This is a genomic window from Arthrobacter sp. JDC6, assembly GCF_056484025.1.
Genome location: NZ_CM151278.1, coordinates 4,442,126 through 4,499,796 on the forward strand (window position 1 = coordinate 4,442,126; position 57,671 = coordinate 4,499,796).

49 protein-coding genes, 2 tRNA genes and 1 pseudogene (2 of these 52 running past the window's edge) are annotated in these 57,671 nt (G+C 64.5%); 28 read left to right on the plus strand and 24 right to left on the minus strand.

Annotated elements, in window-relative coordinates:
• The 5 genes in view from ACV095_RS20610 to pknB are tightly spaced (at most 15 nt apart) and all read left to right on the plus strand, a layout consistent with a single transcriptional unit that may run on beyond the window.
• Nucleotides 1–847, plus strand: partial view of a PP2C family protein-serine/threonine phosphatase gene (locus ACV095_RS20610; protein WP_478223491.1) — the 3' portion only. 884 nt of this gene lie to the left of the window's left edge; 847 of the gene's 1,731 nt are visible here — the last part of the coding sequence; its start codon lies off the left edge, out of view; it ends in the stop codon at nucleotides 845–847.
• Complete coding sequence (locus ACV095_RS20615) at nucleotides 844–2,232, plus strand: FtsW/RodA/SpoVE family cell cycle protein (RefSeq protein WP_056392309.1); 1,389 nt, start codon at nucleotides 844–846, stop codon at nucleotides 2,230–2,232. Before ACV095_RS20610 ends, ACV095_RS20615 begins: the two co-directional genes overlap by 4 nt.
• Nucleotides 2,229–3,689 (plus strand): peptidoglycan D,D-transpeptidase FtsI family protein, encoded by a 1,461-nt coding sequence (locus ACV095_RS20620; RefSeq protein ID WP_056392311.1) that lies wholly within the window; start codon nucleotides 2,229–2,231, stop codon nucleotides 3,687–3,689. The genes ACV095_RS20615 and ACV095_RS20620 overlap by 4 nt, the downstream gene beginning before the upstream one ends.
• Nucleotides 3,686–5,413, plus strand: a complete 1,728-nt coding sequence (locus ACV095_RS20625) for a protein kinase domain-containing protein (protein WP_056392312.1) — start codon at nucleotides 3,686–3,688, stop codon at nucleotides 5,411–5,413. The genes ACV095_RS20620 and ACV095_RS20625 overlap by 4 nt, the downstream gene beginning before the upstream one ends.
• A 15-nt stretch (nucleotides 5,414–5,428) precedes the next feature.
• Nucleotides 5,429–7,423 carry a Stk1 family PASTA domain-containing Ser/Thr kinase gene (gene pknB, locus ACV095_RS20630; protein ID WP_043425018.1) on the plus strand — a complete coding sequence of 665 codons (1,995 nt, stop codon included), beginning with the start codon at nucleotides 5,429–5,431 and terminating at the stop codon, nucleotides 7,421–7,423.
• 42 nt (nucleotides 7,424–7,465) lie between these two features.
• Here the strand turns inward: pknB and ACV095_RS20635 are convergent, their stop codons facing one another.
• From ACV095_RS20635 to ACV095_RS20645, 3 genes are read right to left on the minus strand one after another with little or no spacing between them, the layout of a single operon-like run.
• A complete protein-coding gene (locus ACV095_RS20635; RefSeq protein WP_018769895.1) occupies nucleotides 7,466–8,107 on the minus strand; it encodes an aminodeoxychorismate/anthranilate synthase component II in 642 nt (213 codons plus the stop codon).
• Nucleotides 8,104–8,274, minus strand: a complete 171-nt coding sequence (locus ACV095_RS20640; RefSeq protein ID WP_018769894.1) for a hypothetical protein — start codon at nucleotides 8,272–8,274, stop codon at nucleotides 8,104–8,106. The genes ACV095_RS20635 and ACV095_RS20640 overlap by 4 nt, the downstream gene beginning before the upstream one ends.
• 2 nt (nucleotides 8,275–8,276) lie before the next feature.
• Nucleotides 8,277–9,071: a class E sortase gene (locus ACV095_RS20645; protein WP_018769893.1), complete on the minus strand. Its 795-nt coding sequence runs from the start codon at nucleotides 9,069–9,071 to the stop codon at nucleotides 8,277–8,279.
• Between the two features lie 174 nt (nucleotides 9,072–9,245).
• Here ACV095_RS20645 and ACV095_RS20650 point away from each other — a divergent pair, with 174 nt between their 5' ends.
• Nucleotides 9,246–9,497, plus strand: coding sequence for a cell division protein CrgA (locus tag ACV095_RS20650; RefSeq protein ID WP_018769892.1), 252 nt, complete (start codon nucleotides 9,246–9,248; stop codon nucleotides 9,495–9,497).
• A gap of 34 nt (nucleotides 9,498–9,531) precedes the next feature.
• Entirely contained in the window at nucleotides 9,532–10,137 is a 606-nt protein-coding gene (locus ACV095_RS20655; protein ID WP_018769891.1) for a DNA-3-methyladenine glycosylase I, read from the plus strand.
• 258 nt (nucleotides 10,138–10,395) lie between these two features.
• On the opposite strand, the gene ACV095_RS20660 is transcribed toward ACV095_RS20655, so the two are convergent.
• The 3 genes from ACV095_RS20660 to ACV095_RS20670 form a co-directional block, all read right to left on the minus strand.
• The gene (locus ACV095_RS20660; protein ID WP_018769890.1) at nucleotides 10,396–10,863 is read right to left on the minus strand and encodes a carboxymuconolactone decarboxylase family protein; all 468 of its coding nucleotides are present in this window, start codon (nucleotides 10,861–10,863) and stop codon (nucleotides 10,396–10,398) included.
• 540 nt (nucleotides 10,864–11,403) lie between these two features.
• Complete coding sequence (locus ACV095_RS20665; protein WP_026265864.1) at nucleotides 11,404–12,282, minus strand: rhomboid family intramembrane serine protease; 879 nt, start codon at nucleotides 12,280–12,282, stop codon at nucleotides 11,404–11,406.
• A 9-nt stretch (nucleotides 12,283–12,291) separates the two neighbouring features.
• Nucleotides 12,292–12,837 carry a peptidylprolyl isomerase gene (locus tag ACV095_RS20670; RefSeq protein WP_478222622.1) on the minus strand — a complete coding sequence of 182 codons (546 nt, stop codon included), beginning with the start codon at nucleotides 12,835–12,837 and terminating at the stop codon, nucleotides 12,292–12,294.
• Between the two features lie 155 nt (nucleotides 12,838–12,992).
• Between ACV095_RS20670 and ACV095_RS20675 the strand changes: the two genes are divergently transcribed.
• A complete protein-coding gene (locus tag ACV095_RS20675) occupies nucleotides 12,993–13,955 on the plus strand; it encodes a hypothetical protein (protein ID WP_144601133.1) in 963 nt (320 codons plus the stop codon).
• A 169-nt stretch (nucleotides 13,956–14,124) separates the two neighbouring features.
• Nucleotides 14,125–15,000 carry a glycosyltransferase family 2 protein gene (locus ACV095_RS20680; RefSeq protein ID WP_478222623.1) on the plus strand — a complete coding sequence of 292 codons (876 nt, stop codon included), beginning with the start codon at nucleotides 14,125–14,127 and terminating at the stop codon, nucleotides 14,998–15,000.
• A gap of 1 nt (nucleotide 15,001) precedes the next feature.
• Here the strand turns inward: ACV095_RS20680 and ACV095_RS20685 are convergent, their stop codons facing one another.
• The 12 genes from ACV095_RS20685 to dnaA all read right to left on the minus strand — a co-directional run bounded on the left by ACV095_RS20685 (nucleotide 15,002) and on the right by dnaA (nucleotide 28,251).
• On the minus strand, nucleotides 15,002–15,928 hold the full coding sequence (locus ACV095_RS20685; RefSeq protein WP_478222624.1) for a DMT family transporter: 927 nt from the start codon (nucleotides 15,926–15,928) through the stop codon (nucleotides 15,002–15,004).
• Nucleotides 15,929–16,010: 82 nt separating this feature from the next.
• A tRNA-Ala gene (locus ACV095_RS20690) sits at nucleotides 16,011–16,086 on the minus strand.
• A gap of 72 nt (nucleotides 16,087–16,158) precedes the next feature.
• A complete protein-coding gene (locus ACV095_RS20695) occupies nucleotides 16,159–16,275 on the minus strand; it encodes a DLW-39 family protein (protein ID WP_018769884.1) in 117 nt (38 codons plus the stop codon).
• A 71-nt stretch (nucleotides 16,276–16,346) separates the two neighbouring features.
• Nucleotides 16,347–16,420 (minus strand) — tRNA-Ile (locus ACV095_RS20700).
• Between the two features lie 97 nt (nucleotides 16,421–16,517).
• Nucleotides 16,518–17,189, minus strand: coding sequence for a DUF3566 domain-containing protein (locus tag ACV095_RS20705; protein WP_026265862.1), 672 nt, complete (start codon nucleotides 17,187–17,189; stop codon nucleotides 16,518–16,520).
• Nucleotides 17,182–19,860 (minus strand): DNA gyrase subunit A, encoded by a 2,679-nt coding sequence (gene gyrA / locus ACV095_RS20710; protein ID WP_018769882.1) that lies wholly within the window; start codon nucleotides 19,858–19,860, stop codon nucleotides 17,182–17,184. Before gyrA ends, ACV095_RS20705 begins: the two co-directional genes overlap by 8 nt.
• 55 nt (nucleotides 19,861–19,915) lie before the next feature.
• Nucleotides 19,916–22,000: a DNA topoisomerase (ATP-hydrolyzing) subunit B gene (gene gyrB / locus ACV095_RS20715; RefSeq protein ID WP_026265861.1), complete on the minus strand. Its 2,085-nt coding sequence runs from the start codon at nucleotides 21,998–22,000 to the stop codon at nucleotides 19,916–19,918.
• A 378-nt stretch (nucleotides 22,001–22,378) separates the two neighbouring features.
• Nucleotides 22,379–22,933: a DciA family protein gene (locus tag ACV095_RS20720; RefSeq protein WP_018769880.1), complete on the minus strand. Its 555-nt coding sequence runs from the start codon at nucleotides 22,931–22,933 to the stop codon at nucleotides 22,379–22,381.
• A complete protein-coding gene (gene recF / locus ACV095_RS20725) occupies nucleotides 22,923–24,128 on the minus strand; it encodes a DNA replication/repair protein RecF (RefSeq protein ID WP_478222625.1) in 1,206 nt (401 codons plus the stop codon). Before recF ends, ACV095_RS20720 begins: the two co-directional genes overlap by 11 nt.
• Before the next feature lie 45 nt (nucleotides 24,129–24,173).
• Nucleotides 24,174–25,058, minus strand: a complete 885-nt coding sequence (gnd, locus tag ACV095_RS20730) for a phosphogluconate dehydrogenase (NAD(+)-dependent, decarboxylating) (RefSeq protein ID WP_478222626.1) — start codon at nucleotides 25,056–25,058, stop codon at nucleotides 24,174–24,176.
• A 109-nt stretch (nucleotides 25,059–25,167) separates the two neighbouring features.
• A complete protein-coding gene (dnaN, locus tag ACV095_RS20735; protein ID WP_018769877.1) occupies nucleotides 25,168–26,292 on the minus strand; it encodes a DNA polymerase III subunit beta in 1,125 nt (374 codons plus the stop codon).
• A gap of 537 nt (nucleotides 26,293–26,829) precedes the next feature.
• Complete coding sequence (gene dnaA, locus ACV095_RS20740; RefSeq protein WP_018769876.1) at nucleotides 26,830–28,251, minus strand: chromosomal replication initiator protein DnaA; 1,422 nt, start codon at nucleotides 28,249–28,251, stop codon at nucleotides 26,830–26,832.
• Nucleotides 28,252–28,719: 468 nt separating this feature from the next.
• Between dnaA and rpmH the strand changes: the two genes are divergently transcribed.
• The 8 genes and pseudogenes from rpmH (at nucleotide 28,720) to ACV095_RS20780 (ending at nucleotide 34,458) form a co-directional block, all read left to right on the plus strand.
• Nucleotides 28,720–28,857 carry a 50S ribosomal protein L34 gene (rpmH, locus tag ACV095_RS20745; protein ID WP_003800212.1) on the plus strand — a complete coding sequence of 46 codons (138 nt, stop codon included), beginning with the start codon at nucleotides 28,720–28,722 and terminating at the stop codon, nucleotides 28,855–28,857.
• Nucleotides 28,858–28,897: 40 nt separating this feature from the next.
• Complete coding sequence (gene rnpA, locus ACV095_RS20750) at nucleotides 28,898–29,308, plus strand: ribonuclease P protein component (protein ID WP_081620205.1); 411 nt, start codon at nucleotides 28,898–28,900, stop codon at nucleotides 29,306–29,308.
• A complete protein-coding gene (yidD, locus tag ACV095_RS20755; RefSeq protein ID WP_018769875.1) occupies nucleotides 29,301–29,693 on the plus strand; it encodes a membrane protein insertion efficiency factor YidD in 393 nt (130 codons plus the stop codon). The genes rnpA and yidD overlap by 8 nt, the downstream gene beginning before the upstream one ends.
• A 15-nt stretch (nucleotides 29,694–29,708) precedes the next feature.
• A complete protein-coding gene (gene yidC, locus ACV095_RS20760) occupies nucleotides 29,709–30,680 on the plus strand; it encodes a membrane protein insertase YidC (RefSeq protein ID WP_018769874.1) in 972 nt (323 codons plus the stop codon).
• Nucleotides 30,680–31,244: pseudogene (locus tag ACV095_RS20765) on the plus strand (Jag family protein). The gene yidC and the pseudogene ACV095_RS20765 overlap by 1 nt, the downstream one beginning before the upstream one ends.
• Before the next feature lie 20 nt (nucleotides 31,245–31,264).
• Nucleotides 31,265–31,915: a 16S rRNA (guanine(527)-N(7))-methyltransferase RsmG gene (rsmG, locus tag ACV095_RS20770; RefSeq protein WP_056392334.1), complete on the plus strand. Its 651-nt coding sequence runs from the start codon at nucleotides 31,265–31,267 to the stop codon at nucleotides 31,913–31,915.
• 89 nt (nucleotides 31,916–32,004) lie between these two features.
• Complete coding sequence (locus ACV095_RS20775) at nucleotides 32,005–33,087, plus strand: ParA family protein (protein WP_478222627.1); 1,083 nt, start codon at nucleotides 32,005–32,007, stop codon at nucleotides 33,085–33,087.
• 66 nt (nucleotides 33,088–33,153) lie between these two features.
• Nucleotides 33,154–34,458: a ParB/RepB/Spo0J family partition protein gene (locus ACV095_RS20780; RefSeq protein WP_478222628.1), complete on the plus strand. Its 1,305-nt coding sequence runs from the start codon at nucleotides 33,154–33,156 to the stop codon at nucleotides 34,456–34,458.
• A 524-nt stretch (nucleotides 34,459–34,982) separates the two neighbouring features.
• On the opposite strand, the gene ACV095_RS20785 is transcribed toward ACV095_RS20780, so the two are convergent.
• The 6 genes from ACV095_RS20785 to ACV095_RS20810 form a co-directional block, all read right to left on the minus strand.
• Nucleotides 34,983–35,285, minus strand: coding sequence for a hypothetical protein (locus ACV095_RS20785; protein ID WP_478222629.1), 303 nt, complete (start codon nucleotides 35,283–35,285; stop codon nucleotides 34,983–34,985).
• 3,128 nt (nucleotides 35,286–38,413) lie between these two features.
• Nucleotides 38,414–38,740, minus strand: coding sequence for a thioredoxin (trxA, locus tag ACV095_RS20790; RefSeq protein WP_018769869.1), 327 nt, complete (start codon nucleotides 38,738–38,740; stop codon nucleotides 38,414–38,416).
• Nucleotides 38,741–38,777: 37 nt separating this feature from the next.
• Nucleotides 38,778–39,734 carry a thioredoxin-disulfide reductase gene (gene trxB, locus ACV095_RS20795; protein ID WP_478222630.1) on the minus strand — a complete coding sequence of 319 codons (957 nt, stop codon included), beginning with the start codon at nucleotides 39,732–39,734 and terminating at the stop codon, nucleotides 38,778–38,780.
• Nucleotides 39,735–39,957: 223 nt separating this feature from the next.
• On the minus strand, nucleotides 39,958–41,610 hold the full coding sequence (locus tag ACV095_RS20800; protein ID WP_478222631.1) for a discoidin domain-containing protein: 1,653 nt from the start codon (nucleotides 41,608–41,610) through the stop codon (nucleotides 39,958–39,960).
• Between the two features lie 162 nt (nucleotides 41,611–41,772).
• The gene (gene murJ / locus ACV095_RS20805; protein WP_056392342.1) at nucleotides 41,773–43,914 is read right to left on the minus strand and encodes a murein biosynthesis integral membrane protein MurJ; all 2,142 of its coding nucleotides are present in this window, start codon (nucleotides 43,912–43,914) and stop codon (nucleotides 41,773–41,775) included.
• A 60-nt stretch (nucleotides 43,915–43,974) separates the two neighbouring features.
• Nucleotides 43,975–44,475, minus strand: a complete 501-nt coding sequence (locus tag ACV095_RS20810) for an NUDIX hydrolase (protein ID WP_478222632.1) — start codon at nucleotides 44,473–44,475, stop codon at nucleotides 43,975–43,977.
• Nucleotides 44,476–44,682: 207 nt separating this feature from the next.
• Here ACV095_RS20810 and ACV095_RS20815 point away from each other — a divergent pair, with 207 nt between their 5' ends.
• The 11 genes from ACV095_RS20815 to ACV095_RS20865 form a co-directional block, all read left to right on the plus strand.
• Entirely contained in the window at nucleotides 44,683–46,191 is a 1,509-nt protein-coding gene (locus ACV095_RS20815) for a CCA tRNA nucleotidyltransferase (RefSeq protein ID WP_056392343.1), read from the plus strand.
• Nucleotides 46,188–46,772 (plus strand): histidine phosphatase family protein, encoded by a 585-nt coding sequence (locus ACV095_RS20820; RefSeq protein WP_018769863.1) that lies wholly within the window; start codon nucleotides 46,188–46,190, stop codon nucleotides 46,770–46,772. Before ACV095_RS20815 ends, ACV095_RS20820 begins: the two co-directional genes overlap by 4 nt.
• A 155-nt stretch (nucleotides 46,773–46,927) precedes the next feature.
• The gene (locus ACV095_RS20825; protein ID WP_018769862.1) at nucleotides 46,928–47,062 is read left to right on the plus strand and encodes a hypothetical protein; all 135 of its coding nucleotides are present in this window, start codon (nucleotides 46,928–46,930) and stop codon (nucleotides 47,060–47,062) included.
• Between the two features lie 362 nt (nucleotides 47,063–47,424).
• Nucleotides 47,425–47,556: a hypothetical protein gene (locus ACV095_RS20830; RefSeq protein WP_261377430.1), complete on the plus strand. Its 132-nt coding sequence runs from the start codon at nucleotides 47,425–47,427 to the stop codon at nucleotides 47,554–47,556.
• A 50-nt stretch (nucleotides 47,557–47,606) separates the two neighbouring features.
• Nucleotides 47,607–49,061 carry a glycosyltransferase family 87 protein gene (locus ACV095_RS20835; protein WP_166673093.1) on the plus strand — a complete coding sequence of 485 codons (1,455 nt, stop codon included), beginning with the start codon at nucleotides 47,607–47,609 and terminating at the stop codon, nucleotides 49,059–49,061.
• Complete coding sequence (locus ACV095_RS20840; RefSeq protein WP_478222633.1) at nucleotides 49,054–50,496, plus strand: phytoene desaturase family protein; 1,443 nt, start codon at nucleotides 49,054–49,056, stop codon at nucleotides 50,494–50,496. Before ACV095_RS20835 ends, ACV095_RS20840 begins: the two co-directional genes overlap by 8 nt.
• A 66-nt stretch (nucleotides 50,497–50,562) precedes the next feature.
• Nucleotides 50,563–52,551, plus strand: a complete 1,989-nt coding sequence (locus tag ACV095_RS20845; protein WP_018769857.1) for a penicillin-binding transpeptidase domain-containing protein — start codon at nucleotides 50,563–50,565, stop codon at nucleotides 52,549–52,551.
• A 43-nt stretch (nucleotides 52,552–52,594) separates the two neighbouring features.
• Nucleotides 52,595–54,277, plus strand: coding sequence for an ABC-F family ATP-binding cassette domain-containing protein (locus ACV095_RS20850; RefSeq protein WP_478222634.1), 1,683 nt, complete (start codon nucleotides 52,595–52,597; stop codon nucleotides 54,275–54,277).
• A gap of 52 nt (nucleotides 54,278–54,329) precedes the next feature.
• Nucleotides 54,330–55,103: a DeoR/GlpR family DNA-binding transcription regulator gene (locus ACV095_RS20855; RefSeq protein WP_478222635.1), complete on the plus strand. Its 774-nt coding sequence runs from the start codon at nucleotides 54,330–54,332 to the stop codon at nucleotides 55,101–55,103.
• Nucleotides 55,100–56,329 carry an MFS transporter gene (locus tag ACV095_RS20860; protein WP_478222636.1) on the plus strand — a complete coding sequence of 410 codons (1,230 nt, stop codon included), beginning with the start codon at nucleotides 55,100–55,102 and terminating at the stop codon, nucleotides 56,327–56,329. The genes ACV095_RS20855 and ACV095_RS20860 overlap by 4 nt, the downstream gene beginning before the upstream one ends.
• Before the next feature lie 21 nt (nucleotides 56,330–56,350).
• On the plus strand, nucleotides 56,351–57,671 hold the 5' portion of the coding sequence (locus tag ACV095_RS20865; RefSeq protein WP_134164858.1) for a bifunctional phosphatase PAP2/diacylglycerol kinase family protein. 176 nt of this gene lie beyond the right edge of the window; the window shows 1,321 of its 1,497 coding nt (coding positions 1–1,321); its start codon is at nucleotides 56,351–56,353; the stop codon falls past the right edge of the window.

The window sequence follows — 57,671 nt, forward strand, 5'->3', positions numbered from 1 at the left end:
CGGGACGGAACCGGCCAAGTCCGGTTCCGCCACTGACGATGCCGGGCAGGAACGGGCGCCCGAAAAGAAGACCGCCGACGGCGGCACCAGGGATCCGGAGGCCGGCTCCTCCGAGGCCGGCAGTACAGACCCCCACCTGGGCGAACATCTTTCCGCTGAAGTCCTCCGCGAAGAACTTGCCTCCCGCCCGCATGAACTGGTGGGTGCTGCTGCTGCCGCCGCCGAATCGGGCTCCATCCCCACCGTGGCCGGACGTACCGTGGCACGGCGGGCAGCCACGCTCCTCACCCATAAGGCAGAACCGGCCGTCGATCCCGAGGACACTTTGCCGACGCTGCGTCCGCGCCGCTGGGTGGCCTGGTCCGTTGCAGCCGCCGTGCTGGTTGTCGTTGCCGTCGGCCTGTGGCTGGGGTACGCCTGGACCCAGACCCGCTACTACGTCGGCGAGTTCGATTCCCGGGTGGCCATCTACAACGGGGTCTCCCAACGGTTGGGACCCATCCAGCTGTCCTCCCTTGAGGCTGTGACGGATATCCGCATGGACTCGCTCCCGCCGTTCTCGCAGCAACGGGTCCGCCAGACCGTCCCCGCCAATGACCTCTATGACGCGCAGCGGATCGTCAAGAACCTGGAGCTCACGGGAACAACCTCCCCCGAGGAGGAGTGCCCCAGGCCATCTGCCTCCGCCACTGCGCCTGCCCCGTCGGCAAGCACAGGCACGTCGGCAAGTGCAGCGCCGCCCGCCAGCGCAGCCGCCCCGCCGCCCGCACCGGATGCCGCCGCGCCCGCACCCTCCTCGGCTTCTCCGTCCCCCACTCCGACTATCACCTGCGAGGCGGCCAAATGAGCCAGGTAAGCACTTTGCCCAAGCCCCGCCGCAACGTTGAACTTGCCCTCCTGCTCCTGGCCCTTGCCGTTGGCATCGGCGCCAACATGATGGTGGGCGTGGACCAGGAGAAGGCCTTCGATTCCGACTTCTGGTTCCAGTCCAGCCTGCTGGCGGCGGCAGCCCTGGCCTTCCACGGTGTCCTGCGCTTCCGCGCAAAGTATGCTGATCCGGTAATACTTCCGATTGTCGTCGCCCTTAACGGCTTGGGTCTTGCGATGATCCACCGCCTGGATGCTCCGGGCGAGGACACGGGAAACAACCAGCTCCGGTGGACCCTCATCGCCATGGCGGTGGCCATCGCCGTCGTGTTCTTCCTGAAGGACCACCGCATCCTGCGCCGGTTCACCTTCATTTCCCTGGCTGCGTCCGCCCTGCTGCTGATCCTGCCCCTGGTCCCGGGAATCAGCGCCGGCGAAATCCTCGGCGCACGGGTGTGGATCAGGTTTGGCCCCATGACGTTCCAGCCGGGCGAAGTAGCCAAGATTACGCTCGCCATATTCTTCGCCGGGTATCTTTCCTCCAACCGTGACCTCATCCTGCTGGCAGGCCGCAAGATCGGCCCCCTGCAGTTTCCCCGGTTCAAGGACATGGGCCCCATGATCACCGCGTGGCTGGTCAGCATCGGTGTCCTGATCTTCCAGCGGGACCTTGGTTCCTCCCTGCTCTTCTTCGGGCTGTTCATCGTCATGATCTACGTGGCAACCAGCCGCATCAGCTGGGTGGTGATTGGACTGGCGCTGATCCTCGGCGGCGGTTTCGTGGCCGCCCAGGTGTTCTCCCACGTCCAGCAGCGCGTCTACGGCTGGCTCAACGCTTTCTCCCCCGATGTCTACGAGAACGGCAGCCGGCAGGTCATCGAGGGCCTGTTCGGCATGGCCAACGGCGGCCTGGTGGGCACCGGCCTTGGCCAGGGCCGCCCGGACCTGGTCCCGTTCGCCAACAGCGACATGATCATCGCCTCCCTGGGCGAGGAACTGGGCCTCATCGGCCTGTTCGCCGTCGTCCTGCTGTACCTGCTGCTGATCACCCGCGGATTCCGCGCCGCCCTGGGCACGCGGGACGCGTTCGGAAAGCTGCTCGCCTGCGGCCTTTCCTTCGCGGTGGCGCTTCAGTGCTTCGTGGTCATCGGCGGGGTCACCCGGCTCATTCCACTGACCGGGCTTACCACGCCGTTCCTGGCGGCCGGCGGTTCGTCCCTTCTGGCCAACTGGATCATTGTGGGACTGCTCCTGATGATCTCGCATGCGGCCCGCGGGCCGGTGGACACTACACCGTTGCCGCCGGCCGGGACGGCAGCGGCAACAGGCATTGACACTCCAACCGAGGCGGTGAAGCAGGCATGAACCAGGCAATCCGGCATTCATGGGTAGCCGCAGTGGCCATGTTTGCACTGCTGTTCGGGGCCATCAGCTACGTGCAGGTGGTGGGCGCCGACGACCTCAAGACCAACCCCCTGAACCAGCGTGCCATCCTGCAGAACTACTGCAACGACCGCGGCGCCATCATCGTTGGGGGCACCCCCGTTGCCGAGTCGGTGGAAACCGGTTCGGAGACCTGCAAGTTCCAGCGCACCTACCCGCAGCCGGAACTGTATGCGGGAATCACCGGCTACTTCTCGAAGAACTATGGCGCCACCGGCCTGGAACAGGCCATGGGCGCCGAACTGGCCGGGAACTCGGACCAGCTCTTCCTTGACCGGGTGGGCCAGCTCTTCCTGGGCAACCAGCCCAAGGGCGCGTCCGTGGAACTCACCATCGACCCCCAGATCCAGAAGCTTGCCTACAGCCTGATCCCGGACGGACAGCGCGGCTCGATTGTGGTGACCAACCCCAAGACCGGCGCCATCCTGGCCATGGTGTCCAAGCCGTCCTACAACCCCAACGTGGTGGCCACCCAGGACGCTGCCGCGGAGCGCGCCGGCATGAACGAGCTGGTCAAGGTTCCGGGCATCAACCTGAACCAGAACGTCAGCGGCCCCACCGGCGAGCTGCTCGCACCGGGATCGGTCTTCAAGCTCGTGGACACCGCGGCGGCGCTTGCCTCCGGCAAGTACAACAAGGACAGTGTCCTCCCCAACCCGGCGGAGATGCCCTTTGACGGCATCCAGTACAAACTGCCCAACTACGCGGGCGGCAACTGCTACACCAGGGACACCGCCAGCTTCGCCTTCGCGCTGCAGCAGTCCTGCAATACCCCCTTCGCCAGCATTGCCCTGGATCTTGGCCGCGACGCCATCGCCGACCAGGCCAAGAAGTTCGGCTTCGGCGAGGACGTCGGCGGCCAGCTGAAGCTGGGCCACGCGCTGGGCAATGGTTTCCCCGGAAACCTGGACGCACCCGGCCTTGCCCAGTCGGCAATCGGACAGAAGGATGTCCGCGCCACGCCGCTGCAGATCAACATGATGACCTCCGCCATCGCCAACGGCGGCAAGCAGATGCAGCCCAACCTCATCAAGACCCTGCGCTCCCCGGACCTTCGTGTCATCGACGAACCGCAGCCGCAGCAACTGCGCACCTCCACCACCCCGCAGATCGCCAGCCAGATCACCGAGTGGATGGCAAGCGCAGTCAGCGAGGGCATTGCCAAGGGCGCAGCGGTCCCCGGCGTCCAGGTGGCCGGCAAGACAGGAACCGCAGAGCTCGGGAACGGAACCAATAACTCCTGGTTCACCGGCTTCGCGCCCGCAAACAATCCGCAGGTGAGTGTCACGATCGTCATGGAGGGCGTGAACATCACCACCGGCGCACAGCTGACCAGTCCTAACGCGAAGAAGATTTTTGAGGCGGTGTTGAATAAGTGAGGCCTACAACCGGAATCACCCTCGGCGGCAGATTCCAGCTGACCACGCGGATTGCGATCGGCGGCATGGGGGAAGTCTGGAAAGCCAAAGACCTCGTCCTGGGCCGCATCGTCGCCATCAAGGTGCTGAAGGAGGAGTACACGGGGGACCCCGGATTCCTCCAGCGCTTCCGTGCGGAGGCCCGCCACACTGCCCTGCTGAACCATGTGGGGATCGCCAACGTCTTTGACTACGGCGAAGAAGAAGGCTCGGCCTACCTGGTCATGGAACTGGTCCCGGGCCAGCCCCTGAGCAGCATCATCGAGCACGAACAAGTGCTGTCGCCGGACCGCACGCTGTCCATCATTGCGCAGACCGCCCGCGCCCTGGCCGTCGCCCACGCCCAGGGCCTGGTCCACCGCGACGTCAAGCCCGGCAACCTCCTGATCACCCCGGACGGACGGGTCAAAGTCACGGACTTCGGCATCGCCCGACTCGCCGACCAGGTGCCCCTCACGCAGACCGGCCAGGTCATGGGAACGGCGCAGTACCTGGCACCCGAGCAGGCGACCGGCCAGACCGCCACGGGATCCTCGGACATCTACTCGCTCGGCGTTATCGGCTACGAGTGCCTCAGCGGGCACCGTCCTTTCTCCGGCGAATCGCAGATCGCCATTGCCCTGGCCCAGGTGAACGACGCTCCGCCGCCTCTTTCGGAGACCTTGCCGGCCCCGGTCCGGGCCCTCCTGATGTCAATGCTGGCCAAGGACCCCAAGGACCGTCCCGCCAACGCCATCAAGCTGGCCGAGGCTGCGGAGGCCATCCGCAACGGCGACATCAGCGCAGCACGCGCCGCCGTTCCCGGCATGCTTCTTTTCGACGCCGACACAGGGCCCATCACGGCCCCCGTTGACACTGCCACTGCCCCCACCGGAGTCATTGGCGCCCAGCATGACTCCACTCCGGCTGCCACATCAGCCCTTCCAGTGCTGGGTGCCGGCGCGGCGGGCGCCGCGGCCGGGCTGGCTGCGGGCGCCGCGGGCGCTTCCGCCGACGGGGATGTTCCCAAGGGGCCACTGGCCCGGGCCGATGCGCTGGCTGCCGAGCGGAACTGGGACCAGGAGGAGGAAACGTACGACGACGGTCCCTCCGATGAGCCCCGGCGCAAGGGACGCAGTCCATGGACCTGGCCCCTGGTCGCCCTGATCCTGCTGCTCCTGTTTGCGCTGGTGGGTTTCCTGCTGAACCAAATGGGACTCTTCTCGCCCTCCGGCAACCCGACATCCGGCATCACCACCAGCAGCGCGCCGCCGTCGTCGGCAACGCCCACGCGGACCACTGCGTCAGCCACGCCGACGCAGACGCGCAGCACACCGACGCCGACGCCTACTTCCGAGCCCACCCAGGACACGGTCAACGTGATCCCGGCCGCCTACCTCGGCAAGGACTACCGCCAGGTCCAGACTGCCCTTGCCAACCTGGGACTCCAGGTGACGGTCCTGCCGCAGGAGAGCCGGACGGCCGCCCCCGGCACCGTCCTGGAGCTCAATCCGACCGGCGTGGTGCCCAAGGGTTCGCTGATTACCGTCATCTACGCGACCGCTCCATCACCCGCGCCCACGACGGCGGCACCCACGCCTGCTCCCACCACGTCCTCACCCGTGGCGGGCCCCACGCCCCTCTCGCCCCTGCCAACCTGTGCGGCCGGCCAGACGCCCGGAACGCCTGCGACCTGCACGCCGTAAACGTCGGGACCACCAGTGAATGAGTCACCACGCACACCGTTGCACCGGGAGGACAGCCTGCCGGTGGACAACCGGCGTGTCCTGAGCGGCCGCTACGAACTGGGCAGCCTCATTGGCCGGGGCGGCATGGCGGATGTCTACCGGGGAACCGACACCCGCCTGGGCAGGACTGTTGCCATCAAACTGCTCAGGCCGGATATGGCCCGCGACCCGCAGTTCCAGGCACGGTTCAAGCGTGAGGCACAGGCGGTGGCGGCCCTGAACCACCCCTCGATCGTGGCCATCTTCGATACCGGTGAACACCTGGTCCACGACGGCACCGGCGAGGACGTCCGCGTGCCCTATATCGTGATGGAGTACGTCGAGGGAAAGACCCTGCGCGATCTGATCCGCGCCCATGAGGTCAGCATCGACCAGGCCATCGAGTACTGCCTGGGGGTCCTGGGCGCCCTGGAATACAGCCACAAGGCCGGAATCGTGCACCGGGACATCAAGCCCGCCAATGTGATGTATTGCCCGGGCAGCAATTCCGTCAAGGTGATGGACTTCGGCATTGCCCGCGCGATTGCCGATTCCTCCGCCACTATGACCCAGACCCAGGCAGTGGTGGGAACAGCGCAGTACCTGTCACCGGAACAGGCCCGGGGCGAAACCGTCGACGCCCGCAGTGACCTTTATTCCGCCGCATGCCTGCTCTACGAAATGCTGACCTCGCGCCCTCCGTTCGTCGGGGACAGCCCGGTGTCCGTGGCTTACCAGCACGTGCGGGAAATTCCGGAGCCCGCCAGCAGCCTGAATCCGGATGTGTCACCGGCCCTGGACACCGTACTGGCCAAGGCCCTGCAAAAGAACCGGGCCGACAGGTTCCAGGATGCCGCAGCCTTCCGGCGCGCCCTGAGGGCGGCAAAGGCCGGGGTCCCTGTCCCTGCCGTGCCTGTGTCCGAGGCGCCCACCGATCCCAACGACCACGTTCCCGAAGCGTCCCCGCCAACGGAGGCGTTCGCCGCATCGGGGACCAACTTCCTTGATGACGCGCCCACCGGCCGCCTGGCAGCCCCCTCCCTCCATGACGACGGAGCAGCAGGTCCGCTGGAACTTGCGGATGAGCAGGAGATGGACGGGTACAGGCCGGGCGGATACAGGGCAGACGATTACGGGTCGGCTGCGCCGCTCCCGCTTGGCTTCCCTCCGGAACGTGAGCGGACCACCCGGCAAAAGTCCCGCCGTCGTGCGTGGATCGCCACCCTGGTGATCTTCACCCTGCTGGTACTGGCAGGCGGTGGCCTGTGGCTCTACCAAACGGTCAACCGCCCAGCCCCCGCTGCACCCAAAGTGTCAATCCCCTCGGTGTCGTCGATGACGGAGACCGCGGCGCTTCAGGCACTGTACAACGCCGGCCTGCGCCCCAGGATCGCGCGGGCGGTGAATGACACAGTGCCCAAGGGAACCGCCATTGGGACTGATCCCGCGGCGGGCGGGTCACTGGAGCCGGGGGCGGAGGTCATCCTCAACATCTCCGAGGGCCCCAGTTCGGTTAAGGTCCCGGACAGCATCCCCGGCAAGACCGAGGCAGCCGCCCGGGATATCCTGCGGCAGGTGGGACTGGTGGGCGCGCCGTCAACCAGCACGGCCAACAGCGCCACCGTTCCGGCAGGAATAGTGATCACCTCCAATCCGGCGCCCGGGCAAAGCGTTGGCGTCGGCACCAGCGTGGAACTCATCGTTTCCACGGGCAAGGTGGTTGTCCCCGAACTGCGCGGCCTGGCCCGTGATGAGGCCGAGGCGGCCCTGAAGGGGCTTGGCCTGGTGCCGTCGGTGATGGAGGCGGAGAATTCCCAGGTAGAGCCGGGCAAGGTGACGGACCAGAGCGACCCCGCCAACGCCGCCGTCGACCAGGGAAAGACCATCGGCATCGTTGTGGCCAAGGCTCCGCCCCCACCGGCTCCGACCGAAACGGCGACGCCGACGCCCACTCCCACTCCCACGCCGAAGCCCACCAGGAAGGGCTGACGTCCTCCCTGGACCTGTTTTCGGTTGGTGGAGGGCGCCGGCCTAGTGCTGGATGAGGGGGCTCAGTTTCGCCGCCCGCGCGGCTGCGCCTTTCATGCCCAGGGACTCCAGCCAGTTGCCGAGCATCTGGTAGCCGCCTTCGGTAAGGACCGATTCGGGATGGAACTGCACACCGCAGAGCGGCGCGGTCCGGTGCTGCAGCCCCATGACCACGCCGGATGCGGTCTGCGCGGTGACTTCCAGGACGTCAGGAATGGACTCCCGGACCGCGGCCAGGGAATGGTAGCGGGTGGCCGTGATGGGGGAGGGGAGCCCGGCGAAAACGCTGGTGCCGATGTGCTCCACCTGGGACGTCTTGCCGTGCATGAGTTCCGGGGCGTGCGTCACCTTGCCGCCGAAGGCCTCGGCCAGTGCCTGGTGGCCCAGGCATACGCCGAACATGGGGACGCTGTTTTCGCCACACCACTTGATCAGCTCGATGCAGATGCCCGCTTCAGCAGGATTACCCGGACCCGGGGAGATGAGGACGCCGTCGCGGGTGCTGGCAAGCTCAATCGCCTCCGCCAGCGTCACGTCGTCATTCCGGACAACTGTGGTCTCGGCGCCCAGCTCCTGGAGGTAGCCCACCAGGGTGTAGACAAAGCTGTCGTAGTTATCCACTACAAGGATCTTGGTTGTGGTCATGGCTGGTCTGTGGAACCAATCGTCGAGTCGGTGAATTGGGTGAAATGGGACATCCAGGGAAACAGGAACTGGACCATCAATACCAGGGCAATGAAGATCAGAACCAGCGAGATGAAGATCCGGAGCCAGAGCGGTCCGGGCAGGTGGCGGAAAATCCAGGCGTACACAGTCAGTTCCTTCCGGTGGCTGCCGCAACCTGCGCCGCGATTTCGGCCGGCGGGCCCGCTGCAGCCGGACGCCAGCTGTCCAGGAGGGCGTAGGCGATGATGCGTTCTTCCGCCCCGAAGCGGGGGTTGCAGCTGGTCATGGTGAGGTAGCTTTCGGTGGGCGTGGCGCCGGGCTGGGTGGGCACCGGTTCCAGGACGTCCGTGCGCGAAGGCATCACAATCTGGTTGTTCCGGAAGACGTAGACGTAATAACCGTCCTTGGTCTGGACGTAGATCTTGTCGCCGGGCACCAGGGTGTGGATGTTATCCAGCACTGCACCGTGCGTCTGGCGGTGCCCAGCCACCGCAAAGTTGCCTACCGCACCGGGCATGGCCGTGTTGCCGTAGTGCCCAAGGCCCAGGGTGTCCAGGACATCCTGGCTGGTCCCCTCGACAATGGGGCGGGTGTAGCCGGGGCCGAACCGGGGGATGTACATGATGCCGATCGTTCCCGCGTGGCCGGGGGCGGTACCCACCACGGGCTTGCCAAAATCCTCACCGGCGGCGGGTGCCGCGGCGGGCGCAGTTGGTGCGGGAGCGGGGGCGGCAGTGCCCAGGTCCTGGGCGAATTCCTTGATGACCTGGCTCTGCCTGGCATCGGACTCGACGTTGGTCCACCACAGCTGCCATGCCACAAAGAGAAGGAGGATAACGCCGGCGGTTATCAACAGCTCGCCCAGAACCTGGATGGTGCCGCGCAGCAGGGCACGACGGGGGGCGGGCGCAGTGGCGGGCCCCGCCTTCTCCTGCAATACCACGCGTTCTCCTCCGGGCGTTTACCCTGGGCACCGGCTGCCCATCAACTGCGGCTAGAATTGGCTGCTAGTAAGAATCCAGATTTGACCAAGATCGCGCAGACCGCTGGAAATTTCCTTCTTGCAGGATACCAAGCCCGGGGCGCCGGTCTTGCCCCATCCCGCCAAGGAGAGCCAGTGCCCGAGTCAAAGCCTCGCAAGAAGACCGCCAGCACCGCCCAGCCGGCTTCCCCCCAGGCTTACAAGCCCAATCCCGTCTGGTTCAAGCCGGTCATGTTTGGACTCATGATTATTGGCCTCTTCTGGATCATCACGTTCTACATCAGCGAGGGACGCTTCCCTGTGCAGGCCTGGCAGTCGTGGAACATCGTTGCCGGCTTTGGCATTGCCATCGTCGGCTTCCTGATGACTACCCGCTGGCGCTCCTGAGCGGCGTCCCGCGACTGTTCCGGGGAGGACTGCCGTGGCTCCCGAATCCGCCGGCGTAGTTATCGGCGAGGATGGCCTCGCGCGGCCGGCGTGGGCCGCGACGGACCCGCTCATGCGGAACTACTACGACCAGGAATGGGGCATGCCCGTCACCGACGAGCAGGGCCTGTATGAACGCATCTGCCTGGAGGGCTTCCAGGCCGGGCTTTCATGGGCCACCATCCTGCGCAAACGCCCCGCGTTCCGCGCCGCCTTTGCCGGCTTCGATCCGGAGGCTGTGGCCCTGTTCAGCAACGCGGACGTGGAGCGGCTGTTGCAGGATCCGGGCATCATCAGAAACAGGCTGAAGATCCTTGCCACGGTTAAGAACGCACAGGCCACCCTGGAGCTTCGGAACGACGGCGGCCTGGTGGACTTTGTCTGGGGCTTCCGGCCGGACAGCACCCCGGAGCCCCGGGTTGCCGCGGAGATTCCCACCCAGTCTGCAGAGTCCATTGCCTTGTCCAAGGCACTTAGGAAGCGCGGCTTTTCCTTCGTGGGACCCACCACCATGTTCGCCCTGATGGAGGCGGTGGGAATCGTGGACACCCACCTCCTGGCGAGCCATCGGCGGGGATCTTCCGGCGTCTGGCAGGTGTGAGGCCGGTCGGGGCAGAACCGGTCCGCGGCACACCGTTATCCCCAACTGTTGGGAAAGTTATCCACAGTGTGGAAAAGCCCCCCTGGCAGCTCCAGATGTGGCAGCCGGCCCCCGGGGCCGTGCTGATAAGGCTAAGTCTGCCGGGCAGATGCGGTTATTAACAGTGTGGAATACCTGTGGATAATCCCTACGTGCCCGGTGGATACCCGCGGGGTCCGGGGGTCCGGGGGTCCGGGAGGCTACAGGCGGTCCGGGAGGCTACAGGCGGTCCCGCTTGACGGGATGGTGGCTGGTAATGGAAACCCGGTTGAACGCGTTCATCGTCACCGCAACCCAGCTCACGGCCGAAAATTCCTCTGCCGTGAGGCATTCGCGGGCGGCCGCCTCCGCATGCTCCTGCGTCCGCTGGTCCGGGAGTTCAGTGATGCTCTCCACCAACGCCAGGGCCGCCCGCTCCTTGCCGGTGAACAAGGCCGTGTCACGCCACGCGGGCAATACTGCCAGCCGCTGCGGGGTTTCCCCTGCCTCGCCCGCCTTCCGCACGTGTAGGTCCAGGCAGTAGGCGCATCCGTTGATCTGGGAGATCCGGACGTTGAGGAGTTCCAGCAGGCCGCGCCCGATTCCAGCCTCCTCTGCTGCTTCCTGCACCCTGAGGCCCAGGCCGCTGATTGACTTCCAGAGAGCGGGGTGCTGTTTGTCCAGGTATAGATGCTCGGTGACGCTCACGGGGGTCCTTGTCGATAGAACGGCTTGGCAGGCAACCATCATAGGCAGGACGCGGAGGGCCCGCCGGGGATGTTATCCACTTACCAACAGCGCAATACCCACAAGTTATCCACAACTGTGGGTAAGCCCGTGGAAATCCTCCCGCCGCCGGGCGCTGCGCCTACTCCCGCGGGTTTTCCAACGCGGAAACTACACCTCTGTCAGTTATTAACACTGTGTATAAGGGTGTCGATAACGCCCCTCCGGGGTGGTGCACTGGGCCAACATGACGCTGCCGGTGCGTAGTTGTCCACAAAATCCCGTGGAATCCCCTGCTTATCCACTTACACACAGCAATATCCCCACAGGTTATCCACAGATGTGGAGAAAGTGGCGCAGCCTTCCAGCCCATCCCCGGACGCAGGCCATAAACGGGAGGACGCGCATATGAACTACAGCTGTGTAAGTTACCAACATTGTGGATAAGCCCTGTGGAAAACAACTCTGCCCCCGACACCATTGGTGGCGGGGGCAGAGTGCCGTTGCGGTTTGGGCGGGATCCTAGAGAGTTACCCGCACCCAGCTCACAGCGATGAGCAGGGCCAGCACGGCCGCCAGCCCCAAGGCCTGGATGACACCCTGGCGGCGTCCGCGCGGAGTGTAGGCGAGGACGGCCGCACACAGTCCGCCCGTAATGAGGCCGCCCAGGTGGGCCTGCCAGGCGATGTGGGGGATCAGGAAGCCAATGACGCCGTTAATGGCAATCAGGACCCACAGCTGGCGGGTGTCGCCGCCGCGCTGCCGTTGAACCAACAGCATGGCGCCGAAAAGGCCGAAGATGGCTCCGGAAGCACCTACCAGCCCCACGAGCCCTTGGCCGGGCACCAACACGGGATTGAGCAGCAGGTAGCCGACTGAACCACCAACCGCTGAAATCAGGTACAGCGCCAGGAACCGGACGCGGCCCAGAACGGGTTCGAGGGCCTGGCCGAAAATCCAGAGCGTATACATGTTAAGGAGGATGTGCAGCAGCGAATCCGGGGAATGGAGGAAGGCTGATGTCAGCATCCGCCAAGGCTCGAAAGCACCGTACTGCGGGGCAACAAAAATGTTGTTATAGGCGAACTGCTTGTATACGAAGTCGCCCGGGATGAGCATCTGCAGTGCGTAAACAACAACGCAGGCCGCGATGATGCCGAACGTCGCCAATGGCTTGCCGGTGGCAACGGCGCCGCCATAGACGGTCCGCACTTCCGGCGTCGAACGTCCTGTTTCGTTGACGCAGTCAACGCATTGGAATCCGACGGCGGCCGCCCGCTGGCAGTCAGGGCATGCCGGGCGCCCGCAGCGCTGGCAGCGCACGTAGGACGGCCGGTCCGGGTGCCGGGGACAGACCGGGACCTGGGCGGACGGCTCGGCCGACGGAATTCCGTAACTCATGCTGGGGTGTTACAGCTGCTCGATGTCGATGCTGTTGATGGTGACGTCTTCAACCGGGCGGTCGCCCATGCCGGTGCGGACACCCTCAATGGCGTCGACGACCTTCCTGGATTCCTCGTCAGCCACTTCACCGAAGATGGTGTGCTTGCCCTGGAGCCAGTCAGTGGGAATGGTGGTGATGAAGAACTGTGAACCGTTGGTGCCCTTGCCCATCTGGATTCCCGCGTTGGCCATGGCGAGCTTGTAGGGCTGGTTGAAGCTCAGCTCCGGGTGGATTTCGTCGTCGAAGCGGTAGCCGGGGCCACCGGTTCCACGGCCCAGGGGGTCGCCCGCCTGGATCATGAAGTCCTTGATGATGCGGTGGAAGATGGTTCCGTTGTAAAGCGGGGTGCCGGCCTTGTCCTCGCCGGTTTCCGGGTGGGTCCATGCCTGTTCACCCGTGGCAAGGCCAACGAAGTTCTTGACAGTCTTGGGCGCGTGGTTGCCGAAGAGGTTAACCACGATGTCGCCGAGGCTGGTATGGATGGTTGCTTTTGCAGTTGCGATGGCAGTCATAGGCCCCATTCTCCCATGTCGGTTATTTGCGGCCACGGCTGCGGGGGCAGTTCCGCGCTGGGTGAAATCCCCCTAAAATCCGCAGAGTGAATAGCCCGGGGTGATCTGGGCACGTAGGCTAGCGACAGAACCGTCACATTAATCGGGAGGTAGTTGTGAAGAAATCGGATCGTATTACCCGTGACCTTGAGCAGTCGGTCACCAGTGCGGTGGAAAATGCCAAGGATTGGGCGGCGCCGCGGGTGGAAGCTGCAGTGGACTGGGCTGTTCCCCGTCTCCAGCACGGCCTGGATACCGCTTCTCCCAAGATCCAGGAAGGCCTGAAGACGGCCGCGCACTCCCTGGCCGACGGTGTTGCCACCGTGACTCCCCGGATCCAGGACGGTCTGGCCCAGCTGGCCCCCAAGATCAATGACGTCGTCGAAGGCGCGTCACCCAGGCTCCACGAGGCTTTGGACAAAGCCACGCCCGTTGTCCTGAATGCGCGCGACCGGGTGGTGGTGGAATACCTGCCCAAGCTTTCGGACCAGATCGGCGTGGCATCCGGTGCAGTCCACCGCACCCTGGAAAACACCCCGGCACGGGTGGATGCCGTCGCACAGAAGCTGGGCGATGTGGGAATCATCCACGCCCTCCAGGAACAGGCCCAGGCAACCGGTGCACAGCTGAAGGCAGCCGCAGCAGGTGCCGGCCGTGCCGCTGAACTCCAGCTGGCCCAGCCCGAAAAGCCCAAGAAGCGCGGCTGGCTGGTCTTCGGAGTGGTTGCTGCTGCCGTTGCCGCCGGTGTCGCCGCGTGGAAGGCATCCAAGCCTGTGGAGGACCCCTGGAAGACTCCTTCACCGGTCACGCCGACTCCTGCCCCGGTGCCCGCCACCACTGTCAGTGATGTCAAGGAAAGCACGGCAAACGCTGCCGGCGGCGCTGCCTCTGCTGCCGGATCTGCCTCAGCCGCCGCAGCGGAGAAGGCAGGTGAGGCAGCGGATACGGCCACTGAAAAGTCCGCAGACGCCGCTGACAAGGCCAAGCACGTGGCCGCCGACACCTCGGAGGCTGCCAAGAGCACAGCCGATGACGCAAAGCCGGCCACGGAGACTGACAAGGGCAGCAGCCAGGCCTAGTTTTCCCGCAGCGCACCAAGGGGCTCCGTTTCACCGCGGGGCCCCTTTTGCGTACCAGAGCCGTTCCTCCCGCCGATTTTGCTGACTGCCCTCCACAGACTCCGGAGTCGCCGCAGAAGCGCGGCCACCGCATAAGGCAGGCGGTGGCCCTGGTGCTAGATTTGTAGTGATGCCAGCCAATCGACCCTCTGGGGATGCCTTGAACGACGCAGCCGAACAGCTCCGCGTGTCCATCGTCATCCCGGCATACAACGAGGAAAGCGTGATCAGGCAGTGCCTCATCGCTGCCATCTACCAGTCCGTTCCCGCCCACGAGATCATCGTGGTGGACAACCTTTCCAAAGACCGCACTGCCGACATTGTCCGCCAGATGCAGCTTGAGTACCCGGAAAGTCCCATCGTCCTGCTGAGCCAGGACCGGGAGCAGGGACTGATCCCCACCCGGAACTTCGGTCTGGACAGCGCCACCGGGGACATCCTGGGTCGCATTGACGCGGACTCCATCGTGGAGCCGGACTGGGTTGAGCAGGTCCAGAAGGCTTTTGCTGACTGGTCCGTCCAGGCTGCCACGGGCCCTGTGGTGTACTACGACATGCCGATGCGCCGCTTTGGGCTCAAGGCCGACGATAAAATGCGCCAGCTGATGCTCAAGCTGGCCAAGCACCAGTACCATTTCCTGTTCGGCTCCAATATGGCCCTGCGGGCCAGTGCCTGGGAGACCATCCGCTCCGAGACCTGCCGCGATGAAAAGGACGAAATGCACGAGGACATCGATTTGTCCCTGCACCTGGCCGATCATGAGCTTCCGGTGCGGTACTGGCCGCAAATGGTGTCCGGGATGTCGGCACGCCGGCTGGAGGATTCCCCGCGCGACTACCGCTACTACGTCACCCGTTTTGACCGGACCTATAAAGCCCACAATGTCAGGAAGATGGCGTTGAAGGCCCCCATGGTGGTCTTCTTCTCGGTATATTTCCCGGCCAAGCTCCTCCGGGCCATCCACACGGTCAACACAGCCCAGCCCGTGCGCCGCGGCGGGCAGTAGCTCAGTCCGTCCCCAACTCCGCGAGCCGGTCCGGCGGCGGGGCCGTTCCGCGCCGCGTTGCCATTGCGGCCCTCTGGCCCAGGACCACGACGGCGAGTCCAGCCAGGATCAGGCCGAGTCCGGCGTACGTGCCGGCCGGCAGGGTCTCGTGCAGGAACACGGCAGCCAGCAGCGCTGCGCCGGGGATCTCCAGGAGGATGATCATGGAGACGATGAGCGGGCTCATGGTGGCCAGCAGGTGGTTGAATGCGGTGTGGCCCACCAGCTGCGCACAGACGGTGATGGCTGCGATTCCCAGCCAGCCTGCGGGCTCGAACCCGGCCAGGGGTTGGCCGGCGAACAGCGCCAGTACTGCCACGAGGGCGGCGCACATCCCGTAGCAAAGCGTGGTGTAGGTTCCGGTGGTCATGCTTTGCCGCGCCTTGCCCCCGGCCAGGGTGTAGAGGCCTGCCAGTGCGCCACCGGCCACCGCCAGCAGGTCTCCCGTGAGTGCCTGCGGTGAGGTTCCGAGGTCGAAGCCGGTGATGGCAACGACCCCGCCGAAGGCGATGCCCAGACCGGCCAGGACCTGCCAGCGGTGCCGGGTGCCGCGGAAGAGCTGGAAGACCGCAATCCAGGCCGACTGCAGGCAGACCAGGGCTGTTGCGGCGGCTACGGAGGTGAGCTGCAGGGAAGTGATGAAGCAGGCAAAGTGCAGTGCGAGGGCGACCGCGGCCAGGGACGACCAGCCGAACTCGCGGCGGGAAATCCTGCCGAACTGGCGGGGCTCCCGGACCAGGGTGGGCGTGGCCATGACGGCCGCTCCGATGGCGTTCCGCCAAAAGGCAATGGCCAGGGCGCTGACGCTGGTTGCGCCAAGTGTGGCCGCTATCAGGGGGCCCGATGAGGCGACGCCGAGAACGCCGAGGGCCGCGATGATCAGATTCACGGCAACCCCCTGAAGCTCGTCCCTGACAGAGATGGAAAGCGAAAAGTCCCGGCCAGCGTTTCCGCTGACCGGGACTTCCTTATGGTGGAGGCACGGGGACTCGAACCCCGAACCCCCTGCTTGCAAAGCAGGTGCGCTACCAATTGCGCCATGCCCCCATAAGAAGCAACCCGTCAATCATACCCTAGAACCGTGGAGCCCCTGACAGGCTCCCGGTGCGGGCTCCCGGGCTAGTCCACCGTATCGGTTGACTTGCTCCAGACTGTTTTCCGGGCTTCGGATTCCTGTGCTTTCCGGTAGACCAGGATGCCTGCGATTGCCGCTGCCAGTACAAGCAACTTCTTCACATGCTCCCCGTTCCAGCCAGGTAATGGATGAATCCATCCCTGACCCTTGTTTGAAACCTGCACAGGTTCCGTGGGCGTACCAGGACTTGAACCTGGGACCTCTTCGTTATCAGCGAAGCGCTCTAACCGCCTGAGCTATACGCCCCGATCCCTCATCGGGCCGAGACATGACTTTACAGCACACCCCGGCCCGATCTCAAATCGGGCCTTTCCGCCGGTTTTGGGCCGGCGGAAATGGCTTCCTAGTCGTCGGTGAGGGTAACGCCAATGCCGCCCACCAGGGTGGCAGAAATGTTGTAGAGGACAGCTGACAGCATGGACAGCGCCGTCAACAGGACGACGTTGACCACGGCAATGATGGTGGCGAACGAGGCGACCTGTCCCAGTGAGGCCACCTTCTTCAGTTCGAAGCCGCCGCTTTCAGAACCTGCGAGCGTACCGAGCAGGCTGTCCACCTGGTCGAAGATCCCGGTCAGGTCCAGAACAGTCCAGAGGACAATGGCGGCCACCACGGTAACGATTCCCAGTGCCACGGAGAGCAGGAACGCCATCTTCAGGACGGACCACGGGTCCACCTTGCTGATCAGAAGACGGGCCCGGCGGACCTTGGCCTTCGGCGCCGGCTTGACCAGGCCGGGCGTCCCCTGGCCCGGGGCCCCTTGGGCGGGACGCTGCCCCGCCGGTGCCGGGCGCTGCCCCTGAGGGCCCTGGAAGGGGCGCTGGCCGGGCTGCGCGGGACGGTCTCCCTGCTGCGGCCGCTGGCCCGGGACAGCAGGTCGCTGGCCGGGAGCGCCGGCAGGGGCTGCCGGCCGCTGCTGCGGACGTACGGGGGCGTTCACGCGGGGAGCCCCTGCAGGCCGGTTCCCGTCGGGAACAGTACTGTTCGGCTTGGGAAATGAGTCGGAATTACTCACTCGTTACCTCCGTGTTGTCTTCGTTCGGCTCAGCGTCGCCCGAGGCGTCCTCTGACTCAACGGCCGGTGATTCTTCTGCCACTGCTGGCTCGGCGGATTCCCCAGCGGTCCCGCCATCTTCAGCCAACGTTACGTCATCCCCCGAGGATTCCTCGTCCTCAAGACCGCGTTCGCTGTTGCGTGCCACCTCAATGATCCGGTCGTTCTTGTCCGGCTTGGCGAAGATGACGCCCATGGTGTCACGGCCCTTGGCCGGGACACCGGCAACGGAGGAGCGGACAACCTTGCCGCCCTCCATGACCACCAGGACTTCATCCTCCTCCTGGACAATGAGCGCCCCCACGAGGTGCCCGCGCTCTTCCTGGTACTTGCCCACCTTGATGCCCAGGCCGCCGCGGCCCTGGAGGCGGTATTCCTCCACGGCCGTACGCTTGGCGTAGCCGCCCTCAGTTACGACGAACACGAATGAGCCGTCGGTGACCACGTCGGCAGCCAGGAGTTCATCGTCCTCACGGAACTTCATGCCGGTCACACCCGAGGTGGCACGTCCCATGGGGCGCAGCGCGTCGTCCGTAGCGGTGAAGCGGATGGACTGGCCCTTGCGGGACACCAGGAAGAGGTCGTCGGTTTCCGACACAAGCTGGGCGGAGACCAGTTCATCGCCGTCGCGCAGGTTGATGGCGATTACGCCTGCGGAACGGTTGGTGTCATAGTCCTCCAGCCTGGTCTTCTTCACCAGGCCCCTCTTGGTGGCCAGGACCAGGTACGGCGCCTGCTGGTAGTCCTTCAGGTCAAGGACCTGGGCAATGTGCTCATCCGGCTGGAATGCCAGCAGGTTGGCCACGTGCTGGCCCTTGGCATCCCGGCCCGCTTCCATCAACTCGTATGCCTTGGCACGGTAGACCCGGCCCAGGTTGGTGAAGAACAACAGCCAGTGGTGGGTGGTGGTCACGAAGAAGTGTTCCACTACATCGTCACCCCGAAGCTGGGCACCCTTGATGCCCTTGCCGCCGCGCTGCTGCGACCGGTAGTTGTCGCTGCGGGTGCGCTTGACGTAGCCGCCGCGGGTGATGGTGACCACCATCTCCTCTTCGGGGATGAGGTCCTCCATGGACATGTCGCCATCAAAGCCCATCAGGATCTTGGTCCGGCGGTCGTCACCGTGCTTGTCAACGATTTCGCCCAGTTCGACGCTGATGATCTCGCGCTGGCGCTGCTCGGAGCCCAGGATCGCGTTGTACTCCTCGATCAGGGCTTCAAGTTCGGCGTGCCGGTCCTGGATCTTTTGGCGTTCCAGGGCGGCCAGGCGCCGCAGCTGCATGTCCAGGATGGCCCGGGCCTGCAGCTCGTCGATATCCAGCAGTTCCATCAATCCGTCGCGTGCGGCTTCGGTGGTGTTGGAGGCACGGATCAGGGCAATGACCTCGTCCAGCATGTCCAGTGCCTTAAGGAGGGCACGGAGGATGTGGGCTTCCTCTTCCGCCTTGCGCAGGCGGTAACGGGTACGGCGCGCAATGACGTCCATTTGGTGGGTTACCCAGTGCCGGATGAACGCATCGAGGCTGAGTGTCCGCGGAACGCCGTCCACGATGGCGAGCATGTTGGCGGAGAAGTTGCTCTGCAGCTCTGTGTGTTTGTAAAGGTTGTTGAGCACCACCTTGGGCACTGCATCGCGCTTGAGGACGATCACCAGGCGCTGGCCGGTGCGGCCGGAGGTTTCGTCCCGGAGGTCGGCGATGCCTGAGATCTTGCCGTCCTTGACCAGTTCGGCGATCTTGATGGCCAGGTTGTCAGGGTTGGCCTGGTACGGGAGCTCCGTGACCACCAGGCAGGTGCGGCCCTGCAGTTCCTCAACCGCAACCACTGCGCGCATGGTGACCGAACCGCGGCCGGTCCGGTAGGCGTCCTCGATGCCCTTGTGGCCCAGGATGGTGGCGCCGGTTGGGAAGTCGGGGCCCTTGACCCGCACCAGCAGTTCCTCGAGCAGTTCTTCCCGGGTGGCGCCGGGGTTGGCCAGGTACCACTGCACGCCGTCGGCAACTTCCCGGAGGTTGTGCGGCGGGATGTTGGTGGCCATGCCAACGGCAATGCCCGAGGAGCCATTCACCAGCAGGTTGGGGAACCTTGCCGGCAGGATGGTGGGTTCCTGGTTCTTGCCGTCGTAGTTGTCCTGGAAGTCGACGGTTTCCTCGTCGATATCCCGGACCATTTCCATGGCGAGCGGTGCCATCTTGGTTTCGGTGTACCGGGGTGCCGCTGCGCCGTCGTTGCCGGGCGAACCGAAGTTGCCCTGGCCAAGGGCCAGCGGGTAGCGCATGGTCCAGTCCTGGATGAGGCGGACCAGGGCGTCGTAGATGGCGGTGTCGCCATGCGGGTGGTACTGGCCCATGACCTCGCCCACCACGCGGGCGCACTTGTTGAAGGACCGGTCGGGGCGGTAGCCGCCGTCGAACATCGCGTACAGGACTCGGCGGTGCACGGGCTTGAGGCCGTCGCGGACGTCCGGAAGGGCACGGCCCACGATGACGGCCATGGCGTAGTCCAGGTAGGAACGCTGCATTTCGGTCTGCAGGTCCACCTGTTCCACACGGTCGATCAGCACGTCGCCTTCAAGAACGGTGTCCGGAGTCCCGGCCTCGGGGGCGGGAATCTCGGGGGTTTCGTCGCTCATTCTTTATTTTCCGTTTCAGGTATATGTCTGGTTCCGAATACTTTGGAGCGGGTCCTTAGATGTCCAGGAACCTGACGTCCTTGGCGTTCTGCTGGATGAAGTTGCGGCGTGATTCCACGTCCTCGCCCATGAGGACGGAGAAGATCTGGTCGGCGGCAAGGGCATCGTCCATGGTCACCTGCAGCAGCGTGCGGTGGTCGGGATCCATGGTGGTGTCCCACAGCTCGGTGTAGTCCATCTCGCCCAGGCCCTTGTAGCGCTGGATGCCGTTATCCTTGGGGATGCGGCGACCGGCGGCCTGTCCCGCCACCAGCTTGGCGTCGCGTTCGCGGTCGCTGTAGACGTAGTCATGCGGCGCGTTGGACCATTTGATCCGGTACAGCGGCGGCTGCGCCAGGTACACGTAGCCGTTCTCGATCAGGGGACGCATGTAGCGGAACAGCAGGGTCATCAGCAGGGTGGTGATGTGCTGGCCATCCACGTCGGCATCTGCCATGAGCACAATCTTGTGGTACCGCAGCTTGGCGAGGTCGAAGTCCTCACCGATGCCGGTTCCGAAGGCGGTGATCATGGACTGGACCTCCGCGTTGCCCAGGGCTTTGTCCAGGCGCGCGCGTTCCACGTTCAGGATCTTGCCGCGCAGCGGCAGGATGGCCTGTGTCTCGGGGTTGCGGCCGCGCTTGGCGGAACCACCGGCGGAGTCACCCTCCACGATATAGACCTCGCACTTTTCCGGATCCTTGGAGGAGCAGTCGGAAAGCTTGCCAGGCATGCCAAAGGACTCCAGCGGGCTCTTGCGCCGGGCGTTGTCCCGGGCCTTGCGCGCTGCCATCCTTGCCTGGGCGGCGGAGATCGCCTTGCGGATGACGTCGCGGGCGGGGCCTGGGTTGCGCTCCAGCCAGTCGCCCAGGCCGTCGGTGACAACGCGCTGGACGAAGCCCTTGACCTCGGAGTTGCCCAGCTTGGTTTTGGTCTGGCCTTCGAACTGGGGTTCAGCCAGTTTGACGGAGATGACGGCGGTGAGGCCCTCACGGATGTCGTCACCCGTGAGGTTGTCTTCCTTCTCCTTGATGATGCCCTTCTCCCGGGCGTACCGGTTGATGAGGGATGTCAGGGCAGCGCGGAAACCTTCTTCGTGGGTGCCGCCCTCGTGGGTGTTGATGGTGTTGGCGTAGGTGTGCACGCTCTCGGAGTACGCGCTGGTCCACTGCATGGCCATTTCCAGGGCGATGCGGCGTTCCGTATCCTCGGTTTCGAAGGCGATGACGTCTTCGTGGACAACCTCCACCTTCTTGCCCGAGTTCAGGTGCTTGACGTAGTCCAGCAGGCCTTCGTCGTACTGGTACACCACTGTGCGGTGCTCTGCGCTGACCTCGCCCTCGGTGCTGAGGTCGTCGAGGTCCAGGTCGCCGTCCGAGTCGTCGGCTGCCGTGCGCTCGTCCGTCAAGGTGATACGCAGGCCCTTGTTCAGGAAGGCCATCTGCTGGAAACGGGCGCGGAGCGTCTCGAAATCGAACTCGGTGGATTCAAAGATCGCAGGATCGGGGTAGAAGGTCTGGGTGGTGCCGGTGGCGTCCGTCTCCTCGCCCTTCACCAGGCTGCCCTGGGGCTTGCCGCCGTCGGCAAACGACATCCGCCATACGTGCCCCTGGCGCCGCACTTCGGTGTCCACGCGGCTGGAGAGGGCGTTGACCACGGAAATGCCGACACCGTGCAGGCCACCGGAGACGGCATAACCGCCGCCGCCGAACTTGCCGCCGGCGTGCAGGATGGTCATGACCACCTCGACGGTGGGCTTATGTTCAGTGGGGTGCATGTCCACGGGAATGCCGCGGCCGTCGTCCACCACCTTCACGCCGCCGTCGGCCTGAAGGACCACCTCGATATGGCTGCAGTAGCCGGCCAGCGCCTCATCCACTGAGTTGTCCACCACTTCATAGACCAGGTGGTGCAGGCCGCGGGGCCCTGTGGAGCCGATGTACATGCCGGGACGCTTGCGGACAGCTTCGAGGCCTTCAAGCACAGTGATATCGCTGGCGCCGTATTCCCTTTGGGTGCTGGGCGCAGCCGGGGTATCAGGGGTGCGGCCATCCTCGACTGCTGTATCTGCTGCCAGAATATCTGTATTGTCGTTAGCCACAGGCGCTGCGACTCCTCTGTTCTCGATGATGGCCGGCCGGTTTCTTTTCCCAGGGAAAAGCCACCCGCCAACAGGCACAAACTTATGGCGCCGGTGACTTGTTGACGGTTGGTGCTCCACGCTCCGCACGCGGATAGCGCGCGGAGAACGGACTGGTGTCAACGTTTCATCCGCGCCCAGTTATCTGCATCGATTCTACCGCGAACAGGTCCAGATCCCTGCATTCGGAGGGCCTTCGCCGCCAGTGAACATGGCCCTCCGAGGCTCTGGGTCCCGCCTAGGGCGGCCCCGCGGTACGCCCTCCGGGTGCCTATACACGCTGCGGTCCTTACAGCGCCCTACACGCCCTCGGGCGCAGTTTCAAGAGCTGGGTGCCGGCTATCCGTACGTGTCCCGCGGCCCACGGCCGTTGACGCTGCGTCCACCCTTGCGCCAGCTGGGTGCCGAGGGGCCGAGTACCTGGATGCTGGTCACCACGCCGTCGCCCAGTTCCCGGCGGAATTTATCGAGGAGGCTGCTGCTCAAAAGCCGCAGCTGCGTGGCCCAGGCAGTGGAATCACACCGCACGTGGAGTGTGGTGTCGGTAAAGCTTTCGGGAGTGCAGTGGGCCGAGATTTCCGGCCCCACCAGTGTGGCCCACTCCGCCATGACGGACCCGACGGCCACCGGTGACGTCCAGCCGCGCTCTGCCACCAGCCGGCCAACAACTTTTCCCAGGCCCAGGGGGTCGCGGCCCGTGGAGTGGAACTGGCTGAAGCCGCGCGTGTCACGGATACCGCCCTTGGCCTTCTGCGAACCAGGCCGGGCCACCCTGCGGCGGACTTCACCGCGCGCGGCCGCGGCTTCGCGCATCCGGTTCAGCGCAGCCTGCGGGGCATCGATGTTGTCAGGCTCGCGGCCGGGCTGCGGCCCGCCGCCCTGCTCAGTGCTCATCGATACCTCCCGGGATGACCTTCACCCGCCGCCCGGACAGCTCTTCCGGAATATCGGCGTCGACGGCGGCGGTCACCAGGACCTGTTCCGCGCCGGAGACTATTGCCGCCAGTTTACGCCGCCGCTGGACATCAAGTTCGGCAAACACATCGTCCAGGATGAGGATGGGCGCCGAGCCTCCGGTCCGGGCATCGTCCAGCATCACGTAGTACGAGGCCAGCCGGAGCGACAGGCACATGGACCATGTTTCCCCATGCGAGGCATACCCCTTGGCCGGCGCCTGGCCCAGCATCAGCTCCAGTTCGTCACGGTGCGGCCCGACCAGCGATATGCCCCGTTCCAGTTCCTTCTTCCGCGACTCCGCAAAGGCCTGGACATACCGTTCCGTGAGTTGTTCCACCGAGAGAAGTCGCAGGTCATCCTGCCCGTCCGAAGTACCCCCGGCAGCGGCGCGCTGCACGCCGCCGGCCGGGACGCCGTCGTCGTCCATTTGGTTCTGGAGCGTTGAACGGTAGGTGGCGTCGGCGGGCTTGGTGGCGTCCGTGAGCTCAGCATAGGCGCGGGCCAGGTGCGGGCGGAGCCGTTCCACCAGCTCCAGCCGGGCGTGCAACAGTTCCGCGCCGGCGCGGGCCATGTGCTGGTCCCATACGTCGAGGGTGGATTCATGCGCTGCGGTGAATTTTCCGGCGCGGGCCGATTTCAGCAGGGCATTGCGCTGTTTCAGGACACGGTCGTAGTCACTGCGGGTGGCGGCATGATGCGGAATAAGGCTGGCCAGCAGCTCATCAAGGAAGCGGCGGCGGTTGGACGGATCGCCCTTGACCAATGCCAGGTCTTCCGGCGCGAACAGGACGGTCTGGCAGATGCCGAGAAGATCGCGGGCACGGACCGGGTTGCTGCGGTTGATGCGGCCACGGTTGGCGCGGCCGGCATTGATTTCCAGCTCGAGGACCGTGACCTGGGTTCCGCGGACCAGCCGGGCACGCACCAGGGCACGCTCCGTGCCGAACCGCAGCAGCGGCGCATCGGAACCCACCCGGTGCGAGCTGAGCGTGGCCAGGTAGCCGATGGCCTCCATGAGGTTGGTCTTGCCGATGCCGTTGTATCCCACCAGGACGGTGACGCCCGGGCCCAGGGCAAGGTCAACCTGGGCGTAACTGCGGAAGTCGGTCAGTGAAAGGTGTTCCAGGTACACGCGGTTTTCGGCAATTCTGGGAACGCTGCTGGTTCCCGGTGGGTGCTACTTGGCGGGACGGGTTGCGTGGCCGCCAAACTGGTGGCGGAGCGCGGAAACCATCTTCATGGCAGGAGAGGTGTCTTCGCGCGATGCGAACCGGGCGAACAGCGCGGCGGTGATGGCCGGAGCGGGCACTGCGTTGGCAATGGCCTCTTCCACGGTCCAGCGGCCCTCGCCCGAGTCCTCTACGTAGTCGTCGATCGAGGACAGTCCCGGGTCCTCGTCAAGTGCCTTGACCATGAGGTCCAGCAGCCACGAGCGGACCACCGTTCCCTTCTGCCATGCCCGGAAGGTGCCGGGCAGGTCGGTGACGATGTCCTTGGCCGCGAGTAGTTCGTAGCCTTCGGCATATGCCTGCATCAGGCCGTACTCGATTCCGTTGTGGACCATCTTGGCGTAATGGCCGGCACCGATGCCGCCCACGTGGACGAAACTGTCCGCCCGTTCGCCCTCGGGGCGCAGGGCGTCAAAGACGGGCAGTGCGCGTTCGATGTCGGCGGCGTCACCGCCGGCCATCAGTCCATAGCCGTTCTGCAGGCCCCAGACTCCGCCCGAGACGCCGCAGTCCGCAAAGCGGATCCCCTTGGCGGCAAGCAGTTCGCCGTGTTTCTGGTCTTCGGTGAACCGGGAGTTCCCGCCGTCGATGACCAGGTCGCCCTGTTCCAGTTTTTCACTGAGTTCGCTGATTACCGCGTCCGTGGTGGCCCCCGACGGCACCATCACCCAAATAATCCTGGGCACCGGGACGGCAGCGATCAGGTCATCGACGCTGGCGGCATCAGTGACGTCCGGGTTCCGGTCATAGCCGGTGACCTCCACGCCACTTTTGCGCAGCCGCTCGCGCATGTTGAATCCCATTTTGCCAAGGCCAATCAGTCCAATGTGCATTATGCGGGTTCTCTTTTCTGCGCTGGTGGGGGATGGGTAGCCCAACTGCGTGCGCCCACGCCGCCAGGGTTCCGTGGCTGAGCTTGCGAAGGCTGGGAGCCGATGGGGACTAGTTGGGAAGGCGGACCGGCATCACCAGGTAGCGGTAGTCATCCTGGTCCTCGCCGTCGGCGTCTGCCTGGGCCGTGATCATGGCCGGCTTGGGCGCCGTGGTGAAGGAGAAACGGACGAACTTGGTCTCGATGACGCTGAGGCCTTCAATCAGGTAATGCGGGTTGAAGGCAACCGTGATGTCGTCACCGGAAAGCTGGGCCTCCAGCTCCTCGGAGGCCTGGGCGTCCTCACCGGTGCCGGCGTCCAGGTTCAGCAGGCCTGAGGTGAAAGCAAGCCGGACCGGGGTGTTGCGTTCGGCCACGAGCGAGACGCGCCGGACGGCCTCCACCAGTTCCTGCGTCTGGACGGTGGCGTGGATGGGCGTGGACTCCGGGAACAGCGAACGGATTTTCGGGTAGTCACCGTCCACCAGCAGTGACGTTGTGGTGCGGCCGCCGCTTTCGAAGCCGATAAGCCGGCTGTCGTCGTCGGACAGGGCCAGGTTGATGTCACCGCTGTTGCCCAGCGTCTTGGCCACCTCGTTGAGGGTCTTGGCCTTGACCAGGGCACTGGTGGAGATGCCCGGGGTAACCGGCTTCCACGGTACTTCGCGCATGGCGAGCCGGTACCGGTCCGTTGCCAGAAGCGTTATCAGGTCGTCTTCGATCTCCATCCGCACGCCGGTGAGGATGGGGAGGGTGTCGTCCTTGCTCGCAGCGATGATGACCTGGGAAACGGCCTGGGCAAAGGCGTCGCCCGGAACGGTTCCACTGATGGCCGGCAGGGCAGGCAGCGGGGGGTACTCGGCTTCGGGCATGGTGGCCAGGTGGAAGCTGCTTCGGCGGCAGGTGAGCGTGACTTTGTTGCCATCCGTTTCGACATCCACCGGAGCGGAAGGCAGGCTGCGGCAGATGTCGGCGAGCAGGCGGCCCGACACGAGGATGGTTCCTTCATCCCTGATGTCCGCCGTGATTTCAAGCCGTGCCGAGGTCTCGTAGTCGAAGCTGGAGAGGCTGACCGTTCCCGCTTCAGCCTTCAACAGCAGGCCGGAGAGGACAGGCACCGGCGGCCGCGGAGACAACGAGCGGGCTGTCCAGGTGACGGCTTCTGCCAGGACGTCCCGATCGACTCTGAACTTCACGGAAGGGTGCCGCCTTTCATTGCTGCTGCCAGGTAAACCCGGGAATTTCGCAGGGAAACTCCGGAAGAAGTGGGGCGCACCCTGGCTGGTGCATGGTTCGTCGAGCTCGCAACCACGCAGAAACCCAGGGATGGGAGCGCTGCTGACAGCTTAGCCGGAAGATCCTCGATTAACCCATCCCCCGGTGTACAGCCCGGCCCGCTTTGGGGCCGGCAGGCCCCTCGGCGGGCGTTCGGATCGATCTTGTTGTTTGAGGGAATTCAATTTTTTGGGATTCGTAGTGTTAATAACTGCTGTGGAAACTGTGGATAACCCTGTCCTGCCCCACCGTTCCGCGGTTAAGGCCTGTTCACGGACTGTGCGTTAACTGGGTTTTAAACAGGGTGTGGATGGGGACAACGTGAAGGCCGGTTTTTAACGATCCACAGACGGCTTAAGGGTTTTAAGCCCATTAACCGCGCTTGTCCCCTGAACTATCCACAGGCTTATCCACATGCCCCTGTTAATAAGGTATGGAGTGCCGGGGGCGGTGTGGATTCAGGAGTCGCGCTGTTGCTGTTTGATCCGGTTGGTCAGCTCTGTCACCTGGTTGTAAATCACACGGCGTTCGGCCATCAGTTCGCGGATCTTCCGGTCGGCGTGGATGACCGTCGTATGATCGCGGCCGCCAAGTTCCTGCCCGATCTTGGGAAGCGACATGTCAGTCAGCTCCCGGCAGAGGTACATGGCGATCTGCCGGGCGGTGACCAGCGTCCGGGTCCGGGACTTGCTGCACAGTTCTTCCATGCTGAGCTTGAAGTAGTCCGCCGTCTGTTGGAGGATCTGGGCGGACGTGATCTCCTGCGCGCCGTCGTCGGTAATCAGGTCCTTCAGGACCATTTCGGCAAGTGCCACGTCCACGGGCTGGCGGTTCAGGCTTGCGAAGGCCGTTACCCGGATCAGGGCACCTTCAAGCTCGCGGATATTGCTGGAAATCTTGGAAGCGATGTACTCCAGGGCATCATCCGGTGCCGACAATCCCTCGCTCAGTGCCTTCTTGCGGAGGATGGCGATACGGGTTTCGAGTTCCGGCGGCTGGATGTCCGTCAGCAGGCCCCACTCGAACCGGGACTTCATGCGGTCCTCGAACCCTGCCAGCAGCTTGGGCGGCTGGTCCGAGGTGATGACTACCTGCTTGTTGTTGTTGTGGAGCGAGTTGAATGTGTGGAAGAACTCCTCCAGCGTCCGGTCCTTGCCCGCCAGGAACTGGATGTCGTCGATGAGCAGCACGTCCACGTTCCGGTACGTGGTCTTGAAGCTGGCGCCCTCGTCGTCACGGATGGAGTTGATGAAGTCGTTGGTGAACTCTTCGGAGTTGACGTAGCGGACACGGATCCCGCTGTAGAGCCGCCGGGCGTAGTGGCCGATTGCGTGCAGGAGGTGGGTCTTGCCCAGTCCGGAGTCACCGTAGATGAAGAGCGGGTTGTACGCCTTGGCAGGAGCTTCGGCGACAGCGACGGCGGCTGCGTGGGCAAAGCGGTTCGAGGAACCGATCACGAAGGTGTCGAAGACGTACTTGGGGTTCAACCGGCCGAATTCATGCGACGTGCTGGGCAGCATGGGCTGCGGCTTCTGCTCGATGAGCTGGTCAGGTGCGTAGGCGGGCTCGACGACGGGCTCAGGCTCCTCATGGATGGGAACCAGATCCGTGTCGACGTCGATGGCGCAGCGGATGTCCTCGGAGAAGACGTTGTGCAGGGCATCGTCCAGGGCGTCCTTGACCTGGGTCTGCAGCACTTCCCGGGTGAGTTCATTGGGCACGGCCACCAGGAGGGTGGAACCGATGAGCCCCTGCGCCTGGGCAAGGATGACAAAGCCCCTCTGGCGGGGTGATACGCGGTGGTCCTGTTCCAGCAGGCTGACAACCCGGCGCCAGGAACTTCCGACAGTATTGGCGTGGTTGGCTTCGTCTACTGTCATCAATCGGTTCCCTCAAAACTTGCTTTGCCTGCATTGCCTGCAGCCCAAGTCCGGAACCAGGGTGCTGGCCCCACTTAATCCACAGGGTTATGCACAGTCCGTGGATAATCGGCTACTGGGACACTCTAGGGGATGAAAAGCCTAGAAGATAGCTGGCTATCCGGCTGTGGATAATTACACTGTTGTGGTTCCCGGAACGCCCCTGTGAGCCACTTCATCCACAGGCTGTTGGGGATACTTAGGCACAGCTGGGGACAGCCGCCAAGGCGCCTTCCGGTTTGACTCCGGCCTGCAGATTGCCCTAACGTTGTGAAGTCCTTTGTGTCCGCTTTTTGGCCCCATCTGAACTCTCCAGGCGCAGTGCGTCCGGACAGCCGGGGGAAGCGTGCATATACAAAACTTAGCGTCGGCCAGTTCTTCCCCATACTGATCGGGTGGGCGCACCTTTGATCCACTGGAGTAACTAACGTGAGCAAGCGGACTTTTCAGCCGAATAACCGCCGTCGAGCCAAGAAGCACGGCTTCCGCCTTCGTATGCGTACCCGTGCCGGCCGTGCCATCCTGGCGGCCCGTCGTGGCAAGGGCCGCACCGAACTGTCGGCCTAGATAACTGGCTTGTCGGTAGACATCCCTTTGCGAGTTTAAGGTGCTGGCCGCCCGCAACCGCTTGAGGACCTCAACCGATTTTTCAACAACCGTACGTTCCGGTGTCCGCAATGGGCGCCGGAACGTAGTGTTATATGCGGCAGCCATTGCTGCCGACGAACCCAGCCGGATCGGGTTCATTGTTTCCAAGGGTGTAGGGAACGCTGTGGTCAGGAACCTCGTTAAGAGGAGACTGAGAGAAGCAGCTGCTGCCTCGTTGCGAGAGCACGGTACAGGACTGGCTATTGTGGTGCGGGCGCTTCCGGCGTCCGCGTCCGCCAGTTGGGACCAGCTGCTGTCGGACTACAACGCTGCATTGGAATCCACGCTGAACCGGCTGGCTGGCCGCCCTCCACGGGCTGCCGCGACAGGTTCGGCCGGTACAACACAGGAGGGGACAACGCGTGTCTAACGCCACCGCCGTCGTCGCCCGTTTCCGCAACGTGCCTGCCGCCGTCGGCAAGTTCCTCTGGAACCTGCCCCGCAACGTCCTCATTCTTCTGCTGATGGCCTACCGCAAGGTGGTTTCTCCCTTGTACGGGCCGGTCTGCCGATTCTTCCCTTCCTGCTCGGCCTACGCCCTTGAAGCGGTCACTGTCCATGGCGCCGTCAAGGGGAGCTGGCTCGCGGTCCGGCGCCTTGGCCACTGCCATCCATGGAATGCCGGCGGAGTGGACCACGTCCCCGCCGGCCACAGGGAATGGCCCGCAGGCCAGACCCCCACAATTGTTGTGCTGAACAATCCGGACAGGTACCTGGTTGCTCGGACTGATGAAGAAGGCCGCAGTGCGGCCTGACGAATAGGGATAAGTATGGACTTCTTTGGAACAATCATGGCCCCGTTCAAGTGGCTGGTTTCCATCATCATGATCGGATTCCACGATGGCTTGAGCGCCATCGGGATGCCTGCTGCGAACGGCTGGACCTGGACTTTGTCCATCATCGGACTCGTGCTGGTGATCCGTGCCGCCCTGATCCCGGTATTCGTCAAGCAGATCAAGGCCCAGCGCGGCATGCAGCTGCTGCAGCCCGACCTGAAGAAGCTCCAGGACAAGTACAAGGGCAAGACCGACCAGCTGTCCCGCCAGGCCATGGCCCAGGAACAGATGGCCATGTACAAGAAGCATGGGACCAACCCGTTCTCGGCCTGCCTGCCCATGCTGATCCAGATGCCGTTCTTCTTTGCACTGTTCCAGGTGCTCTCCGGTATCTCCGCCGCAAAGGACCAGGGCGCCGGCATTGGTGCCATGAGCCATGAGCAGGTTGTGGAATTCGACGCGTCGAGCATTTTTGGTGCTCCGCTGTCTGCCTCCCTGCTGCATGGCGGGGGTGGCGGCAACCAGGTTGCTGTGTGGATCCTTTCCATCGTGATGATCCTGGCCATGACGGCCTCGCAGTTCATTACCCAGAAGCAGATCATGGCCAAGAACATGTCCGAAGAGGCCATGGCCAGCCCGTTCATGCGGCAGCAGAAGATGATGCTTTACATCCTGCCCATCGTCTTCGGTGTGGGCGGCATCAACTTCCCCATCGGTGTGCTCATCTACTGGACCACCACCAACCTGTGGACCATGGGCCAGCAGTTCTTCGTCATCCGCCGCATGCCGACGCCGGGATCCCCCGCAGCCAAGGCCCTCGCCGAACGCCGTGCCGCCAAGGGCCTCCCCGCCCTTTCCGTCCTCACCGGCAAGCGGGATGAAGAAACCGACGCCGCCGCGGCCGCCGCACTTGAGACCAAGGGACAGCGCGTCCAGCCCCAGCGCAAGAACAGGAAGAAGAAGTAATGTCAGCCGAGAGCACCGAACACGCCCTTTCTGAAGAGATTGAAGATCAGGACGAGTCCGTGAACCAGGATGCTTCGTCCGCCAAGGTCTCTGCCGTCAGCCGCCTCGAGGAGGAGGGGGACGTGGCTGCCGACTACCTTGAGGAACTGCTGGGACATCGCCGACATCGACGGCGACATTGACATCGAGGTCCGCAACGGCCGGACGTACATTTCCATCGTTGCCGACGAGGAAGCCGAGGGGCTGGAGAGCCTTGTCGGCGAGGACGGCGAGGTCCTCGAGGCCCTCCAGGAGCTCACCCGGCTGGCGGTCCTGTCCGCCACGGAAAACCGCTCCCGGCTTGTCCTGGACATCAATGGCTACCGGCAGGAACGCACCGGCCATCTGCAGAAGATCGCCGAAGACGCAGCGGCTTCCGTGAAGGAGACCGGCAAGTCCGTCGCCCTGGAACCGATGAGCGCCTACGAACGCAAGATCGTGCACGACGCCGTGGCCGACCTCGGCCTGGTCAGCGAGTCCGAGGGCGAAGGCGCCGGACGCCACATTGTTGTTTCCGCAGACTAGAGAATGCTGACCCGATAACCATGGTTGACATCACGGCAGCAGAGCTTCGCGCTGCTGAGAAGATCTTCGGCGACCGCCTGGACCTGGCAAAGCGCTACGTGGAGCATCTCGCAACGTCCGGCACCGAGCGGGGCCTGATCGGGCCGCGCGAGGTTCCCCGGCTGTGGAGCCGGCACGTGCTCAATTGTGCCGTCATCGAAAGCGAGATCGCCCAGGGAAGCCACGTTGCCGACGTCGGAAGCGGCGCCGGACTGCCCGGCCTGTGCCTTGCCATTGCGCGCCCCGACCTTGAGCTCACGCTCATTGAACCCCTGGAGCGCCGCGTGATCTGGCTCCAGGAAGTGGTTGATGACCTGGGCCTGGACAACGTCACGGTGATGCGCACCCGCGCCGAGCTCGCCGTGGGGCAGGTGGAGGCTGACGTGGTGACAGCCCGTGCGGTATCGGCGTTGACCAACCTCGCCGGCCTGACCATCCCGCTGCTGGGTGGCCACGGTGAAGTGGTGGCCATCAAGGGCCGCAGCGCCGGCGAGGAGATCGAGAAGGCTGCCAAGACCATCCGCAAGTTGGGTGGTATTGAGACTTCCGTGCTGACGGTGGGCGACAACCTCCTTGAGGAACCCACCACGGTGGTCCGCATCGTTGTAAACAAGCCCCAAAAGAAGTCCTAATGCGGGCCCGCTGACGGCTGTCAGCGGGTCGGAGCAGTTAGGCTAGACAACGGCAGCAAAATTGGCTGAACGAGAGTGAGTGTGCCCCAGTGACCAGTAGTGAAGCCTCCGCACAACGGATCCCGCCGTTTGTGTCCTTGGGGTCGGCACGTTCTGTCGCTGGGTCCGGGCTTGCCGGTATAGCAATGGCACCCGGAAGAGGTGGTAATCACCCTAAAACGGTTGGTGCCGCGTCCGCCGGCAGTGCGGTTTCACGTGAAACAACCACTTCAGGTCGTTCGAACGTCATTGACGCCATCGATGATTCAAGTCCCATCGCCCGCGAGCTTGCCCACGAGACGAAGCGCCGTGAGCGCCTGATGGGACGTCAGCTCCCGCGTCCTGACAAGACCCGCATCTTCACGGTTTCCAACCAGAAGGGCGGGGTGGGCAAGACCACCACCACCGTGAATATTGCCGCGGCCCTGGCGGCTGCCGGACTGAACGTCCTGGTCATTGATATCGACCCCCAGGGCAACGCTTCCACCGCACTGGGAATTGAGCACCATGCCGACGTGGACAGCATCTATGACGTCCTGATCAATGACGTCCCGCTGGCGGATGTGGTTGCCCCGTGCCCGGACATTGGAAAGCTCATCTGTGCCCCGGCCACCATCCATCTTGCGGGTGCCGAGATTGAACTGGTTTCGCTTGTTGCCCGCGAACAGCGGTTGCGGCGTGCCATCGATGTCTACGCGAAGACCCGCGAGAAGAACGGTGAAGAACGCCTGGACTACGTGTTCATTGACTGCCCGCCCAGCCTGGGCCTGCTGACGGTCAACGCCTTTTGCGCCGCCAGCGAGGTTCTTATCCCCATCCAGTGCGAATACTACGCGCTGGAGGGCCTGAGCCAGCTCCTCAAGAACATCGAGATGATCCAGAAGCACCTCAACGCGGAACTCGTTGTTTCAACCATCCTCCTGACGATGTACGACGGCCGCACCAACCTCGCTGCCCAGGTGGCCGCAGAGGTACGCCAGCATTTCCCGGACCAGGTGCTCGCGGCTGTGGTTCCACGGTCCGTGCGGATTTCCGAAGCTCCCAGCTACCAGCAGACAGTCATGACGTATGATCCGTCCTCGAGTGGCGCACTGTCCTACCTGGAAGCCGCCGCTGAAATAGCCGAACGCTAAAATCTTCAATACCGCAACGCACGGAGCCAGGCTGGTCCGGGGCTCTACCACTGGAGGGATTTACCCATGAGCGAGAAGCGACGGGGCCTAGGCCGCGGTCTTGGCGCGCTGATTCCGAGTTCCGCCGCAACCAATGGGTCGGGCAACGGTGGGACGGTATCCCGGCCTGTGGATCTGTTCTTTCCCGAAGGACGGAAGAAAACCGAGTCGGTAGAAGAACCCGCAGCCGAAGCCCCCGCGAAAACGCAGGACAAGGAAGCCACGGCTCCCGGCCAGCGCACCGCGGCAGGCAACGCAGCGGCTGCCACGACGGCGCCGGACAAAGACGGCGCCGGCAGGAAGTCTGCTTCCTCAAGTCCGGAAGTTCCGGCGAAAAAGACGGCTGCCGGGAAGACTTCCGCGGCCAGCTCCAATGAGTCCCCGGAATCCTCCCCCGCCGCTGAAACCTCGGCAGTCCCCGAGGTTGTGGACAGCCCTGCCGAAGACGGTCCAGTGCCGGCCGAGACCGCCGGTGCAGACTTCCGGGAGGAATCCGGTGTTGAGCTGGTGGAAGTTCCCGGTGCCCGCTTTGCGGAAATCCCGGTGTCCGACATCCATCCGAACCGCAAGCAGCCCCGAAATGTCTTCGATGAGGATGACATGGCTGAGCTGGTGCACTCGGTGCGCGAAATCGGCGTCCTCCAGCCAATTGTGGTCCGCACCTCAACCGAATCCGGTAGCGAGCCCTATGAATTGGTCATGGGTGAGCGCCGCTGGCGCGCCGTACAGGCAGCGGGCCTGGAAACCATCCCCGCCATTATCCGTGACACAACGGACGATGACCTGCTCCGGGATGCGCTGCTTGAAAACCTGCACCGCAGCCAGCTGAACCCCCTCGAAGAAGCGGCGGCCTACCAGCAGCTCCTCGAAGACTTCGGCACCACCCACGAGCAGCTGGCGGATCGCATCGGCCGCTCCCGGCCCCAGGTATCCAACACGCTCCGCCTGTTGAAGCTGCCCCCGCTGGTTCAGCGGCGTGTTGCGGCGGGTGTGCTGTCTGCCGGCCATGCCAGGGCACTTCTCTCCCTTCCCGATGCTGCAGCCATGGAACGGCTTGCGCAGAAAATTGTCGCAGAGGGAATGTCTGTCCGCGCTACTGAAGAAGCGGTTACGCTCTACCAGGATCCGGCCAAGCCCGCCAAGAACAATATCCCGCGTCCCGGAGCACGGCACGAACGCCTGGACTACCTGGCATCCTCGCTGTCGGACCGCCTTGATACCAACGTCAAAATCTCTCTTGGTGTCAGGAAGGGTAAGGTCAGCATCGAGTTCGCCAGTGTAGAAGACCTGAACAGGATCATGGATGTCTTGGCTCCAGGTTCAACCAACTGATTCAAAGTTAGAAGGCCCGGTTCGTTGCGAATCGGGCCTTTTTGTTTTGGTGATCATTGCCCGTGGTTCCCATGGTTGGTTGATGAGGCTGTTTTAAGGCCGTTGTGTCGTTCAACCCTCCCCCAGTTAGTCCCCGACCCCTTCCTATTCCTGGTTGTTCCTGGCTGGCTTCCGCGGGGTTGCCGGCGTACATCGTGCGGCTGCACTGTTCTGTCAGATTGGTGGCGTGCACGGGGCCGATTTAGTGCCGCTGGGAGGCCGAACAGCAGCGCCAACTCCATCTATGTACGTGCGCAGCGGTAAGTTGCAGATCCGCCATACTGGGCCCACGCTAGACGCGGGCGTCGGTGCCGGCGGCACATAACGGTGTTCCTGACCTTTATGCGCCGGCCAGTTGTGGTGTGGTCTATGGTGGGTCAAGGAGTCATGGGCTGGTTACCCTCGTTCGTGTTTCACGTGAAACAAGGGTTAGTCCAGCCGCCTTCTGCGGTGGAATTGCTCCGCGAATCACCCCGCAAGGACGCTTAATGCGATGCTGCGGTGATCTGTGGCTTGCCGCCAAAATCCGGTAACTGCACGCCCGGCCACACTCCACCCTTCTGCTGGACGCTCGCGTGGTGGACTTGCCAGATCTTGGTGAATGTAGCGCCATTGCTGGAGCGTTTTGCTCTGCATGTGTTTCCGCCTGGGTTGAAATATTCGGCAAACGCGGCTGGTAACCGAGAATCCGGGCGCTTCGATGGACGCCCCGATTCACGGAAGACCCAGGTTCTTGACGTTTCGCGCTTCAGCGGCACATCGGCGTCAGGTTCGGTAACTGCGATCACATGTCCAGTGCCATATCGAGCGCGTCCGGTCCCGACACCTCGTGTGCGCAGAGAATCTTATAGACGTCCACGACATGGACGACTTGGGCCGACTGTCATAGCACTATAGCCATGGACTTCTTCAATCCTGGTGATACCCCGGAGCCAGGGGCAGGCAAAAGTTCACTATGCAAGGGTCCCCCGTATCTAGGAATGCGTTCGCGTCCACGTGCGCGGGGTTACCGTCACACTGCTGCTCGCGGGCGTCAGTCAGGCATGACGTTTCACGTGAAACAGCCAGCTGCCATGGGGTTCGGCCGCCCGCTGAGCCAGTGGACCACGACGTGGATCCTTGATACCGATGATGCTGGAGCCTTGCGGGAAGGCTACGCTCCGCGTTTCACGTGAAACATGTGCGCTTGCTATGGGTACCAGGGCTCGGCTGGAAGGCGTCATCCGTCAGCCTAGCAGTAATGCCGGCCCCACCAGAGTAGAGCGGACTCTATGGCCTTCGCCTCGCGTGCTCGCTCCCACACCTCTGTTCGATGCTTGCTTGGCCTCCGGCCTTATCTGGGGCGCCATAATTGTCTCCTGGCCACTGGTCGTCTCTTCGTGACGAGTCCGCCCTTTTTGGTAGCTGAGCCATATGTGGTGCTGTTCTCCGGAACGTGTCGCCGCCGCTGAGTGGGTGGGCGCCGATCACTGAATGCGGGGCTGGGATTCACCTGGATGTTGATGGCTCGCGGATTGCAGATGCGTCACCTCGTAATGGAAGGGGCACAGTCGTGGCCAGGTACCGGCAATGTCTTACTGGTATGCGCGTTACTTTGCACCAGCCACTGTACCGGGAGGCGCGGCCGAAAGGGTGGTCTGCTTCGAAGCTCTTGAGGACCAGGAGAGGGGCTGGATAGGGTCATCACGGTACTGGCTTCTTGCGCTTCCAAAGGAAGCCAACCTAAACCACAATCGCGGGCGGCACATTTCCCTGTCCTGTTGGCCGGCAGGAGGTCCCGTGGCTCCCCTTGGCGCAGTTGCCGGCGGAGCAGAACTGGGATGCCACGGGCTTGTGTGACCAATTTCATCGGTGGATATTCCTGTGGATAACAGTGTGGATAACTCTGGCGGCAGGTGTGGGTAAGACTCCAGGTGCTAAACCGTCAGTCGGGGTTCCAACACGACCGTTCCCGCCGCGCGCGCCATCCGACTCGGAGCGTGGGTATGCGTTTCACGTGAAACGATCCTCAATGTCGTCTGCAGCCCGCGCGTACGCTGGGAGATAGCACTCAGCTGGTTGATTGCGGGCCTTTGGGGACGCACCTCCCCATCTCGGAACTGTTCTGCCTGCATCTTCACACGGATAACCGCTGGGACAACTACTGATCTGCTGGCAGTAAAGTCTGCCATGTGATGGGGATCAGATCTGCGGAAGCTGCAGCGGCTGTGGATAAGTATGTGGATACTGACGCGGTTGGCATGTGGAAAACTTTGTGTATAACTCTGCGCGCACGGTGGGGGTGACGGGTCGCAGGGCGCTCGGCCGCAGGCGCGAATGCGTGGAGCTTCCGACCGGGACAGGGACATGCCCCTGCTCCAATTCACAGTGGTTATCGTTTCGTGTGACGCTGAACGGGAGGCTTCGATCCACATGTCCACACTGGGCCATCAGCCTGGCGGTCTAGCTGCTGCTGCATCGGTTCGTGCCGCCGGCTGGTGCCCCAGGCCGTGGTGTCGAGACGCACACACAGTGTGAATGCATCGTGAACCAGGTGAGATTGACGCGCTTGGCCCTTAGTACGATCCTTGTTGCCTTTGCCGACCGCGAGCTGGGGGCGGACGGTCGCATCGATCAGCGCGCGACCGTCCAGTAAGTGATTGCGGCATCTCGGTAACCGAGGTCGGGTAAGCGCCTGGATAAACGAAGCAAGGGGGTCCTACGTACCGATACTCATACCGCGTTGCGCCGTAGGGTTTCCGTTACTCCTTCACTGGTGCGGGGCTACCCTTACTGCCCGTCTCCGGTCTGAGTCGCGGGCCGAGCGTTGAGATGTTTCACGTGAAACGCCGCGCACTCCCCTGTGCTTGTCATGTTTCACGTGAAACACTTCTACGCTCGGCCGGAGCGCTGGATGCCTCTATATGGCTAACGACCTGCCATAGAATTTCCAAGTGTCCCGGAGTACGTGAGACCCCTACGGCCCACCGCAGGATCAGGGTGCACCGACAGTAGCCCGGACATGGACGACAACAGATGTAGCGGCCTCGCTGGGCCAGCATCTCTAAACGTCAGATTCCGTACGTGCCCACAACTGCACCTCACATCATGCCCGACTCTCTGTGGTCGGGCCAGGATCGGCTGTGCCCATAGTTTGGGAGCGGGGAAAACTATCACCGTTCTCCTTCACCCCGCGTCAAGATGGTGAATTCCTGGCCGTACTGTGCCGGTTTCGGTCGGGCTGCAATTTCGTCCCCTCGTGACGCTCCAAAGCGACCCGGAAGTGCTGGGAGGGCCGCAGCTCCACCCTTCCCGCACGTCAGGGTCTCCGGCTGCACGTAATGAATTCACTGGTCGAACAAGCTTCGCGGCCTCGGGAATAGTTCGATAGTTGTGCTCTGCCTGACATATAGGGGATCGGAACCAGAAATGACCCACCGGATAGCGGCAAGCGTGATCCATCGCCGCTCACCGCGTTGGGGGCAGCTAAAGCTCCTCACCGGCACCCCATTTCTCGTGCGGTCAAGCGAGGCGAACACGGCTCGCACGCTCTCAAGAAGGGGGGACGCACAAATTCATTGCCACGCTAGTTACGGTCGCCTAGTCCTACTTACCCAGGGCAGCATGGGCTCAAGTTCGGCATCCTGTCCACCCAGACGGATGTTTCACGTGAAACGCGACCTACCAGAGCTGGAGGCCGTAACCCGTTGTGCGGCCCGAATGGTTGGTCCACAGCCCCCGTACGAAGTACGTCGTCAGCGAAAATGCCCTGAAAGTGCAGAGTAGGCGTTTCATGCCCTCCCGAACAAATGTTTTACGTGAAACCCTGTCTGACCCGTCCCATCTCAATGGTCGCAGACAAAAAATTGGCCACCGCCCCGGGGCGATGGCCAACTTTGTGCAGATCCCACTTCCTGCCTACCGCAGGGAGGGGTGCTCAGGAGAGAACGTCTGCGAATTCCTTTTCGAAGAACTGCTTCGGCTTGGCACCGATAACTGTGCTCTTCACTTCGCCACCCTGGAAAAGGTAAACGGCAGGAATGGAAGTGATTCCATACTCAGCGGCGATGGCAGGGTTGTCGTCTACGTTGACCTTGACGACGTCAACCTTCTCACCATACTCCACGGAAATCTCATCCAGGATAGGTCCGAGCTTGCGGCAGGGCCCGCACCATTCGGCCCAGAAGTCCACGATTACCGGCTTTTCGGCGGACAGAACGTCGGAGCCGAAACTTGCGTCAGTTACATCTTTAGCGTTGCTCATAACCTTATCTTTCTCTTCGGATAACAGTGGGGGCAGATTATGCCGGCAGGTCGGCCAGGTAGTGCTCGACGTCTATTGCCGCGACACAGCCGGAACCGGAGGCGGTGATGGCCTGGCGGTAGGTAGGGTCAACAACGTCTCCGGCAGCGAAGACGCCGGGAAGGCTGGTACGGGAACTGCGACCCTCCACGGCGATGGTTCCCTCAGGCGTCAGCGCGAGGTCATCCTTGACGAGGTCCGTACGGGGATCGTTGCCGATAGCGACGAAGACACCTGTCACTGCGAGGTCTGACAAAGATCCGTCCAACAGGTTCTTCAACCGAATACCCGTCACTTTGTCCGTTCCCAGCACATCGTCCACGGTGCTGTTCCACACAAAGTTGATCTTGTCGTGTGCCAGTGCCCGGTCCGCCATGATCTTTGAGGCTTTCAGCGAATCGCGACGGTGAACAACCGTTACCGATTTCGCAAACTTGGTGAGGAACAGGGCCTCCTCCATGGCGGAATCGCCACCGCCGATTACGGCGATGTCTTGATCCTTGAAAAAGAAACCGTCACAGGTTGCGCACCAGCTGACACCGTGCCCGGACAGGCGCTTCTCGTTAGGCAGGCCAAGTTCCCTGTATGCGGAACCAGTGGAGAGAATGACCGCCTTCGCCTTGAAGGTCTCCCCCGTGGCGATGGTCACCGTCTTGATGGCGCCCTCAAGTTCGAGCGTGGTTACATCCTCGAACTGGATCTCGGTACCAAAGCGTGCCGCCTGCTTCTCGAAGTTCTCCATGAGGTCCGGCCCCATGATCCCTTCCGGAAAGCCGGGGTAGTTTTCAACGTCGGTGGTGTTCATCAACTCCCCGCCGGCGGTCACTGACCCCGCCAGCAGCAGAGGCTTGAGGTTCGCCCTGGCTGTGTAGACGGCGGCCGTGTAGCCCGCCGGGCCGGAGCCCACAATGATGACGTCGCGAACGCCGGACGCCGTCTTCTCTTCGATGGTCACTGGACCGTGAACCTCTTCCTTGTTCGACTCGCCTCCCCGTGGAGGCCGGCCACATGGCACAACTGTGTCCGCGTGCTGAATATTCCAGCGCCCGGGCAAGGTGAACCACCGGGGAAGTCAGAGGACCAGCCGTCGCAGGGCGCTCTTTCCAGACTACATTCCCGCTGCGGGTGCCGGTGGGCGGCAGTAACAGCGCCGGTAACACCCGCAGGCGGAAAGACGCCTACTGGACCTTGATTTCAGCCAGCCGGAGACCGTAGCCGTAGCGGGTCTTGGGAGCCGCCAGCTTGGGAAGGGAATTGATGGAGACAATCACGTACTGTGCCTGCACCGGTTCCGGAAGGGGCATGTTCAGGTCTGTGGACGTGAAGCTGTTGGTTCCTACTGCCTTGGCTCCGTCCATGGTGGGCCGGTCATTGGTGTAGACCGTGATGTTGCCCCCCGATCCCCCGAGCTGGGAGAGCGTGATGGAGGAGACAGTGGCAGCGCTCTTCAGCTTCACAACGAGGGGGACGCCCTGCGGGGCCAGTCCACCCCAGTTTTCCGTGGCGAATTCCATATCGGACCAGTAGCTGGCGGCATTGCCGTCGTAGGCCTTGACCAGATCGCCATCGAAGGTGGCGGCGAAGTCGAAGTTCCCCTGCCGGCTGACGCTCTCGATGGCCGGCGGAGCGGCGGGCGGCGCCGACGGTGCTGCCTGAGTGGCAGGCGCTGATGCCTGGGAGTTGGTGGTTGCGGGGCCAGCTGTCGGCTTGGCCTGAGGCCCCGGCGTAAAGAGGCTGCCCAGGTTGGTCACGGCGAAGATCAGGCCGGCGATCAGCACAACGGCCAGGAGCCCGCCCACCAGCCAGCGCATGGATCGGGGCTGGTTTTCGGACTCATCACGATCGTCGTCGTCATCCTCGGCACGGTCCGCGAAGGCGACGCCGGCGGCAGCGGGCGCAGCCGCACGTGCAAAGAGGGCTGCCTTCCCCTTGACTGGATGTGATTCCTGCGGGGATTCGTGGGTCTCCTCGTAGTGGTCCTGATCCCCTGACTGCGCATAGTCGTCGTCGGACCACAGGGAAACCTTGGGCGTCCGGTCCTCAGCGGTTGGCTGGACCTGCTGCCGTGGGGTGCTTGCGGCAGCGGTATCGTTGGGTCCTGTGTCCGCCTCCGCAGCGCTGGCGCGTCCGGACGGGGACTGGGCATTGGTTGCCACCGGCTGCGCTGCAGTGGCATCCGGATCCATCCGGGAGGACCCGTTTCCCTTGTTCGAAGCAGCACCTTCAGCCCAACCGGCCGCTGCAGCCCCACCGGCCGCTGCAGCGGCACCAGCGCCCGGAGCGGCCCCGGCAGCGCGCACTGGTGCGGCGGGCTGCTGGGCAGCGGGACGAACGGACGGCCTGGGCGGTACGGCCGGCGCTGAACGGTATGGATCAACCTGGCTGGGGTGCGAATCGGCGTAGTTGATATATCCGGCGTCGACGTGGTCTTCCTCGTCGTACGGCTCCGGCTCGTGCGACCGCGGCTGGCCGAAAATTTCACTGCCCAGCGTGTCCGTGAAGAATGGCTCCACGTACGGCGGATTGGGCGCAACCACCAAGTCCAGCAGGTCGGCGGCGGATGTGTGGTTGGTGATGAGGTAGGTGGCGTCCTCGGTGACGCCAAGGTCCAGGACCTGAACGGTGCCGGGACGTTCGCCGGTGGCGACTTCGCGGGCGCTCTGCGCAACCTGTTCGGTGTTCTCCGGGCCGGCAACCAGGATGCTGACCGGGCGGTTGAGGACCTGGTCCACACCGTCCAGCACCAGATCGTGGTCGTGCGAGGCCAACACTGTGGCGGTGACCTTGTAGCGGCCGCCCAGTACTGATCCGACGTCGATCGGGTTGGACACGTGTTCCTCCTAGACTGTCCGGGATTGCCGGTCTGATGACGCAACCGCCGTTCGGGTGCCGCGCACGGCAAACCCGTAATGCAACTACCCCTGTACCTGTTCGATCCTAGCCGATCCGCCCCAAACGGCTGCGGAGAAGACGTGCGCCAGACCGGACGGAATTTACTTTTTCCGCTTGCGCCTGGTCTTGAAATACGGGTTCTCGCCGGGCTTCCCCTGGTAGGTGCGGCGGCCGGGAAGCGGGATCTGTTCCCTGAGCAGGCCGCCGCGGGCGGTGCCGGGCTGGTCCTCCCCCGGCAGGTAGGCGTCCTCGGCACCCTGGGCCGTGCCGCCGTCGTACATCTGCGGACGGTGCGTCCCACGCTGCGGGTCCGGGCCGGCACGGAAGGAGACGGCGTCGAATTCACCGGAGATACGGGGGATAAGGCCGGTATCAACGGACGTGGTGGCCCGCTCCGGGCGGTGACCGCGCTCCCCGTCCACAGCTTCAGCGGGAGGGGACGACGGCGCGTCCCCGGCGTCCGGAGCAGGGGCCTGGCTGCCGCGGCCAAACCTGCCCAGCAGGGGCCGGAGCATGTCGCTGAGCTCTGAGACCCGAAACAGCTTGAGAAGGACGAAGTACACCACCAGCATGACGGGTCCCACCACAATGACGGTGACCAGGGCAGTGATTCGGTTCTGCCATGCGAAACCGTCCGGGTTGTAGCTGCCCATGAGCCACAGGGCGCCCGCACCGGCGATTGCCGAACCGAGGGCCGCGTACCCCATGCGGATGTAGGAGTTGGCGATCCGTGGGCCGTCGAGGTGGCCCAGCATGCGCCGCAGGAAGAACGCGCTGATGACCACCGAGAGGATGTTGCCCACCATGTAGAGGACGGCAATGGCATAGATGATCTGGCCCACCGGCAGGAACTGGATGGCAAACGCCCCCGCCACGTACACCACGGCGAGCAGCAGCTGGACATAGAACGGCGTGCGGGCGTCCTCGTTGGCGTAGAACACGCGGGACATCATGAAGTTGGCACTCATGAACGGAGTGCTGAGGGCCAGGATGGTGAGCGTCTGGGCCAGCATGACGCCGTCCTGCCGCAGTCCGCCGGAGAAGAACATGCCCAGCGGACCGGCCAGGGCAAACAGTGCCAGCGCCCCGAACACAGTGGCCACGGCCATGGTCCGCAGGCCGTGGGAGAGGGCATCGCGCAGTTCAGCCCGGTTGCCGTCCTGCGATGCCCGCGTCATCCGGTTGAAGAGCACGGTGGCCAGCGACAGGGCAATGATCGAGTGCGGCAGCAGGTACAGCTGGCTGGCCACTTCAAGGACCGCGTTGCCGGGCAGGGTGTATGCCGACGGGTCCCCCGCCTGCTGCAGGCGGATGCGTTCGGCGCCGGGAATGGTGGCGATGCGCATAACGTACAGGAAGGCGAGCTGCCCGACGGCGGCCGTCAGGAGCGTCCATACGCTCAGCCTGGCTGCGTGGCCCAGCCCCACGCCGCGCCAGCCAAACCGTGGCCGGAGGCCGAGCTTCAGCCGGAAGACCGGGACCAGCAGGATGGCTGTCTGGGACAGCACGCCGATGGTGGAGAATCCTGCCACCAGGAGCGTTTGCGTTGATCCCCAGTTGTCCAGGTTGTGCGGGTTGACCTCGTTGCTGCCGAAAATCCAGATGAACATGCCCAGGCCGGCGATGGCCACCAGGTTGTTCATGATGGGCGCCCACATGGCAGGGCCAAAGGCGCCGTTGGCGTTCAGGACCTGGGTGAGCAGGGCGTAAAGGCCGTAGAAGAAGATCTGCGGCAGGCACCAGAACGCGAAGGTGACCGCCAGGGCCTTTTGCTGGGGTGAATAGCCCTGGGTGGTCAGTTCGATCACGCCGGGAGCTGCCAGGGTGACCACGGCCGTCAGGCCGAACAGGAGCAGGACAGCCAGCGTCAGCAGCCGGCTGATGTAGTCCGCTCCCCTGTCCGGAGCCTTGCTGGCCTTGATGATCTGTGGGACCAGGACCGCGTTGAACACGCCGCCGGCCACCAGGAGGAAGATCAGGTTGGGCAGGTTGTTGGCGTTGATGAACGTGTCATTGACCGTTGAGCCCAGGCCCAGGGCGGTACCGAGCATCCAGGTCTTGCCGAAGCCCAGGAAACGCGAAACCAGCGTTCCGGCGGCCATGATGGCGCTGGAACGGGTTTCGCTGGGGCCAGCGGCCACGGGCTGGGCCAGGTCCGGAGCGGCCGGCTCCGGGGGCACGCCGTCGGGTGCCGCGTCATCGGGCCGGCCGGACCGGTCGGAAGGAAAGTTGGTAGCTGACATCGACTTCATCGTCTCACCCACCGGCACTTAACACCGCAATGGCGACGGCGGCGTCCGGGCTTAGAGGTGTCCGGGCAGGACGTCACGGGCGAGGTCGGCGATGCGGCGTTCGTTGGGGAATGACAGCTTCCGGGCAAGTTCCTGGATGGGGACCCACGCCACGTCCACGGCTTCCTGGTCGGGATCGTTCTCGATGGTGAGTTCGCCGCCTGTGGCCCGCAGGAGGTAGTGGGGCACGGTCTTGTGGACCCGGTGGCCGCTGACGGTGAACCAGTAGTCGATGCTGCCAAGCGGCGCCAGGATGGTGCCCTCGATGCCGGTTTCCTCGGCAATCTCACGGACCGCGGCCTCTTCGTTGTTTTCCTTGCCCTCCGGATGGCCCTTGGGCAGGCACCACTCGAGGCGGCCACCCCTATTAAGGCGGGCGATGATCGCAACCCTCAACCCGGCGTCGGACGTATCCACCACGACACCGCCGGCCGAGACTTCCTCGACCGTAGGCAGCGACGCCGGTGCCGAATGCTGGGCAGGGGCAACGTGCGCCCCGATTGCCGACGGCAATGGTGCGTTCGTCCTCCTGCCTGGAGCGCTCGGTACTGGATGGGCCATGGAGTCCACTCTAACGACTGTTGCCCTTCCGTGATGACCGGAACATGACACCAACATGGACAGGATATGACGCACTTTCCGGCGGCGAAGGTCAATTGGCCCGGATCGTGACGCTTTTTGGACTGCCGCGGCGCTGGTTTCTGCCAAGCTTAAGGAACTATGTCGCACGCACATCACAAGATTGATTCCCACACTGTCGACTTCAAGGTGGACCCGGTGGTCCTGGAGCTCGGCCGGCGCTTCGTGGACGCCGGCCACGAGCTGTCCCTGGTGGGTGGTCCGGTGCGTGACCTGTTCCTTGGGCGGACCTCCCCCGACCTTGACTTCACCACCGACGCCACGCCGGACCAGACCGTGGCCCTGATCAAAAAGTGGGCGGACAACTTCTGGGAAATCGGGCGCGCCTTCGGCACCATTGGCATGCGCAAGGCCGGCTTCCAGATTGAGATCACCACGTACCGGGCCGAGGCGTACGATCCCGATTCGCGCAAGCCCGTGGTGGCGTTCGGTTCCTCGCTGACTGATGACCTGCTGCGCCGCGACTTCACCATTAACGCCATGGCGTTGAAGCTGCCCTCCATGGAGCTGGTGGACCCCTTCGGCGGCGTCCGCGACCTCCACGCCTCCGTGCTGGCCACCCCCGGCGCGCCGGAAGCTTCCTTCTCCGACGACCCCCTGCGGATGATGCGGGCCGCCAGGTTCGCCGCGCAGCTGGGCGTCTCGGTCCACGATGACGTGCGGGACGCAATGACAGGCATGGCGGACCGGATCAAAATCATCTCCGCCGAGCGCGTGCGGGATGAACTGGTCAAGCTGATTTGCGGTGCCCGGCCACGGACGGGCATCGACCTCCTGGTGGAAACCGGGCTGGCCGAGCATGTACTGCCCGAGGTTTCCGCCCTCCGCCTCGAATCCGACGAGCACCACCGGCATAAGGACGTCTACCAGCACTCGCTCCAGGTCCTGGAGCAGGCAGCCGAGCTCGAAACCGACGCGGAGGGTCCGGTGCCCGGACCGGACTTCGTGCTGCGCTTCGCTGCATTGATGCACGACGTCGGGAAGCCGGCTACGCGCCGCTTCGAACCGGGCGGCGCGGTGAGCTTCCGGCACCACGACATGGTGGGTGCCAAGCTCACCTCCAAGAGGATGAAGGCGCTGCGGTTCGACAATGACACCATCAAGGCCGTGGCACGCCTGGTGGAGCTCCACATGCGCTTCTACGGCTACGGCGACGCCGGCTGGAGCGACTCGGCCGTCCGCCGGTACGTGACCGATGCTGGTCCGCTGCTGGAGCGCCTGCACCGCCTGACCCGCTCCGACGTCACCACCCGGAACCAGCGCAAGGCCGAGCGCCTGGCCTTCGCCTACGACGACCTCGAAGCCCGCATCGCCGCACTCCGGGAACAGGAGTCCCTGGACGCAGTTCGCCCGGACCTGGACGGGGCCAGGATCATGGCCGTGCTGGGACTCAAACCGGGGCCTGTGGTGGGCCGCGCCTACAAGTTCCTCCTGAATGAACGGATGGAACACGGACCACTGCCCACCGCGGAAGCTGAGGCGCGCCTGCTCCGGTGGTGGGCCGAACAGCCTGAATCAGCACCTGCCGGACCCGGCCCTGGAGTCTCTTCCGCCGCCGTCGAACCTTCACCCGTTGAGGAGTCCAAGTGACCAACCCCGCCTTTGCCCCGCGCCCCCAGCTCTGGATCCTCCGCCACGGCGAAACCGAATGGTCAAAGAGCGGGCAGTACACCGGCCTCACCGACCTCCCCCTCACGGTGGAAGGCGAGCAGCAGGCCGTGGAGGCCCGCAAGGTGCTGGACGGCGTCGACTTCGACCTGGTGCTCACGTCCCCGCTGCGGCGGGCACGGCGGACAGCCGAACTCGCCGGCTTCCCCGATGCCCGGCATGAACCGCTCGCGGTCGAATGGAACTATGGCGACTACGAGGGCATCAGTTCGGACCTGATCCGCAAGGACAACCCCGACTACCTGATCTGGACCCACGGCGTGCCCAACGGGGAGACACTCGACGAGGTTGCCGCCAGGGCGGACAAGATCATCGGCCGGATCCTGGAATCCGGGATGGACAATGTGCTGATCGTGGCGCACGGGCACTTCTCCCGGATCCTCACCGCGCGCTGGCTGGAATTGCCGCCCACGGAAGGCCGGCATTTCATCCTGGGCACGGCGAAGGTCTGCACGCTTGGATGGGATAAGAAGACCCCCGCCATTGTCCGCTGGGGCCTCTAAATACCCCTATTCAAAAGTTTTCTTCTTTTCTCCGGAAATTGCTGGTCTTCCGCGAATTCCTGGGGTACCTTTATTCCTGACCCCACGGCAATCTGCCGGGGTCAAAGACCGCATTGCAATCCACGCAGCGGACAGTAGAAAAGGAGGTTGGGATAATGATGACTTTGACTGGCGAATGGAATGCCTCCATCAATGCATTCCCGGCCTTTGCTGATCCTGTGCGCGTGGCTTCGGTCAACTCGGGTTACCGCCGGCCGGCGGACCTCCCGGGCCTGCTGCGACGCCGCTAGGCGCCAGCCACCTGGCCGCGGGCCACGGTGCCAGTACCGTCAAGGCCCAGGCGGGACTCCATGTCCAAGACGGGCCGTCCAGGCCGGACCACCGTGCTTCTCCGCTGACTTCCGGGAACTGCTGCTGCCCAGGCCTCCCCTTCGCAGCCGCATAGTCCCGCATTTGCCACAGCTCTCCCACCGGCATTGCGGTTCACTCCCGGCTCCCGGTGGTCCGCGCTGCCACTGCGCTCCTGCGCAATTCCACTAATTCCCCCGGTGAATTCCTTGCGCCCAAATTTCCGCGCTTTTGCGCACTGAAAAGGGGTGCTAATTCGCCATGCACTTTTGTTCCTTATAACCGAAGAAAGGAGGTGGCTCCCTTGATGCAAAAAATCATGGGACTCCTGTCCCGGCCCCTGCAGCGCCGCAGTTCCTTTAACAGCGCCCTGCTGGAGCAGCACCGGAACGACGTTTTCGTGCTCATGCACCAGCAAATAGGTGGCCTGCGCTGAAGGGCCGGCCCCCAAACCCCCGGCAGGGGGCCGGCTGTAAGCTCGAAGCCATGCACGAGACCCAGTCGCCGGACAGCGGACGACGGCCCCGAATCGTAGTGCCCAGCCGCAGCGATGCCCTGCTGCGGAATTTCACCGAGGTGATCGGCGGCCCGCTGGGATCCAGGACAGATCCCGGCGTGGTCTCCCCCGGTATCTACTCGGTGGAACGGGTGCTCATTGTCCTCACGGCCCTGGCAGCCCTGGTGGGGGTCCTGCTGAAGGGCTATTGCAGGGCCAACGGCTGGGAGACGCCCACGCAGTTCTATGCCACGTGTTACTCGGATTTCCCCGAATTGTTCCGCAACCGCGGCATGGCCGCGGGAATCTTTCCCATCCTGGGCAGCGGCAGCCAGTTCGAATACCCGGTGCTCCTTGGGCTGATTGCGGGTGTGACGGCCTGGCTGGTACCCGGCGGAGAGGCCGGTGCCCGCGCCCTGGCCTACTTTGACATCAACGCGGTGCTGCTGGCGGCGGTGGCCATGGCCACCGTGCTGGTGACAGCACGCATGCCCGGCCGCCGTCCGTGGGATGCGGCCATGGTGGCGGTGGCCCCGGGGATCGTGCTGGCCGGAACCATCAACTGGGACCTTTGGGCCGCATGCCTGCTTGCCCTGGGGATGTACTTCTTTGCCCGGCAACGGCTTGTGCCCGCCGGGGTCATGATTGGCCTCGCCACGGCCACCAAGCTGTATCCGCTGCTGGTGCTGGGCGCCATCCTGCTGCTTGCAGTACGCACGGGAAGATGGCGCCCGCTGCTGGTGGCCGGCGGCAGCGCGGCCGCCACCTGGCTGGCAGTGAACCTGCCGTTCGCGGCTGCCAACCCTTCCGGGTGGGCCTTCTTCTTCCAGTACAGCGCTGAGCGGGGCGCCGGGTACAGCTCAGCCTGGTTTGCCTACAACCTGGTGGCGGACAGGCTGGGCTGGTCCGGGCTTGGCGCCGGTGCCGTCAGCATGTTTTCCACCGGGTTCTTTGCCGTGGCCTGTGCAGGCATTGCCGCTGTTGCGTTGACGGCCCCCCGCCGTCCCCGCATGGCGCAGCTCGCCTTCCTGATCGTGGCGGCCTTCATCCTTACCAGCAAGGTGTATTCGCCCCAATACGTGGTGTGGCTCATTCCGCTGCTGGCCCTGGCCCGGCCGCGGTGGCGCGACTTCCTGGTCTGGCAGGGCATCGAAGCCCTGCATTGGGCTGCGATATGGATGTACCTTGGACAGGTGACCAGCGCAGGTTCCTCCCAGCACAACCTGGACATGCCCTACTACGTCCTGGCGGTGGCCGCGCATATGGCCGCGGTGGCCTATCTCATGGCACGCGTCGTCTGGGATATTTACGATCCCGCCTATGATCCCATCCGCCGCCACCACCTGGACGACCCCCACGGCGGCCCCTTCTCCAACGCGCCGGACCGGATCCGGCTCAAGCTGCCGGCTTCATTCCGCGCGGCGAAGGCGGGGTCCCGTGCCTGATGTGGCAGTAGTAGGGTCCGGCCCCAACGGACTCTCCGCGGCCGCGGTGATGGCGCGGGCCGGCCTGTCAGTGGAGGTCTTCGAGGCCGCAGCGACGATTGGCGGCGGAACCCGGACCACGGAGTTGATGCAGCCCGGGCACTTCCATGATGTCTGCTCCGCCGTGCACCCAATGGCTGTGGCGTCCCCTTTCTTCCGCGCTTTCGAGTTGCCCCGAAGGGTGGACCTCATCACCCCGGACGTGTCCTTCGGTTCCCCGCTGGAAGGTGGCCGGGCAGCCCTGGCCTATCAATCGATGGACAGGACCGTTGAAGGACTGGGCCGGGACGGACCCGCGTACCGCCGGCTCATGGAGCCACTGGTCCGCCACATTGACGACGTCATGGACTTCACCCAAAACCAACTCCTCCGGATCCCCCGGAACCCCCTGGTGGCCGGCGTCTACGGCCTGCGGACCCTGGAACAAGGGACCGGGCTGTGGAACCTTCGGTTCCGGGAGGAACTGGCGCCGGCCCTCCTCAGCGGTGTGGCCGCCCATGCCATCTCCCACCTGCCCTCCCTCGCCGCCTCCGGAGCCGGGCTGATGCTTGGTGCCCTGGGACACGCCGTGGGATGGCCCATCCCCCGCGGCGGTTCCGCATCCATCGCGGCAGCCCTCGCGGACGACATCCGCGCCCACGGAGGAGTCATCCACACCGGAACCCCGATTGACCGGTTGGAACAGCTTCCTGCCACCCGCGCCACGCTGCTGGACGTGGCACCCCGGGGGTTGCTGGACATGGCAGGGGAATCACTTCCCGGACATTACCGGCGGGCCCTGGAACGCTTCCGTTACGGCAATGGCTCGTGCAAGGTGGACTTCATCCTGTCCGGGCCGGTGCCGTGGCAGGCCAGCGGACTCTCCGACGCCGGCACCGTGCACGTGGGCGGCACGCGGGCCGAGCTGGCACGCTCGGAAAACGAAGTCAGTGCCGGACACCATCCTGAACGGCCATATGTGCTCGTGGCCCAGCCGTCCCGCTTCGACGCAGGCCGCGCCCCTGCAGGCCGGCACACACTGTGGACGTACTGCCATGTTCCCTCCGGCTCGACGAAGGACATGACCAGCCAGGTTGCCGCGCAGCTGGAACGGTTCGCCCCGGGATTCCGCGATCTTGTGGTGGAATCACACGTCATCACCGCAGCGGAGTTGGCTGAATACAACCGGAACTACATTGGGGGCGATTTCAGCGCCGGCATCATGGACGTCCGGGGTCTGGTCCAGAAGCCGGTGGTGTCCCCCATCCCGTGGCGGACGCCGCTGCTGGGCGTCTACCTGTGTTCGTCGTCGACACCGCCGGGTCCCGGGGTGACGGGCATGCCCGGGCTGCATGCCGCAACGTCCGCCCTGAAGGACGTCTTCAAACTGCCGGTGCCGGACCTGGGGCTCTCATAACGCTCCATGACCCGGGACTGAACACGCGTGGCGCTGATGTCAGCCGGCCCGGGGGATAATGGCGCGATGGGGAAAACAACAAAACTTTCGCTTGCCATAACTGCGCTCATTATCGGAACCTCGCTGGTGGCCTGCGATGACGGAAAGTCCGGCGCCGAAGCCGCGGCACGGCAGCTGGCCGGCGCAGTCTCGGCGCTCGACGTAGGGTCCGTGGCTTTCGACGGCAAGGACGCCGCCGCAGCGAACGACCAGCTGCACCAGGTCTTCGCGGCCCTGGACCCGCAAAAGCCCGAGGTCCAGGCAGGCGGACTCACGCTGGACGGGGACAAGGCCTCCGCACCCTTGAACTACACCTGGAAGTTCGGCGACGCGGAATGGAAGTACACCATCGCAGCGAACTTCAGGAAGTCCGGCGATAAATGGCTCACCGTCTGGGATCCGGCCATCCTGGCACCGGGCCTCGGGGACAGCGAAATCGTGACCAAAGGATCCCAGACCCCCCAGCGCGCAGACATCCTGGGCGCCGGAGACGTCCCGCTGGTGACCTACCGCCCCGTGGTGAATGTGGGCATCGACAAGCCCCAGTTGGGCAGCGCAGACCCCGCCGATTCCGCCGGCAAACTGGCTGCCCTGGTGGGAGTGGACCCTGCCGCCTACGTGCAGCAGGTCAAGGCAGCAGGGGCCCAGGCCTTTGTTTCCGCCATCACCCTCCGCGAAGAGGGCCGGACCATCACCGATGCACAGATCCAGGCCATTCCCGGCGCCCGCGGCATCCCGGCATCCATCCCCCTGGCCCCGAGCAGGACGTTTGCCCGGGCCGTGCTCGGGTCGGTAGGGGAAGCGACGGCGGAACAAATCGAGGCGTCCGATGGCGCCCTGGCCCCCGGGGACGTCACGGGCATCGGAGGGCTCCAGCAGCAGTATGACGAACAGCTCCGCGGATCGGACGCCGTCGTCATCCGCGCGCAACGGGCCGACCTCACGCGCGAACAGATCCAATCCGCCGGCACCGACCCCCGCCGCGTCCTCTTCCAGGTGGAGCCCAAGCCCGGGACGCCGCTGAAGACCACCCTCGATCCGCGGCTGCAGACGCTGGCTGAGGGCATCCTGGAGCCGGTGGGGCCGGCGTCAGCCATCGTGGCCCTCCGACCCTCCACCGGAGCCGTGCTGGCAGCGGCTTCCGGGCCGGGCAGCAACGGCTATAACACGGCAATGCTGGGACAGTACGCCCCGGGATCGATCTTCAAGATGGTGGATTCCCTGGCCATGTTCCGGAACGGGATGACGCCCGACTCCACCATCCAGTGCACCCCCACGCTCACGGTGGACGGGCGGACCTTCAAAAACTCGGAAGGCTACCCCGAGACCTCTTTGGGCGCGGTGACCCTGCGGGACGCCTTTGCCCACTCCTGCAACACTGCCTTCATCTCCCAGCGTGACTCGGTGTCGCAGGGCCAGCTTGAAGCCGCTGCCACGTCCATGGGAGTGGCGGTGGAGGCGCCGAAACTTGGCGCCGAAGCCTTCCTGGGCTCCGTTCCAGGGCAGGCGCAGGGCACCGAACACGCAGCGTCCATGATTGGCCAGGGCAAGGTATTGCTCTCCCCGTTGGCCGCAGCAATCATGGCCGGCTCCGTGGCCAAGGGCGCCCCCGTCGCCGCGCAGCTGGTCCTCAACCCCGACGCCGGTGCGCCCGCTGCCGGAACAACGGCAGGTTCCACTGCCCCCGCGGCCGACCGGTCCGCAACCGCCGCTGCCGAGGCACCCTCCACCGCCTCGGACAAGCCGATCACGGCTGCGGAGGCGGCGTCGCTGGCAGACATGATGCGCGCCGTCGTCACGTCCGGCCACGCGGGGTTCCTGTCCAGCGTCCCCGGGGCACCGGTAGGGGCGAAGACCGGAACCGCCGAATTCGGCACCGAGACTCCGCCAAAGACGCACGCCTGGATCGTGGCCGTCCACGGGGACCTGGCCGTAGCCGTCTTCGTGGAGGACGGCGGCCTGGGCGCCACCACCTCCGGCCCGCTGCTGAAGCAGTTCCTCACCGCCGCCGGCTAGGGGACCCCGCCAGGCAAGGGACCGGCGTGGGAGGATTGACGGTGTGGCCCATATTGACGTTTCCGGCATCGACTACTTCCTCTCCGACGGCACCCAGCTCCTGAACGGAGTGACCTTCAAGGTCCCTGACGGCACCAAGACCGCCCTCATCGGGCCCAACGGCACGGGGAAGACCACGCTGTTCCGGATCATCGCCGGAGACCTGGTCCCGGACGAGGGCGTCATTGGGCGGTCCGGAAACATGGGCATCATGCGCCAGTTCGTGGGGCAGGTGCGGGACGGCTCCACCGTCCGGGACCTCCTGGTGTCCGCCGCTCCCCCGGCCCTGGCAGCCGCTGCCCGCGAGGTGGATGACGCCGAGCTGGCCATGATGGAGGACGACGACGAGCCCACCCAGATGCGGTACGCCCAGGCCATCGTGGATTGGGGGGACGCCGGCGGCTACGACGTCGAGACCGTCTGGGACGAGGTCTGCATGGCCGCGCTGGGGCTGCCCTTTGACCGCGCACAGCACCGCCCGGCGTCGACCCTTTCCGGCGGCGAGCAGAAGCGCCTGGTGCTGGAAGCACTGTTCGCCGGCCCGGACGATCTCCTCCTTTTGGACGAGCCGGACAACTACCTTGACGTGCCGGGCAAGCGCTGGCTCGAGGAGAAGCTCAATGACTCCAGGAAAACCGTCTTCTTCATCAGCCACGACCGCGAGCTGCTGAACAACGCCGCCGGGCGCATTGTCACCCTTGAGCCGGGGATCAACGGGGCCGCCGCGTGGATCCACGGGGGCGGATTCGAATCGTACGTGGAGGCCCGGGCGGACCGGAACGCCCGGTTCGAGGAATTGCGCAAGCGCTGGGACGAGGAGCACATCAAGCTCAAGGAACTCGTCAACATGTACAAGAACAAGGCCGCGTTCCGCTCCGACATGGCCAACCGCTACCATGCCGCCCAGACCCGGCTGGCAAAGTTCCTTGAAGTGGGGCCGCCCGAGGCGCTGCCCATCGAGCAGAACGTGCAAATGAGGCTCAAAGGCGGACGGACCGCCAAGCGCGCCATCGTGGCGGAGAAGCTGGAACTCACCGGGCTCATGAAGCCCTTTTCCACGGAAGTGTGGTTCGGCGACCGCGTGGGCGTGCTGGGCTCCAATGGTTCCGGCAAGTCGCACTTCCTGCGGCTGCTGGCAACTGGCGGCACTGACCCCGAACGCGAACACCTGCCCGTGTCCGATGTTGACATCGCCGAGGTACCGCACGAAGGCACCGTCAAGCTCGGTGCCAGGATCCGGCCGGGATTCTTTGCCCAGACCCATGTCCGTCCCGACCTGCTGGGAAAGACCCTGCTGGAAATCCTGCACCGCGGCGATGAACACCGTTCCGGGCTGGGCCGGGAGGCCGCCGCGGGTGCCCTGGACGGCTACGGCCTGGCGGGACAGTCGGAACAGAAGTATGAGTCACTCTCCGGCGGCCAGCAGGCGCGGTTCCAGATCCTCCTGCTTCAGCTCAGTGGTGCCACCCTGCTGCTGCTGGACGAGCCCACGGACAACCTGGACCTGCACTCCGCTGAAGCGCTGGAGCGGGCCATTGACCACTTCGAGGGAACTGTCCTGGCGGTCACCCACGACCGCTGGTTTGCCCGGACCTTCGACCGGTTCATCGTATTCGGCTCCGACGGGAAGGTGTACGAGTCGGCGGAGCCGGTGTGGGACGAACAGAGGGTGGCGCGCAGCCGCTGAGCTGTCCCGGCCACCACATGAGCAAATGATCATGAGTTGATATCATTTGCTCATGAAAACGGACGAGCGGCACAGGACCATTGCCGAAATCCTCCGGCGGCAGCCGGAGGTGAGCGTCGAGGACCTGATGCAGGCCTGCGCCGCCTCTGGCGCAACCATCCGCCGGGACCTTGAAGTACTGGCCGGCCACGGTGTGCTCCGCAGGGTCCACGGCGGCGCCAGGAGCCTGATAGGCCACGGCCGCAACCCGGGCTACGGACAGCGGGAGCTGGAGGACCGGGATGCCAAGAAGCGCATCGCAGCTGCCGTGGCCGGCCTGCTGGCCGACGGCGAACACGTCTGGCTGGACAGCGGCAGCACGGCAACCGAAGTGGCGCGGGCAGCGGCCGGCCGGCAGGTGACCCTGATGCCCATGTCCCTGCAGGCCCTCAATGCGGCTGCAGGCGGTGACGGTGTCGCAGGCTCCCGCCCCGCCCTGCTGCTGCCGGGTGGAAGCGTGGTGCCCGGTGAACTCTGTTTCCGCGGACCGCTGGCCGAGTCCAACATCAGGTCCCTGCGTTTTGACACCGCGGTGGTCACGCCCTGCGCAGTGGACTTCCGCGACGGCCTGCTGGCCCACGACCTCGACGATGCCGCGGTGAAGAAGGCCGGCCTGGAAGCTGCGGCACGAGTGGTGGTGGCCGCCTCCGCGGGAAAGTGGCAGGCCAGCGCCCGGGTGCTCGTCGTCGGCCTGGAAAAAGTGGATGTCATCGTGACGGACCGGCAATTCAGCGCCCAGGACCATGCCGACCTTAAAAAATACTCTGTGGAAGTAGTGTACGTATGAGCTCCAGTACAGGTAAGGAAGAGCAGGCAGGCTTGAGAGCCGCCGCCGCAGCCACGTTCGTGGTCTTCGGGATCAACGGACTCGTGTTCGCAAGCTGGGCGGCCAGGATCCCTGCCGTTACGCAGACGCTGCACATCACGTCAGGGCAAATGGGCACGCTGCTGCTGTGCACGGCCGTAGGCTCACTGCTGGCACTTCCCACCGCCGGCCTGGTGGTCGGCAGGATTGGCACCGCCAACACGGTCCGCTTTGCGGGCTTGCTGGCGGCGGCCGCAGGTGTGGGAATCGCCCTGTCGCTTTCGGCCACGTCCATTCCCGGAACAGCGGTTTCGCTGTTCTTCTTTGGCATTGGCATTGGCCTTTGGGATGTGGCACAGAACATCGAAGGGGCCGACGTGGAGCACAAGCTCCGTCGCACCATCATGCCCCAGTTCCACGCGGCCTTCAGCGGCGGCGCATTCGTTGGCGCCCTGGTGGGTGCAGGGCTTTCCACCCTGGGTGTGGACCTGCCGCTGCATCTCATGGCGATTGCAGCCGTGGTGGTGCTGGTGGCATTGACCGTGCCACGCTACTTCCTTCCCCACATCTCCACCGCCCCCGTGGAGGGGGAGCCGAAACCCGCCAAGGGACCGTCCGCGTGGCGGGACAGCAGGACACTGCTCATCGGCGTCGTGGTCCTGGGCGCCACCCTCACCGAGGGAGCGGGCAACGACTGGATCGCCAAGGCCTCAGTGGACGGGCTCGCGGCCTCCGAATCCACCGGCGCCCTCATGTTCGCCCTCTTCGTCCTGGCCATGACCGCCATGCGGTTCCTGGGCGGCCGAGTCATTGACGCATACGGACGGGTGGCAGTCCTGCGGGCCAGCATGGCCGCAGCGGCCGCGGGCCTGGGCCTTTTTGTGCTGGCGCCCAATATCTGGCTGGCCGGCATCGGTGCAGCCCTGTGGGGCGTCGGCGCCGCCCTGGCTTTCCCCATGGGCATGTCCGCTGCGTCCGATGACCCACGGCACTCAGCCGCACGCGTTTCCGTTGTATCCACTTTGGGGTATATATCATTCCTTGCTGGACCACCGCTGCTGGGCTACCTCGGTGACCTCACCGGTATCCACACCGCGCTGCTGGCCATCATGGCACCCATCTTGGTGGCGCTGCTTCTTGCCGGTGCCGCGAGGCCCCTTAACGCGGTCGAGGAAGCCGCCGGGCAGGAAGCCGCCAAGCGGGACTAGACCTTGGGTTAGGGTGATCACATGCAAAGCGCCAGGCCGCGGGGGAGAAGCTGGATCAGCCGCCTCGATAGATACCTTCTCAAGCATGTATCCAACCTGCCCGGCGGCAACCACGATGTGTTCTTCCGCCGGCTTTCCGCCTCGGCCAACCACGGAAAGCTCTGGATGGGAGCGGCGGCCGTCCTGGCGTTGTTTCCCGGCAAGACGCGGAGGGCAGCACTGCATGGGCTGATCGCCCAAGGGGTGGCCTCCGCCGTGACCAACGTGGTGTTCAAGACGCTGCTCCCCCGGACCCGCCCGCTCCCCGAACATCTTCCGGTATTCCGCTTCGTGCATCCACAGCCCACCAGTTCCTCCATGCCATCGGGGCATTCGGCGTCTGCGATAGCGTTCGCAGTCGGGGCAGGCTTGGTCCGCCCGGCCGTAGGTGCTGCCCTGGCTCCCGCAGCCGTGGGAGTCGCCTATTCGCGGGTTCACACCGGCGCCCACTGGCCGTCGGACGTCCTCTTCGGTTCGGCCCTTGGTGCCGGTGCTGCGCTGGTGACCCGCCATTGGTGGCCGGTTCGTCCGCCGATTCCGCAGACGACCAGGGCATGGACCAGTGCGCCTGAGTTGCCGGGCGGCGAGGGTCTGAGCATTGTGGTCAACACCTTGGGCGGATCCTTCAAGGAGGAGACGGCGTCAGCACTCAAGGAAGTATTTCCCAAAGCGCATATAAATACCGTGCAGCCGGACGAGGACCTGGTGCAACGGATCGCCGCCACCGCCGACTTCCCTGGCACCCGCGCCCTGGGCGTGTGGGGCGGTGACGGAACGGTCGGCGCAGCTGCCGCCGCCGCCGTCGCACGTTCGATTCCCCTGCTGGTCCTGCCCGGCGGCACCCTGAACCACTTTGCGCGCGACGCGGGGACGGGAAGCCTGAAGGATGCAGTGGATGCGGCCAGCAAAGGTGAAGCGGCCCTGGCGGACATCGGGGTGGTGACGGCGGAACGGGGCCTGGCGGGAAGCCCGGAGGTCTCGGAAATGGTCATGCTGAACACCTCCAGCGTCGGCCTTTATCCGAACTTTGTCCGCCGCCGGGAACACCTGCAACCGGCGCTCGGGAAGCCGCTGGCAGGGGTGGTGGCCATGTTCAGGACCTTTGCGGCGGGCACCCCAACCACCCTGTCCGTGGACGGCGTTGTGCGCAAGGTGTGGATTGCCTATCTGGGCAGGGGGCGTTATTACCCCCGGGACCATGCGCCCTTGTTCCGGCCGGTGATGGATGACGGCGTGCTGGACGTCCGGATGATCACGGCTGACGAATCCTTTGCCCGGCTGCGGCTGCTGTGGTCCGTGCTGA

Excerpts from the sequence above, each read along its gene's own strand:
- ACV095_RS20615 (WP_056392309.1), top strand. The coding sequence starts at position 844 with ATGAGCCAGGTAAGCACTTTGCCCAAGCCCCGCCGCAACGTTGAACTT.
- ACV095_RS20620 (WP_056392311.1), top strand. The coding sequence starts at position 2,229 with ATGAACCAGGCAATCCGGCATTCATGGGTAGCCGCAGTGGCCATGTTT.
- ACV095_RS20635 (WP_018769895.1), bottom strand. The coding sequence starts at position 8,107 with ATGACCACAACCAAGATCCTTGTAGTGGATAACTACGACAGCTTTGTC.
- ACV095_RS20665 (WP_026265864.1), bottom strand. The coding sequence starts at position 12,282 with ATGAGTTACGGAATTCCGTCGGCCGAGCCGTCCGCCCAGGTCCCGGTC.
- ACV095_RS20670 (WP_478222622.1), bottom strand. The coding sequence starts at position 12,837 with ATGACTGCCATCGCAACTGCAAAAGCAACCATCCATACCAGCCTCGGC.
- ACV095_RS20680 (WP_478222623.1), top strand. The coding sequence starts at position 14,125 with ATGCCAGCCAATCGACCCTCTGGGGATGCCTTGAACGACGCAGCCGAA.
- gyrA (WP_018769882.1), bottom strand. The coding sequence starts at position 19,860 with ATGAGCGACGAAACCCCCGAGATTCCCGCCCCCGAGGCCGGGACTCCG.
- ACV095_RS20720 (WP_018769880.1), bottom strand. The coding sequence starts at position 22,933 with ATGAGCACTGAGCAGGGCGGCGGGCCGCAGCCCGGCCGCGAGCCTGAC.
- gnd (WP_478222626.1), bottom strand. The coding sequence starts at position 25,058 with ATGCACATTGGACTGATTGGCCTTGGCAAAATGGGATTCAACATGCGC.
- dnaA (WP_018769876.1), bottom strand. The coding sequence starts at position 28,251 with ATGACAGTAGACGAAGCCAACCACGCCAATACTGTCGGAAGTTCCTGG.
- yidC (WP_018769874.1), top strand. The coding sequence starts at position 29,709 with ATGGACTTCTTTGGAACAATCATGGCCCCGTTCAAGTGGCTGGTTTCC.
- rsmG (WP_056392334.1), top strand. The coding sequence starts at position 31,265 with ATGGTTGACATCACGGCAGCAGAGCTTCGCGCTGCTGAGAAGATCTTC.
- ACV095_RS20780 (WP_478222628.1), top strand. The coding sequence starts at position 33,154 with ATGAGCGAGAAGCGACGGGGCCTAGGCCGCGGTCTTGGCGCGCTGATT.
- trxA (WP_018769869.1), bottom strand. The coding sequence starts at position 38,740 with ATGAGCAACGCTAAAGATGTAACTGACGCAAGTTTCGGCTCCGACGTT.
- murJ (WP_056392342.1), bottom strand. The coding sequence starts at position 43,914 with ATGTCAGCTACCAACTTTCCTTCCGACCGGTCCGGCCGGCCCGATGAC.
- ACV095_RS20815 (WP_056392343.1), top strand. The coding sequence starts at position 44,683 with ATGTCGCACGCACATCACAAGATTGATTCCCACACTGTCGACTTCAAG.
- ACV095_RS20825 (WP_018769862.1), top strand. The coding sequence starts at position 46,928 with ATGATGACTTTGACTGGCGAATGGAATGCCTCCATCAATGCATTCCCG.
- ACV095_RS20835 (WP_166673093.1), top strand. The coding sequence starts at position 47,607 with ATGCACGAGACCCAGTCGCCGGACAGCGGACGACGGCCCCGAATCGTA.
- ACV095_RS20845 (WP_018769857.1), top strand. The coding sequence starts at position 50,563 with ATGGGGAAAACAACAAAACTTTCGCTTGCCATAACTGCGCTCATTATC.
- ACV095_RS20855 (WP_478222635.1), top strand. The coding sequence starts at position 54,330 with ATGAAAACGGACGAGCGGCACAGGACCATTGCCGAAATCCTCCGGCGG.
- ACV095_RS20860 (WP_478222636.1), top strand. The coding sequence starts at position 55,100 with ATGAGCTCCAGTACAGGTAAGGAAGAGCAGGCAGGCTTGAGAGCCGCC.